The following is a 53,762-nucleotide window of genomic DNA, read 5'->3' as shown; positions in this document are numbered from 1 at the left end:
CGCGTTGACCGACGGGCAGGCCCGGGGCCGCCCCTACGCCGCACCCCGCGGAGCGGAGCTGCCGGCGGCGGTCGACGCCGCGGTGTCGCACACCGCGGGCTCCCTCCCGCGCACCATCGACGCCGCGCAGGCGGAGTACCTGGCCGCGACGGCACGGAGCATGCGCGAGGTCTTCCAGGCCGTGCAGGACGACAGGCCGGACGATGCCGCCGCCACCGTCAACCGCCTGCTGCGCGACAGCGGGGCCCGGCCGCGCCTGGACCGGACGGCGGGCGGCGGAGGCGGCGGGGGCGGCGCAGAGGCCCCGTGGCAGCTGCACTTCCACGGCGCCGACGATTCCTTCGCTGCGGGCCACAGCGCCGCCTGCGCCACCGGTCTGGCCCTGGCGGTGGCCGGCAGCCTGACGGGCCGGCTGGGCGTGTGCCGGGCCGACCGCTGCGACCGGGTGTACGTCGACACCTCCCGGAACGCCGCACGCCAGTTCTGCTCGACGGCCTGTCAGAACCGCACCAAGGCGGCGGCCTTCCGCGCCCGCAAGGAGGCGGAGGGCTGACCGGGCCGGGCGGTCAGGCGGGGGTGAGGACGTCCTCGTGGGCCCCGTCGAGGACGAAGCCGTTGTCGAAGCGGACCCGGACCGTCACCCGGCTCCCCTCGCGCTGGAACGCGGCCCACTCCGGCTCCAGGGCCGCGACCTCCTCCTCCAGCCGCTTCCTGCTCTCCGCGGGCATCGTGTGGCCGTAGTCGCCGAGCAGCGACTTCAGCCGCTCGTACTCCAGGACCGCAGGGGCGGGGGGTCGCCGCCCGTCCACCCGCTCGACCGTGCCTGCGGCGCCCTCGCCCAGGGAGAGGAAGCCGACGACGGCCCCGGTGGGCCGCGCGACCGCATCGGCCAGCGCGATGTCCGCGGCGAGCTTCACCCGCTGGCCTTCGCTCAGGGTCATCGGTCCTTCGTCCTCCACCTCGACGGGTGCCGCGGGGGCGGTCCGCGGCGGCACCATTATCCGCCGGGCACCGGCCGCTCGCGCCGCGGACCCGTCGGCGGCGGCCCCTTCCGTCAGGAGATCAGGGGGCCGGCCTCCGCCTCGGTCAGCCTCACCGTGCACAGGCCTCCGCGCTCGGTCTTCACCTCCGTCACCTTGAGCTGGGTGCCCGGCGCGAGGATGTACTCCTCCTCGCCGGTGAAGGCCGAGAAGCTCCGGATCCCCACCGCCCGGGAGGGCGTCACCTCGAAGAGCGTCCGCTTGCCCCGGCTCCCCAGGAAGGAACGGGCCACGCTCAGCTCGGAGGTGCACGAGGACACGCCCCACCAGGTCACCGTCCCGCCCACCGGGTACTGCGCCCGCAGGTCCAGCGACACGCCGCGCCACAGCGGCCGGGTGTGGGCGGGCAGCTCCGAGACCGCCGAGAACAGCAGCCGGAGGTAGGGGACGTAGGGCACCACCCTGGTCCGGTCCGGGGAGCGCAGGACGGCGTTGATCTCACGGTAGAAGGCGGACTCGCAGGTGTAGAGGTGGAGCGCGGCGATCGCGTCGGCCGACAGCCGGCCGGCGGCGGACGTCCCGTCGGCCCGGCGCTTGCCGAACTCGAAGGAGCGGTCGATGTGGCGGCCGAGGCCGGAGAGCACCTCGGCGACCGGTGCGAGCGCCTCCCGGAATCCCATCAGCGGGGTGTCGAACACGCCCGTGATCGCCGGCAGGACGAGGCCCTCGTCCTTGACGCTGGTGAGCCGCTCCAGGTACAGCTGGTGCAGTTCCATGGTCGAGGCGATGAACGCCCCCATACGGGCCGCTACATCGCCGTCCGCTCCGGCGCCGGACGCTCCCCCGCCACCCTGGTTCCAGCCCTTGCTCGGCAGCCAGTCGACCGGCTCGGCGCCCAGCGAGGCGAGGGCGTCGTTCACTGTGGCGAAGTGGTCGCCCTCGCAGAAGATGTCGCCCTGGGCGGCGGGGTTGGCGTGGTCGATGTGCCGTACCTCCACCTGCGGATACTTCTCCTGGAGGCGCAGGACGACCTTCTTCAGGCTGCGGGCGTGGGCGCCCCACCAGGCGAAGACGACGCTGCGGTCCTCCTCGTCGGCGTCCTGCTTCGCCTTGAGGATCTCCTCCACGATGCGCTCGGCGACGGGCCGCCAGAACGCGGTGTGCCGGTCCGCGCCCATCGCGCCGTCGGCGCTGGCCGTGAGGGCGGCGTTCAGCAGCAGCACGCCCTGGGTGAGCATCGCCTGGAACCACTCCGGCGGCTGGACCGTGTCCCGCTCCTTCAACAGGGCGCGGACGTCGGCGATCGGCGTCTTCTTGGCGATGCCGTACTTCCACATCGCGGCCGCCTTGATGAGGCAGCGGATGCTGACGACCCTGCCGAACTGGCTGTCCTTCCAGTCGTTGAAGGTGTTGTCGAACATCGCGATGCCGGTGGCGCTCTCCGGCCGCGGGTAGGGGTTCTGGCCGAAGACGACGACCTTCCACTTGTGCGGCGGATTCGGCTTGAGGGCCTGGAAGGTCAGCTCGCGGACGGGGACGACCTCCGGGCTGCGGCCCTGGCCGATGAACCGGGCGGCGTCCGGCTGTGCCTCGATGACGGGCTTCAGGAGCGGGAGCCAGGGCTCACCGCCGCCCTTGAAGAGTCCGGTGAGGCTCAGCGGGTCGTCGGGGGCGGACGGGGCGGGGGTGGCGGCGTTGCTCATGGGGGAAGGGCTCCCGGTCTGCGTGCTCGTGGGATGGAGGGGTCCGGCGGGGTGGGCGGCGTCAGCGGCGAAAGGAATGCCCTTTCGGTGGCGTGATCCGCACCCGCTGCGCGGCCGGCGCGTCCTCGATCCCGTCGAGCTGTGCGGTGATCGTGGCGCGCAGCTCGTCGTCGTCCTCGAACCAGTGGTCGTGGAAGAGCGTGTATCCGGTCCACATCAGGTTGGCGCAGACGCGGGCGGGGACCCTGCCGGTCTGCGCGCCCATGCCGACCAGCGCGACCGAGCGGATGCTGCCCGGCACCTGCCGGTTCTGCCGGTGGACGGCCTGGAAGGCGGCGGCGCACGCCAGGGCCACGTTCAGCGTGTGCTTCACGTCCTGCGAGGACTCCACCATGGTCGGCGTCGATATCAGGTACCTCGGGGCGGTCGCACCCGACGGGACGCAGACCGCGCTGCCCACCGGGAGGGCTCCGGCGAACCGGTCACGGATCGCGCGCTGCACGCGCAGCTGGATGCCGGCTCCGAGGTGCCGCTTGATCACGGCGTCGACGCCGCCGTCCATCCGGCCCCGGGAGTTGGTCGGGGTGACCCAGGCGTCGACATCCTCGTCGAGGATCGACCCCCTGCGGATCTCGATCCCGGGGGTGTCCGCGAACGCCACCCGCCAGGCCTGCACCACGCGCTCGTTGACGTCGGTCAGCACGACCCTGAGCACGGGCTGCACACGGTTCTCGGTCATCGTCCACTCCTGTCGGGAAACGGCCCTTCCAATACCCCCGACGCTAACGGCCGCCACTGACAACGCGGCTGCGGTGCGCGCCCGGTGACCTGCCGTCACGCGGGGCCCGCACGCTCCGGCGGCGGGAAGTCCGCGGTGGGTTCGCCCACCCGGGTGGCACCGCCCGGTCCCCGTGCCGCCGTCCTTCGCGGGCCGTACCCGGCCGGGGGATGATGCCTCGACGCGGGACACCCCGGCGGGGCCGCGGCGGCCGGGACGCCCACTCCCCGCGCCGGGACGCAGCCGGCGAGACGAGAGGAGTCCGCGATGCGGGAACAGGCTCGGGCACGGGAACCACGGACGGAGCTGGACGCGCGCTACAGCTCCCCCGGGGCCACGGCCACGCCGTGGGCGGAGGCCGCCGCCCGCCTCGAGGAATCCGAGATCTTCTGGCTGACGACGGTGCGCCCGGACGGACGGCCGCACGTCACGCCGCTGCTGGCCGTCTGGGCGGACGGGGCGCTGCACTTCGCCACCGGGCCGACCGAGCGCAAGGGCCTCAACCTCGCCGCCAACCCGCACGTCGTCCTCACCACCGGCACCAACGGCTACGGCGGGGGCCTCGACGTGGTCGTCGAGGGCGAGGCGGTCCGGGTCGCCGACGAGGAGCGGCTCGCGGGGCTGGCGGCGGCCTGGGAGGGGAAGTACGGCCCGGACTGGCGCTTCGGGGTGCGGGACGGCGCGTTCGACAGCACCTCGGCCGCCGCCGCTCCCCCGCCGACCGAGGAGGACGCGGGGGCGGGCCGTGCGCTGGTCTTCGAGGTCGCGCCCCGTACCGTGTTCGGATTCGGACGGGGCGCGGAATTCAGCCAGACCCGCTGGCGGTTCGGCGCGGACGGGCGGTGAGGCGTCCCGCCGGCGGCGGGGAGGCGGGCGGCGGCCGGGGCGTTCAGCTCCGCTGGAGGACCACCTCGGGGTCGGCGGCCGCCGGGCCGTCCAGCCGGGGTGCGGGCAGGCCCTTGAGGTGCCGGTCGAAGAAGTCCCCCGTGTAGGCGCGGGTGATCTGCTGCGAGCGGGTGCCCGACAGCGGGGTCTCGGGGTGGGGTGAGCCCGCTTGTTCGGAGAGGACGGGCCAGTCCGTGAATCCGGGGTGGCCCATGCCGGTGACGGTCAGCCAGCGCTTCCAGCCGTCCATCCGGGGCCAGGCGTCGGCCCAGCTGGTGTCCTCGAGGTCCGGCGGCAGGAGGGCGGGATCACCGCCGAGGAGCAGGAACGGGCGCTTGCCGAGGCCGGTTTCGGGCAGCGGGGCGAAGAAGGTGCCGTCCATGTTCACCCCGGCGGCCACACGGGGGTCGGCCGCCATGGCCGCGGCCGCGGAGGCGCCGCCGATGGAGTGGCCCGCCATGCCGATGTGCCGGGGGTCGATCAGCCGGGCGCGGCGCCAGGCGGGGTGGTCCCCCGTGAGCCGGTCCAACAGGAACGTCACGTCCCGGGCGCGGGCGTCGGACACCCGGCTCAGCGACCGGTCGGGGAACACCTGCTCGCAGGCGGAGCAGCCGAGCACCCGCCCGCCGGGGAAGGTGGTGCCGTCGGACTCGTAGGCGTGGTCCAGCGCGGCGACCACGTAGCCGCGCGAGGTCAGGTCCTCCGCGAGCACGGTGAGCGAGGAACGCGGCAGGCCGAATCCGGGCGAGAGGACGACGAGCGGGTAGCGGCCGTGTCCGGTGCGCGGCAGCGCGCCCTCGCGGGCGTGGGTGCGGACGGCGGCGACCTGTTCCGCGGTGGCGTGGCGGGCGAGCTCTCCGCGGTCGGTGAGCAGGGCGCGGGCTTCGGCGAGGGTCGTGTACTGCGCCGGGTCGCCGGTGCCGGCGACGGCCGGGTAGTAGAGGGACACCATGAGTTCGCGGTCGGCGGTCGGGACCCAGGGGTCCTTGCGGTTGCCGTCGACGAGGTGGAGCGTGTCGCGGCCGACGGCGAACGGGCCCGTGGGGCGGGGCAGTTCCAGCCGGGCGGCGGCGGGGGCGTCCGCCCGGCCGGCGGGGGGCGCGGCCACCGGGCCGGCGGCGGTCGCCGGGCCGCCGGCCAGCAGGATCCCCGCCGTCGCGGCCGCGGCGGCCATGCTGATGATCTTGTTCATATCGACACCCTAAGCATTGTTAGGCAAGCCTCACCTAACTAAATGCGAAATGGCTGGAAACCGGCCCCCGTCAAGACGGTTCCGGGGTGCAGCCGCATCCGAGGATTCCGGCCGGGGCGCGCCGTGCCGCGCGGGCCGGGTGCGGACGGGCCGTCACACTGGCGCGGTGAGGATCCCCATCATGACGGCCGGGTCGCGCGGGGACGTCGCACCGCTGCTCTTCCCTCCTCCCGTTACCGCGCCCGGCGGATCGCCCGCCGGCTGGCCGCGGAGGACGGGGTCGCCCGCGTCGCCGCGGCGCTCGAACCGCCGGCGGGCCGCTGACGCGGGCCCGCGTCAGCGGCACCGCTTACCGGTGGCAGGTGTCGGTTTCGGCCAATCCAGGAGGCAGCACCGGACAGAGCACGGGGGCCGCCGCATGGATCCCGCGGCGGCGGACCACCAGACGGGAGGACCGTCCGTCCGCCCCTTCCCGAACCGGCCCGGACCCAGGGAGAACCAGATGACCACGTCGACGAGGCTGCGACTCGCCATGACCCTGGTTGCCACCGCCGTGTTCTCGACGACCCCGTCCGCCGGCGCGGGCGCCGCCGCCGCGGCTCCGGAGCCCAGGGCGCCCCGGGAATTCGTCGCGCTGGACTCCGTCGACCCCACGATCATCCAGGAGATGCGCTACCGGTCGGCGCACAACTTCGTCGGCGACCGGATCGACGGCTACCGGCAGCCCGTCTGCATCCTGACGCGGCCGGCCGCGGAAGCCCTGCACCGGGCGCAGACGCGCCTGCTGCCCCAGGGCTACTCGCTGAAGGTGTACGACTGCTACCGGCCCCAGCGGGCCGTCGACCACTTCGTCCGGTGGGCCGAGGACCTGGCCGACGAACGGCGGAAGGCGGAGTTCTACCCGCGGGTCGACAAGGCGCGGCTGTTCGAGGACGGCTACATCGCCGGGAAGTCCGGGCACAGCCGCGGCAGCACCGTGGACCTGACGATCGTCCCGCTCCCGGCGCTCCCGGCGCCCCCGCCGGGACCGGGCCGGGAAACCGTTCCGTGCTACGCGCCGCAGGCGGAGCGGTACCCGGACAACTCCGCCGACATGGGCACGGGCTTCGACTGCTTCGACACGCTGTCCCACACCGACGACCCCCGGATCCAGGGGGAGCAGCGCGCGCACCGCCTGCTGCTGAAGGCGGCGCTGGCCGCGGAGGGGTTCGTCAACCTGCCCGAGGAGTGGTGGCACTTCACCCACAAGCCCGAGCTCTTCCCGGACACCTACTTCGACTTCCCCGTCTCGCGCCGCTCGGTCACCGGGCACCGGCCCTGACGGGGGCGGCGCATTCGCCGGGGACGCTCACTCCCCCACGGGCCCGGATCCGGCCGGGCCGAACCATCGGGTGAGCGTCGCGGTGAGACCGGCGCCCCCGGCCCAGCAGACGTATCCGTCCGGGCGGACGAGCACGGCCTCGGCGTCGATCGCGCCGGCTTCCGCCCGGGCCCGCACGCGGGTGATCCGGTCGTCCCAGGGGGCCGCGGCGTCGAGGGGGGCGCCCGTGAGGTCGAGCAGGACGCCGCGTCCGGTGCGGGTCAGCTCGCTGAACCGGACCCGCTCGCCGTCGACGTCGACGAGGTCGAGGTCGAGGTCGGGCATCCGCAGGCCCAGCAGCGGATGGGCGGCGGCGTCGGGGGAGGCGAGGCAGAGGTCGAGCCCGGCCATCACACCGGCCATGTACCGGTTGGCGTCGGGCAGGCGGAGCAGGTCGGTGAGCACGTCGCGCAGCTCGCCGATCCCGCCGTCGCGCTGCGGGCCCATGACGACCCCCTGCGCCCGGGTGAGGGCGAGCACCCGGGCGGCGACGGGGTGCCGCTCGCTCTGGTAGGTGTCCAGCAGCTCTTCACCGATCTCGCCGCGCAGCACGGCCGCGAGCTTCCAGCCGAGGTTGAAGGCGTCCTGGACGCCGAGGTTGAGCCCCTGGCCGCCGGCCGGGGAGTGGATGTGGGCGGAGTCGCCGGCGAAGAACACCCGGCCGTGGCGGTAGTGCTCCAGCTGCCTGCTGGCGTCGCTGAACCGGGAGGCGTACCGGATCTCGGCGACATCGAGCGCCCCGCCGTGCGTGGCGCGCAGCACCTCTCGGACCTCCTCGGGCGTCACCGGGGCGTCGCGCTCGGCCCGCATGGTCCGCGGGCCGCTGAAGATCAGTTTGTGGAGCCCGTCCGCCAGGGGCGTGATCATGGCGAAGTGACCCTCCGGCGAGGTGCGGATCCGCGAGCTGATGTGCCCGGCGGTGTCGCCGCCGACGTCACCGGTGAGCAGCAGGTCGGCGGTGCCCATGCGGACCGTGGCCGGCTCGCCGGGGAAGGCCGCCCCGACGATCTTGCGCACGCTGCTGTGGGCGCCGTCGCACGCGACGAGGTAGCGGGCCCGCAGCGCCCGTTCACCTCCGTCCGGCGTGGTGGCGGTGACGGTGACGCCGTCCGCGTCCTGCTGGAGGCCGGTCAGGAGGTGCTCCCTGAACACCCGGCCGCCGAGCTCGGTGAGCCTCTCCTCCAGCACGGCCTCCAGCTGGTCCTGCGGGAGCAGCACGGGGTGCGGATAGCGGGTGTCCCACGCCGCGTAGTCCAGCGGGACGGGCAGTCCCGCGAAGTGGCCGCCGACGAGCCGGTAGTCGATCGACCGCCCGAGGGTGTCGTCCAGCAGGCCGCGCAGCGCGAGCATCTCGGCGGTCCGGGGCTGGATGGCCCCGGCGCGGGACTGGAGGTTGCGGCCGGGCAGCCGGTCCAGCACGACGGCGGGTACGCCGGCGAGGGCGAGCTCGGTGGCGAGCGTGAGTCCGGCGCCGCCCGCCCCCACGACGATGACACCGGCGACCTGCGTGTTCATGGAACCTCCCGAGGAAGCTTTCTTCACTTGGTGGATAACTATACCAGGTGCAACTTTCGCCTTGGTGTCCCCTTGCTATCGTTGGCCCATGGTTGAGCAACTCGGACTGCGGGAACGCAAGAAGCAGCGCACCCGGCAGACGATCTTCGAGGCGGCGCTGAGGCTGTTCCTGAGCCGCGGGTTCGACGACGTGTCGATCGTGGAGATCGCGGAGGCGGCCGAGGTCTCCAAGCGCACCCTCTTCACGTACTTCCCCACCAAGGAGGACCTGGTCCTGCACCGGTTCGCCGACCACGAGGACGAATCCGCCCGCGTGGTGCGCTCCCGTCCGGCCGGCACCAGCCCCCTGGCGGCCCTGCACGCGCACGAGCTCGACGCCCTGGCCCGGCGGGACCCGGTCACCGGGCTCACCTCCGACCCCGACGCCGTGGCCTTCGCCCGGCTGCTCAGCACGACCGCCAGCCTCAGCGAGCGGCTGCTGCGGTACGCGGGGCGCGGCATCGCGGCCCTCGCCGGGGCGCTGGAGGAGGCGGGGGCCGACGAGCTCACCGCGCGGCTCGCGGCGGTGCAGATCGTCACGGTCCTGCGCGCGCTCGCCGACCGCAACAGCGAGCAGGTACAGGCGGGCCGTCCCGCCGACGAGGTGTACCCCGAGGCCGTCGCCGCCGCAGACCGGGCCTTCCGCCTCCTCGGCACGGGCCTGGCCGACGCCCTCCCCGGCTGAGCCGGGCCGCGCGCACCGGGCAGGCATGCGGCATCCGCCGGCGGGCAGGAGCACGGCATACCAGGAGGTACGCCATGACCACCGGCAACGAGCACACCGATCGCCCGACGTCGCCCGCGAGCCCGGACCGGTACGTGCTGCCCGTGAGCGGCGACATGGACCTCGACCACGTCGAACGGCTCACCGCCTCGCTCAGGGCCGGCCTCTCCGAGGCCCCCGAGGGCGCGGACATCGTCCTCGACCTGCGGAACTCGTCCTTCTGCGACTCCGCCGGCCTCAACGCGCTGCTGACGGCCCGTGAACAGGCCAGGGACCGGGGCCATCACCTCCGGCTCGCGGCACCCAGCCACCAGATGATCCGGATGCTGGAGATCACCGGAACGGCCGGCCTCTTCGCCCTCGACCCCGCCGTGGCGGCCTGACGCCGCCGGCACGGGCCGCCTCCGACGGCGGGACCGTCGGAGGAGGCCGCTACGCTGCGGGAAGCGCCGCGCACAGGGCGGAGTGCGGAAGTACGGCCGGGGGGACCCGGGGCGGGCGGACACGGAGGACGGACGAGCGGTGCTGGTGGGGATCGAGTGGCCCTTGGTCGTCCGACAGGCCGCGCCCGGCGATCTGCTGCGGCTGCGGCCCGACGCGGCGGCGCGGATCTGGGCGGACGGGGACGCCGCGCGCTTCGCGGCCGAGGTCGGGATCCCGCACGCCAACGGGCTGTTCCGCATCCTCGCGGAGCTCGCGGACCGCGATCCCTCGAGCCGGCGGACGGCCTTCACCGAGGACCTGGACCCCGGGCCCGTCGACACCCCGCACGGAAGGCTGCAACCGCTGGGCATGCTCTTCCAGGCGGTCGTCCTCGTGCACCTCGGCGACGGGACGATCTGGGTCGGCGACCCCGATTCCGAGACCGCGTACGAGCGGATCCACGGCGACGTCTCCTCCCTCGGCTACCTCGTCTACAAGTTCGAGGTGGAGCGGCCCGGGCCGGACGAGCGCCCGAACCCCCACGACTGGGCCGCCGTGGAGGAGATCGTCCGGGAGGGGATGGAGCGCTGGGACCCGCTGCCGTTCAGGAGCGCGTTCTGGACCTCGTTCCTGGACTCCTACCCGATGCTGTAGGGGGACGCGCACACGAGCGGGCCGCGCGGCAACGGCCGCGCGGCCCACTCGTCGGGAGCGCGGCGTCGCCCGCGCGGCCCGGCCGCTCAGGAGCGCGGCTTCACCAGCGCGACGGCCTCGATCTCCACCAGCTGGTCGGGGAACGCCAGGTCGCTGACACCGAGGATGGTGTCGGTCGTGCGGTGGTTGCCGACGTACTCCTTGTGCAGGCGCGCCGCCGTGTCGAAGTTCTTGCGCAGGTCCTTGGTGTAGATCTTCATGCTGACGATCTGGCTGCGCGGGATCCGGTAGTGCGCGAGCACCTTGTCCATGTTGGCGAACGACTGGCGCACCTGCTTCTCGAAGTCGCCGACGCCCACCAGGTTCCCGGCCTCGTCGTGCGACAGCTGACCCGAGATGTACACCGTGTCACCGGCTCGGATGGCCTGCGAGTACCCGTAGGAACCCTCCCACGGGACCCCGAAGCCGAAGTGGTCCCAGCCCCGGCGCGACTGGTCCTGTGCGCTGGCTCCCTGCGGTCCCACGACGGCGATCATCGCGGCCACGACCGCGGCCACCACAGCAGCGATACCGAACCTGCGCCCTGACTTGGTCATACCCTTAGTCCTTTCGTCCCCGGTGGAGCCTGGCGCGATGACAGTGGCAGGGCGCGAGCGAGAACTCCTCGAACGGGAATCGATCCCGCGTCGAACGGCGCGCCCCGTTCCGCACAGGGCGGGTCCGCGGGGACCGGAGGCACTACCGGCCGGGCCGCTCCAGGCCGGTCAGCAGGACGTCGAGGGCCAGGTCGGTCGCCTCCGCCAGCGGGGTGTCGTCGAGGAGCGAGCCCACGGCCAGGGTGGCCAGGCCGTGCACGGTCGAGAAGGCGACCTGGGCCAGCCGGGCCGGATCGCCGGCACGGACGACGCCTTCCGCCTGGGCCCGCGCGATCAGTTCGGCGGTGGTGTCCAGGCTCCGGTGCCCCAGCTCCCGGAGCTCCTCGCTGGAGCCGTCGGCGTGCTTGGCGCTGAACATCAGGTCCAGCAGGGGCGCGTGGGCGACGGCGAACTCCACGTACGCCCGCCCCAGGGCGGCCAGCCGCGTCGGCACCGGCCCGGGCGTGTCGGCGGCGGCCCGCAGGCGCTCGTTCAGCCGGTCGAAGCCGCTGACGGCGAGGGCGTCCAGCAGCGCCCGCCGGTCGCGGAAATGGCGGGACGGCGCGGCGTGGCTCACGCCGAGGTCGCGGGCCAGGGCGCGCAGCGACAGGCCGTCCGCACCCGACTCGGTGAGGACGGTCTCCGCGCGCTCCAGCAGAGCGGCCCTGAGATTGCCGTGGTGGTAGGGCCCCTCGGTCAAGGCGGGCTCCCCTCTTCCTGATGTTGTCATTGACTACAATGGTGGCGCCGCCTACATTCGAGACCGTTCAACACGTGGAAACGGAGCAGCCGACGATGCCTATGACATACCAGGGGACCGTGGCCCTGATCACCGGGGCGAGCGCGGGCCTCGGTGTCGAGTTCGCCCGCCAGTGGGCCGCGCGCGGAGCGGACCTCGTCCTCGTCGCCCGCCGCCTCGACCGGCTCGAAGGGATCGCCGCGGATCTGGAGCAGCGCTACGGGATCACGGCCCACGTGGTCGCCGCCGACCTCGCCCTGCCCGGTGCCGCGGCGGCGCTGCGCGCGGAGCTCGACGCCCGCGGGATCACGGTCCACACCCTCGTCAACAACGCCGGCTTCGGCAGCCACGGCCCGTTCGCCCGGCAGGACCCCGCGCAGATCAACGAGATGATCCAGCTGAACGTCGTGGCCGTCACCGAGCTCACCCGGGCCTTCCTGCCCGGCCTCGCGGCCGACGGGCGCGGCGCGCTGGTCACCGTCGCGAGCGCGGCGGCGTACCAGCCGACCCCCGCGATGGCGGTCTACGGCGCCACCAAGGCCTTCGTCCTCAGCTTCACCGAGGCCGTCGCCTACGAGACCCGCTCCTCGCCCCTGCGGGTGCTCGCCGTCTCGCCGGGTCCGGTCAGCACCGAGTTCTTCGACGTCGTGGGCAGCCGGGACGCGGCCGTCGGCCGGATGGCCACCCCCGAGCAGGTGGTGACCGCCGCGCGCCGCGCGCTGGAGCGCGGCACGACCCCGCCGAGCATCGTCGCCGGCCTGGCCAACCGGATCTCCGCGGCCGCCGCCGCCCTGACGCCGCGGCGCGTCACCCTGGCGGTGTCGGGGCGGATCCTGAAGGCCTGATCCCGCAGACCCGGCACGCGGAGGGCGGGCCCCCTCGACAGGGGACCCGCCTTCCGCACGGCCGGCCGGCGCCGGCCGCGGCGCGTCAGTGCGCGCTGATCTGCTGGAGTGCCGCGCCCTGGTAGCGGGCCCCGGCGTTCCAGAGGATGAAGGAGTTCATCCTGTTGGCCTCGGCGGCCTTGATCTGCGCGGCCACCTCGGCCGGCCCGTAGGTGCTGCCCATCGAGAAGTCCTGCAGCCACGGGACGATCTCGGTCTGCGTGCCCTTCGCCTGGCGGGCGAAGTCGGCGAGCGAACGCTGCACGATCGCGTACGGGGAGGTGTCGGGCTGGGCGACGCCGTACTCCCCCGGCGCCCAGTGGGACGGGTAGACCATCGGCGCGATGTAGTCGGTGACCTTGACCAGGGCGGCGATGTCCTGCGCGATCTCGGTGGGCCGGGTCGCCGCGATGCCGAACACCGAGACCCCGAGGTACTTGCCGTGCGGACGCAGCGCGGTCCGGGTGTCGGCGACGAACGAGGTGATGGACTGCTCGGGCGTGGCGGTGCCGATGCCCGGGAAGCGCATCTGCGACAGCGGGCCGTCCGGCCGGCGCACGTAGTCGTAGAGGATGTCGTCGAAGCCGAGCCGGGCCGCTTCGACGGCGAGGTCCTGGTTGTACCTGCGGACCACGGGGTCGGCGAAGTTGGTGAAGGACAGGGCGCCGTAGTGGCCGCCGTCGTAGGGCTGTCCGGACGGGGTCAGCACCAGCTGGTCCTGCTTGCCGTCCTTCCAGGAGGCCGCCGCGAGCTTGGGGTCGCGGAAGGCCACGATGCGGCCGATGACCTGGGCGCCGGCGGCGTGGATCTCGGCGATCGCCTTGCGGGCGTCGTAGTAGCCCTTGGCCGCGCCGATCCGGCGGGCCAGCGGCACCTGGGAGGCGTAGCCGACCTCGCCGTCCTCGTCCTTGACGTCCAGTTCGACCGCGTTCAGCTTGCCGCTGCGGACCAGGGCGAGGACGCCGCCGCGCAGCGTGTCGTCGCCCCAGCCGATGGCCGTGATGTGGGCGGCCCGGACCATGGGACGGCGGCCCCGGGCGGACACGTCCTTCGTGGTGGTGTTCCCCGCGCGGTCCACGGCCGTGACCGTGACGACGGGTGTGCCCTTCGCCACCGTGGCCTTGAAGGCGCCGGCCCGGTCGAGGGGGACCTTCTTCCCGTTGACGCTCACTTCGGCGTCGGTCGAGGCGGTGCCGGTGATGGTGACGGGGGCGGCCGCGTCCTTGATCTCGGGGGCGGCCACCTTCAGCTCGGGCGGCGTGGTGTCCACGCTGAAGCCCACGACCTCGCGCCGCGAGGTGAAGGGCAGGCTGCTGCCGCCGGCCACCACCAGGGTGTGGCGGCCCTCCTTGAGCTGCGGGAGGCCGAGCCTGAGGCGGGTGCCCTCGGCGGTGAGGGGGACCGCCGCGCCGTCCAGGGTGGCGTGCAGCTCCTTCCCGCCGCCGGGTACCCCCGCGGCGAGGTAGGCGCTCATCTGGGCGGCGGCGCGGCCGCCGAGGACGGCGCCGTCGCTCACGCCCTCGATGCCGGGACCGGGCGCCAGGAACGTCCAGGCGCCGACGCCCGCCCCGGCCAGCGCGAGCGCCCCGGCCGTCGCTATGAGGACGCCCCGGCGGGCCGGACGGCGGTGGCGGGAGGAGGGGCCGGAGTACGGTATGCGGGTGCGGGACATCGTGACGTCCTTCGGGCCGGGGGGTGCGGGCGGATGCTGTCTCCATTCATTGCCGCTGCGCGGTCCGGCCTCCGCACGGCGCCGACATTTCACGCGAACGGCCGCGAAGGCCCCCGGCGCGGCGGCTACGCCGTGCAGGGGACAGTGCGGTAGGCGGGCTCCCCTCGCCGGTAGGTATGGCGCGACACATCCGCCGTCGAGAGGCCTCCGATGCGCCACCCGCTCGTCCCCCTCGGCGCCCTGGCGGGCGCCGCCGCCCTGCTCGCCACCGGCTGTTCGCCGGGTACGCCGCCGACCGCCGGACAGCCCCGCGCCGCCTCGTCGCCGGCGGCGGCCCCCGTCGCCGTGAAGGGCCCGGCCGAGGTCGGTGCCAACGAACTCGGCCAGGTACCGGTGCTGATGTACCACCAGCTCACCGAGAAGCCGGCGAGCGTCTACGACCGCACCCCGGCCGACTTCCGGGCCGAGCTGGAGCGCCTCGCGCGGGAGGACTACGTGCCGGTGACCGCACGGGACTTCCAGACGGGCCGCATCGACATCCCGGCCGGCACGCACCCGGTGGTGCTCACGTTCGACGACTCGACCAACAGCCAGGTGCGGCTCGGCGCGGACGGCGCCCCGGCTGCGGACACCGCCGTCGCCATCCTGGCGGAGACGGCGAAGAAGCACCCGGCGTTCAAGCCGGTGGCGACCTTCTTCGTCAACGCGGACGCCTTCTCCGCCACCGGCTCCGCCAAAGCCCTGACCTGGCTGAAGGACCACGGGTACGAGGTCGCCAACCACACCGACCGCCACGAGAACCTGCGCTCCCTGGACCAGGCGGGGGCCGCGCGGGCGATCGCGGCCGGCCAGCGGGCGATCGAGAAGGCCGCGCCCGGGACCCGGGTCACCTCGCTCGCCCTGCCCTTCGGCGCCATGCCCGAGCCGGCCGGGGTCGCCGCGCGGGGGGCGGGCTACCGCTACGACGGGGTGTACCTCGTGGGCTCCAACCCGTCGGTCTCGCCGTTCGCGAAGTCCTTCGCCCCCGGTGCCATCCCCCGGATCCGCTCGGCGGGGCCGAAGGACGAGGACGCCGAGTTCGGCTCCTCGCGCTGGCTGGACAAGCTCGCCGCGGGAAAGAACCGGTACGTCTCGGACGGGGATCCCGCCACGGTCGCCTTCCCGCGCGCCGCGCAGGACGAGCTGTCGCCCGCCTTCGCGCAGCGGGCCCGGCCGTACTGAGCCGCGGCCGGGCGCCGGGTGACGGCCGCCGGGGGCCGAGTGCGGGGCGACGGGTCCGGGGTCAGCCGCGCACGTGCAGCCCGAATCCCGAGCGGCCGGCGGGCTCCAGACCCTCCTTCAGGTGCAGGGAGGGGATCTCGTAGTCGCCGGAGTTCTGCCGCCGGAACGCGATCGGCTCGGTCGACTCCAGGGTGAGCAGGCGCTCCTCCCAGGCCCTGGCGATGGCCGGGTAGTCCTCGTCGGTCACCCGGTCCGTGCCGTACAGCACGAACGGCGGCAGCACCTCGATGCCCGGGTAGTAGAGGATCCCGTGCTGGATGGGGAACAGCAGGTCGTCGATGGGGCCGTTGATGCCGCGGGCGCAGTAGTGCGACCGCGGGCCGCCGACGGTCACCGACAGCAGGGCCCTGCGGCCCGCGAGGGTGCCCTCGCCGAAGCGCTCGCCGTACTTCGTCCCGCTGTGCTCGCCGACCCCGTAGGCGAAGCGGTAGGTGAACACCCGGTCCACCCAGCCCTTGAGGATCGCGGGCATCGAGTACCACCACAGGGGGAACTGGAAGACGACCGTGTCGGCCCAGAGCAGTTTCTCCTGCTCGGCGAGGACGTCGGGGGTGAGCGCCCCGGCCTCGAAGGCCCGCCCCGAGTCGAGGGGCACCTTCAGCGGGCTGGAGGCGTGGGGGCCGTAGTCGGCGGCGTCCACGGCGGCCTTCCAGCCCATGGCGTACAGATCGCTCACCCGTACCTCGTGCCCCGCGTTCTCCAACGTGGACACCGCGAGGTCCTTCAGCGCGCTGTTGAGCGACTTCGGCTCCGGGTGGGCATGGACGATCAGCGTCTTCACGGGAACTCCTTCGGATCGGTTGCCTCCGATCCTGGGGGCCGCGGCGCCCGGCGTTCAGGGACGCCCCTTCCGTAGGACGGGACTTCCTGGTACTGGCAGGGCCACCCTCGTTCGCGGCGCGGCGGCCATACTGGGCGCATGGACGATCTCGCGGGCTTCCTGCGGACCCGGCGCGCCCGGGTCGACCCGGCGGCGGCCGGCATTCCCGCCGACAGCCGGCGCCGGGTCGAGGGGCTGCGCCGCGAGGAGGTCGCGCACCTGTCCGGGGTCAGCGTCGACTACTACGTGCGCCTGGAGCAGGGCCGTGCGACCCAGCCCTCCGAGCAGGTCCTCGACGCCCTGGCCCGCGTCCTCGTCCTCGACGAGACCGAGCGCGGGCACCTCCACCGGCTGGCCCGCCGGACCCGGCGCCGCCCGAGGACGCCGGGCGGCCGGGTCCGGCCGGAAGTGCTGCGCGTGCTCGACCTGGTGGCCGGCGCACCCGCGCTGGTCATGGACCACCGGCTGGACGTGCTCGCCGGGAACCGGCTCGCCGGGCTCCTGTTCGGCCGGCCGCTGCCGGGCCTGAACATCGCCCGGCACCTCTTCCTGGAGGAGGGCGAGCACGGTCTCTACGCCGAGTGGGAGACCTGCACCCTCGACGTGGTCGGCCACCTGCGCCTGGCCGCCGGCCGCTACCCCGAGGACCCCCGCCTGGCCTCGCTCGTCGGGGAGCTGGCGATGGGCAGCGAGCGCTTCCGCCGCCTCTGGGCCCGTGCGGACGTCCGCGCCCGCACGCACGGGCGCAAGGCGTACCGGCACCCGCTGGTCGGCCCGCTGGAGCTGCACCAGGAGAACTTCGCGCTGCCCGAGGCCCCGGGCATGGAGCTGCTGGTGCTGTCCGCCGCCCCCGGCAGCCCCGCCGAGGACGGGCTGCGCCTGCTCGCGGGCCTGGGCCCCGACGCGGACGCGGTCCCCCGCCGTGCGGAGGCCGGGAGCACGGACCCGGTCCGCCAGGCCGTGTCCTGGGGGTCGGGCCCGGCCTGATCCCCGGGACACGGCCCGGACCTGCCGGAGAGCGGCACCGGTCCGGCCGGCGTCCGACGGTGCCTCAGGATTCGCGCAGGCGGACGGCGAGGGCGGCGATGTCGTCGTCGAGGCTGCCCCTGCTGTGGCGCAGGAGGTCGCGGTGCAGGGCCGTGAGCAGGTCGCGGGGCGGTGTGGGGGGCTGCCGGCTCATCCAGGCCGTCAGCGGGAAGAACTCGCCGTCGCGGGCCCGCGTCTCGGCGATCCCGTCGGTGTAGAGGAGCAGCAGGTCGCCGGGGGCGAAGTCGAAGCCGTCGACGTAGTAGTGACCGCCGATCAGCTCGGCGAGGCTGAGCAGGGGCGAGGGGGTGGCGGACTCCAGGACGCGCAGTCCGTCGCGGTTCAGGAGCAGGGGCGGCGGGTGCCCGCAGTTGAGGATGTCGATCCGGCCTCCCCCGTGCGGGATCTGGGCGAGCAGGGCGGTGGCGAACCGCTCCATCGGCCCGTCGGGCGGAAAGGCGGCGTTGTAGCGGGTGCTGCTGGCGTCCAGCCTGCGGGCGACGTCGACCATGTCGGCCTCGTCGTAGGCCGCCTCCCGGAAGGCGTTCACGATCGCCGCGGCCGCCCCCACGGCCGGCAGGCCCTTGCCCCGCACGTCGCCGATGAGCAGCCGGACCCCGTACGGCGTGTCGACCACCTCGTAGAAGTCCCCGCCGATGCGGGCCTCCGCCGCGGCCGCGAGGTAGAGCGACTCGATCTCGACGTCGCCCAGGCGGCGCGGCAGGGGGCTCAGCACGACCTGCTGCGCCGCTTCGGCGACGAGCCGCACCTGGAAGAGGGTGCGTTCCCGCTGGAGCCGCAGATGGCTCCCGTAGGCGGCGGCCACGGTGACCGCGATGATCCCGGCGGCCGTCCACCACGTCCCCAGGTCGGGGAAGACGAGGCTGAGGCCGATCATCAGCAGGAGGCAGACCGTGCCGAGCAGGACGGTGGGCAGGACCGGCCACATGGCGGCGGCCAGGGCCGGCGCCGCGGGCAGCAGGCGGCTGAAGGCCATCTCCGGCGGAGTGGCGTAGGCCAGGCTGGCGATCACGACGGTCAGCACGACCGGCGACAGCCGCACGAGCCACCCCCGGCCGGGGCGCCGGTGCGGCCGCGGCCGTCCTGACTCGATCACACTTTTCAGGATATCCGCGCGACGTGGGCACAGCGCGCTCTGACGGACCCGTCCGGCTGCCCTCCCCCGGGGCCGGACGGGGCGCCGCGGGCCGCCCCGGGCGTCTCCCGGCGGTCTCCCCGTGGCCGCCGCGGCCCGCTCAGGGGCGGAAGCGCAGCGGGTGGTCCCCGGGCACCTCGACGACGGCGATCCGTACGCCGTCGGGGTCCGCGATCCACATCTCGATCAGCCCCCAGGGTTCCCGCAGCGGCGGCCGCAGCACCTCGGCGCCCCGCTCGCCGAGCTCCCGGTGCGCCGCCTCGACGTCCTCCACCTGGAGCCACAGCCGCAGCCCGGGCGCGGGTGGCGCGTCGGCGCGGCCCGACAGCTCCAGGAACCCGCCGCCGAGGAAGTAGACCGTGCCGCGCTCGGGGCCGGTGCCGAACTCCCGGTGGACGGCGAGGCCGAGGGTGCCTCCGTAGAAGGCGCGGGAGCGCTCGGGATCGGTGGGGCTCAGCAGGATCCTGCTGCCCAGTACGTGGACCATGCCCCCACTGTGCCGCTCCGGGCGCCCGGCCGTGGGCGCGAGCGCGCTTTCCGCCGGTACGCACCGCTCCGCGGGCCGGGGACGGGGCCCGCCTCCGGTCGCCGCGGACGCCTGTGAGAGGGTCGGGCCCGGTTCGGGCAGGGCGGGTGCGGGAGGCAACGTGGACACGGCAGTGGTGCTCGTGGCGGACGACGACGCCGCCATCCGGCGGTCGCTGGAGCGCGGGCTGCGGCTGAGCGGGTTCGCCGTCGTCCTGGCCGAGGACGGGCCGGCCGCCCTCGCGGCCGTGGACGCGCGGACCCCCGACGTGCTCGTCCTGGACGTGTCCATGCCGGGGCTGACCGGTACGGAGGTGTGCCGGACCCTGCGCGGACGCGGGGACGAGACCCCCGTCCTGATGCTGTCGGCCCTGGACGAGCTGGCCGACCGGGTCGCCGGGCTCCAGGCCGGCGCCGACGACTACCTCGTCAAGCCCTTCGCCCTGGAGGAGCTGGTGCTGCGCCTGCACGCCCTGCTGCGGCGCAGCCCGGCGCGCGGAGGGCGGGACGTGCTGCGCGCCGGGCCGCTGGAGATGGACCAGGCGACCCGCCAGGTGCGCCACGGCGGGGCCGAGGTCCACCTCACCCGGCGGGAGTTCGAGCTGCTGGCCGCCCTGGTGCGCAACGCGGGCATCGTCCTGACCCGCGACCAGCTGCTGGACCGGGTGTGGGGCTACGACTTCGAGGTGCGCACCGACGCGGTCGACACCTTCGTCAGCTACCTGCGCCGCAAGCTGGAGGAGGGCGGACGGCCCCGGCTGATCCACACGGTGCGCGGGGTCGGGTTCGTGCTGCGGGAGCCGGCCGGGGGGAGCGGGTCGTGAAGCTCGCCACCCGGATCGCGCTCTCGGTCACCGTGGTCATGCCGCTGCTGGTGCTGGCCGCGGGCCTGCTCGTGCTCGGGCTGGTCAGCCGCGACCTGCGCCAGCAGCAGGACGCGCGGCTGCACGACCGGGCCGAGGCCGTACTGCCCGACGCCCGGGCCCTGCTGGCCGCCGACCGCAACGGCCGGCCGAAGGCGGAGCAGAACCAGCACCGCAAGGTGCTCGGCGACGTCCTCGACGCGGGCATCCGGGTGCGCGGCGCGGACGGGACGACCGTCCTGGAGGGCGGTCCGCAGCCCGACGCGGCGGTGCGGCTGCCCGACCGGACCCCGGACGGCCCGCTCACGGTCCGCGCCAAGGGCCACGCCTGGCGGGTGCTGAGCGTGCCCGTGACCGGCACCGCGCCCGGGAACCTCTGGATCTTCACCCCGGCCTCGTCCACCGACCCGCAGGTCGCCGCCGTACGCCGGCGGGTGCTGCTCGTGGCCCTGCTGGCCGCCCCGGTGTCCGGGCTCCTGGCGTACGGGCTGGCCGGCCGGGCCACCGCCTCCGTACGCCGGCTGAGCGGGCGGGCCGCCGCGCTGGACCCGGCGGCCGGGGCCGCGGCCTTCGCCGGCCCGCCGGCGAACATCGCCGAGGTCGACGAACTGTCGGCCGCCATCGGGCAGCTCCTGACCCGCTACGACGAGCAGGCGGCGCGGACCGCGCAGGCGCTGGAGACCGCCCGGTCCTTCTCCTCCGCCGCCTCGCACGAGCTGCGCACCCCGCTGATGAGCATGCAGACGGACCTGGACGTGCTCGCCGCCCACCCCGACCTCTCCCCCGGCGAACGGGCCGAGGTGGTGCGCGACCTGCGCAGCGACCACGCCCGGCTGCTCGAACTGCTGGGGGCGCTGCGGATGCTCGCGCTCGGCGATCTGGTGGAGGTCTCCGCCTTCGCCCCGCTCGACCTGTGCGAGCTGGTGGACGCCGCCGCCGGGGAGGCGGCCCGGCGGCACGGCGGGCAGGGGCTGGAGCCGGACGTGGAGCTGCCGGCGGAGCTGCGGGTGTTCGGCTGGGACTCCGGCCTGAAGATCATGCTCGACAACCTGCTGCGCAACGCGGTGGTCCACGGCCACCGGCCCGGCTTGCCGCCCCGGGTCACCGTCCGGCTGCGCGCGGAGGGCGGCTGCGCGGTGCTGACGGTGGACGACGAGGGGCCCGGGGTGCCGCCCGCCGAGCGCGAGGCGGTCTTCCAGCGGTTCCACCACCGGCCCGGCAGCCCGGGCTCCGGCCTGGGGCTCACCCTGGTGGCCCAGCAGGCCGCGCTGCACCGCGGCACGGTCTCCCTGGGTGAGGTACCCGGCGGCGCCGGCGCGCGCTTCGAGGTGCGGCTCCCCCTGGCCGCGGACGACGAGCCGACGCTGCGGCTGCCCGCACGGCGCGACTGGATCTCCCGGGGCGACTGAGGGCGGACCGGGGTGCCGGGTGCCCGCCCGGCCGGTCCGGACGGGTGCCGGGCGGCCGGTCCGGAGGCGTGCGGTGCGGCCGGTCCGGAGGTCACAAGGAATCCACAAAAACGCTCCCTAGCGTCCTGTCCGGCCGGCGCGCCCACGCGCCGGTCCGTCGCACCGAAGGGGATTCCACCATGCTCGCGAACCGTAGGACCGCCGCCGCGCTCGGCGCCGTCGCCCTGGCCGGTGCGCTGCTGTCCGCCGGGCCCGCCCAGGCCGACAGCACCTCGCCGAGCCCCGCCGCATCCGCGAAGTCCGCGCCGAAGGGCGACGGCGCGAAGTCGATCTGCAAGCGCCTGCCGAAGACCGAGGCCCGGATCAACACCGCCCTCACCCGGCTGAACGGCGACGCCACCGTCGGGGGCTCGATCGCCCGCCTGGAGCAGCGCGTCACGGAGGCCAAGAACGCCGGTCACACCGAGGTCCAGACGTACCTCAACGACCGCCTGACGTTCCGCAAGGGCCTGGTGCCGACCCTGCAGAAGCGGCAGGCGGACCTGAAGGCCGTGTCCACCTGGTGCACCGCGCAGGGCTCCAAGTGAGGTCCGGCCGCGGCGCGGCCGCGCTCGCCGCACTCGCCGCCGGGGCCGTCCTGCTGCTGACCGGCTGCGGGGGCGGCGCGGCCGCCCACCCGAAGGCGGAGCAGTCGGCGGGCGCCGACGGCCAGGCCGCGGACATGCAGGCGAAGCTGGACGCCGCCGAGAGCGCGGCCTCGCAGGCGGAAGCGGACGCCTCGCAGAACAACTGACCCGCCCCCTGCCGCGACGGCCCGCCCGGAGACTCCCGGGCGGGCCGTCGGCGCTGACGGTCCCTGCCGCCCGGCCGCAGCCCCCGCGCCGGACCGGCGCGCGCCGTACGGCGGGCCCGCCGTCCCCCGAATGGGGTCCGGGGGGCCGTCCCGCGGAGCGCCTGCGCGCCGCGGCCGGTCCCGTCCCCTTGCATGGAGGGCCCGTCCCCCACCGGAACAGGCGGCTCCATGACCTCCGACCCGTCCGCCCGGCTCTCCCGCCGCAGCCTGGTCCTCGCCGCGCTGACGCTCGGGTCCGCCGGCCTCCTGCCCTCCGCCGCCGCCTCCGCGGCCGGCGCCGCCGCAGGGGGGTCCGGGCGTCGGGGCGGCGCTGCGGTGCCCCGGATCACCGACTGCGACGGCTGGGGTGCGCGCGAGGCGTCCGAGCCGGTCGTGGTCCTCGGCGATCGCCCCGAGCGGATCATCGTGCACCACACGGCCACGGCCAACGTGACCGACTACTCGCAGCAGCGGGCCCACGCGCTGGCCCGGGCGATCCAGACGTACCACATGGACATGCAGGGCTGGATCGACACCGGCCAGCACTTCACCGTCAGCCGGGGCGCCTTCCTCCTGGAGGGCCGCCACGACAGCCTGGCCTCGCTGGGCGCCGGGGACCGAATGGTGCGGGGCGCGCACTGCGTGGGGCAGAACAGCGTGGCCATCGGCATCGAGAACGAGGGCACCTACATGACGGAGGAGCCCCCCGCGGCGCAGTTCTCCGCCCTCGCCGAGCTGTGCGCCCACGTCTGCCGCCAGTACGGGGTGCCCGCCTCGGAGATCTACGGGCACCGGGACTTCAACAGCACCTCCTGCCCCGGCGACATGCTCTACGCGATGCTGCCGAAGCTGCGCCAGGACGTGGCCCGGCGGCTCGGCGGTGACCAGACCGCGTCGCTGCCGCGCCGGCCCCTGCGGCGGCCGCCGCACTGGGCCGCGGATCCGGCGGCCCTCGCGGAATACCTTCCCGCGGGTCTCCTCGACCCGCTACGGACCCGCTGAAGCCCCGGATGCGAGCCTCCCTCCAGGCCCTTTCCGGGGCCTGGAGTCGGCAACCTCTCCGTCGCGGTGACCGAGCCAATCCGGCCAGAAGTCTTCCGGAGCGATGCGACATGTGCAATTTTACATGTCACATGTCAACAGCCGTGTCCTGAACACGCGGCACCACGGCCCCGGAGGCCCCCACAGATGCATCCCTTCCGGATATCGAAGACCGGCGCGCGCCGGCTTCCCGCACTCGGCGCAGCCGTCTTCCTCGCGCTCGGCCTGTTCTCACCGCCGAGCCAGGCCGCCTCCGCCGGCGCCACGTCCCCGGCCGTCGCCCACGCGCGGGGCGGCGCGGCCCCGGCGCCGAGGTCCATCCCGGTGCCCAGGTCCCCCGACGCGATGAAGAACGGTTCGCGCCTGCGGATCTCCTCGCAGGACGGCACCGAGGAGTCCCGCCCGGCTCCCGCCCCCGCCGTCAAGCCGGCCCAGGCCGCGAAGGACGGCCGGCAGTCCTCGGCCACCGCCGCCGCCGACGACTGCTCCGACCTCTCCGGCGTCATCAACGCCACGGGCGGCGCGCTGGTGCAGAAGCTCACGGCCCTCCCCCGGATCACCTGCACCTACCCGCTGTTCGGCCTCACCGGCGAGGACGCCCGCAAGACCTTCCGCGAAGCCCAGATGGTGACCGTCGCCAACGCCCTGCGCGACGCCTCCGCCGGCTACGCGGGCGACAACAGGGCCGCCGTCGGACAGCTGGTGCTGTTCCTGCGCGCCGGCTACTACGTGCAGGACAACCACGCCGACGTCGTCGGCGACTACGGCACGGCGCTGGACGGCGCGGCGCTCGGCGCGCTGGACGCCTTCTTCGCCTCCCCGCACAGCAGGGACGTCACCGACGCCAACGGCGAGATCCTCAACGAGGTCGTCACGCTCATCGACAGCACGCACGCGGCCGGCCGCTACGCCGGAGTCGTCAAGTGGCTGCTCGGGAGCTACGACGGCACCTGGCCCGGCCAGATGGACCTCGCCATGCAGCACGTCGAGTGGGTCGTGGACAACGGCTTCAAGGCCAAGGACGACGGCCGCGGCTGGCGGGCCGCGCTCAAGGCCGACCCCTCCATCCTCGACACCTGGGCCGGCTTCATCACGCGCAACGGCGCCCAGCTCAACCGCCTGGACGTCGTCAGCAACGTCGGCCGGCACCTCGGCCACGCGCTCGACATACCCGAGCTCAAGGACCGGCTCCGGCCGCTGCTGAAGGACCTGATCAACCGCTACCCGAACGTCGGCCCCACGGCCCCGATCACCATGAACCTGGGCTGGTACACGCGCCAGTACGACCGCAACAACTGCGCGGCGTACGCCATCTGCGACCTGGGCGCACGGGTGCTCCCGTCGGTCCTGCCGATCCAGCACACCTGTACCCCCGGCCTGAAGATCCGCGCCCAGGACATGTCCCCCGACCAGCTGGCCGGCACGTGTACCAGCCTGGTCAACCAGGACGCCTACTTCCACCGGGTCATCGGCGACAAGGGCGCGATACCCGGCGACCTGAACACCGACCTCGAGGTCGTCGTCTTCGACGACTACACCCAGTACGCGCTGTACGCCTGGGCCGTCTACGACATCGACGTCGACAACGGCGGCATGTACGAGGAGGGCAACCCGGCCGCACCCGGCAACCAGGCCCGCTTCATCGCCCACGAGGCCAGCTGGCTGCGCCCGCAGTTCCAGATCTGGAACCTCAACCACGAGTACACCCACTACCTCGACGGCCGCTACGACATGGCGGGCGACTTCGACGCGAGCCTGACCACGCCGACCATCTGGTGGGTCGAGGGCATCGCCGAGAACATCTCCTACGGCTACCGGGGCGAGCGCAACGCCGACGCCATCGCCGCGGCCGGCAAGAACACCTACCGGCTCAGCGAGCTGTTCGACACCGTCTACAACCAGGACGCGGACCCCTCGGTCAACTCCGACCGGGTCTACCGCTGGGGCTTCCTCGCGGTCCGCTACATGCTCCAGGCGCACCGCTCCGACGTCGAGACCGTGCTCGGCAAGTACCGCGCCGGCGACTGGAACGGCGCCCGCGCCTTCCTGAAGCAGACCATCGGCACCGGCTACGACGCCGGCTTCGCCGCCTGGCTGACGACCACCTGCGCGACCGACGGCTGCGGCCCGCTGCCGGACGCCCCGTCCACCCCGCTCTGCACCCTCGCCGACCCCCGCCAGTTCGACGGCGACTGCCGCCGGGACGGCCTCGCGGCCTCCGCGGGCAACTACAGCTACCACTTCGTGTACCTGCCGGCCGGCGTCAAGCGGCTGACCATCACCAGCAGCGGCGGCACCGGCAACGCCGACCTGTACTACGGCGGCGGCAGCTGGGCCACCACCGGCAGCTACCGGGCGAAGTCCGCCAACGCCGGCAACGGCGAGAGCCTGACGGTCGACAACCCGCCCTCCGGCTGGGTCTACTTCAGCCTCGCCGCCGCGCAGGACTTCAGCGGGGTGAGCGTCTCCACGCACACCGAGTGACCCCGTGCCGGGGCCGGCCGGGAGCCTCCGCCGCGTGAAGGCGGGCCCGGCCCGCCGCGGCGTCCCGGCGGCGCCGGCCGGGAGGGCCCGCGCGCGGAACACCGCGCGCGGGCCCTCCCGGTTCTCCCGGTGCCGCCGGGCGGCGGGCCTGCTCAGCGGGGACGGGCGCGCTCGGGCGGCGGATCGTCGGCCGGGCACAGACCGAGTATGTCGAGCAGCGTCCTCAGGTCCTCGCTGTCGGCGGCCCGGGCGGCGACGGCCCGGCGGGCCGCGGCCCGGTCCGCGGTACCCGTGCGGGCGAGCAGGGACGGCTCCTCGCAGGCGAAGGGATCCTTCATCCCACCGATGCCACCAGCCCCCCGGCCGATCCGCAGCCGGGGCAGCTCCATCTGGCCCGCAGCACCACCCGTCGCCCCTCCCCGGCCGGCCCCCGGGGCGGCGGGCTCCTGGCTGCCGCCGCCCGGTCCGCCGCCCGGCGCCGGCGGGCGGCCCCTACGCGCGGGCCGGGTCGGGCTCGGGCTCGTTGAGCTCGGCGATCAGGGCGTTGCGGCCGACCAGCATCTCCGTGAGGATCCGGCGCGCGGCGCGCAGGAGTTCGGCGACGTCGCCGCCGGCGAGGGCGTAGGTGACGGTCGATCCCTCACGGGTGGAGACGACGATGCCCGAGCGGCGCAGGACGCCGAGCTGCTGCGAGAGGTTGGAGGCTTCCACGTCGATCTCGGCCAGCAGGTGCCGTACGGGCATCGGGCCGTCCTGGAGGAGCTCCAGCACCCGGATGCGGACCGGGTGGCCGAGCATCCGGAAGAACTCGGCCTTGGCCTGGTACAGCGGGACCTGCATGCGCACGACACTCCTGTTCTTCCTCGAACCGGCTCCGGCTCGAACCGGGACCACCACCTCACCCATCGTCGCGTCCTGCCGGCCCACGCGGAACCGATGTTGACCGGTTTCACATGTTCCGAGTTGAAGACTTCTTCAACTCATGGGCATGCGTGGGCCCGACGGACGCCGTGCTCAGACCTCCAGATCGGCTTCGATGCGGCTGAGCTGGTGGCGGGCCATCGCCAGGTTCGACTTGCCCCGGTCCAGGACCAGGTAGAGGAAGAGACCGCCGCCGGCGCGGCCGCGCCGGATCCGGATCAGGTGGTACTGGCCGCCGAGGGTGATCAGCAGGTCCTCGATCTCGTCCTGGATGCCGAGCATCTCCATCGTCCGCAGCTTGGCACGGATGACGTCGGTGTTGCCGGCGGCCGCCACCATCAGGTCCAGGTCCTTGCCGCCGCCGAGCGTGCCCAGGGCCATCCCGCTGGCGTAGTCCACCAGCGCCACTCCCAGGGCCCCCTCGATCGAGGTCATCGCTTCCTTCAGCGAGACTTCCACATTCGCCATGGCTGGTCCTCCATCGGTCTCATGTGCCGGGCACGGCACGGGTCTTGCGTTCTTCCGTACCGGGACGCTACCGATCGCGCCGCCGCGTACGGCGCGATCTCGGGAATTGGCGCGATCCCGCCCCTGTCACGCTGCGTAGCCGGCCGGCTCGCGCAGCCGCGCGGCCGCGGTGCGCCAGGCGTCGGTGACGGCGGCGTGCGCCTGGCGGGTGCGGGCGTCGGCGTCGCCGGTCAGTTCCAGCGGGCGTCCGACGTGGACGTGCAGCCGAGGGCGCCGCAGCGGGGCGGTGGCCAGGCCGGCCAGCTGTTTGACGGCGCTCCCGGAGGTGACCCGCCGCGCCCCGGCCTGGCCCACGGGGACGACGGGTGCGCCGGTGCGCGCGACGAGCCGGGCGAGCCCGCTGCGGAAGGCCAGGGGCGCGGCCTCGGCGGCGTCGCGGCGGGAGGGGATGCCGCCTTCGGCGTACAGGAGCACCGAGCGGCCCGCCGCCAGTGCCGACGCGGCGTGGTCGAGGGCCTCGGCGGCCCGCCGGTGCCCCCGGTGCACGGGGATGTGGCCCTCGCGGACGAGCAGGCGTCCGAGGACCGGGGTGCGCCACAGGCCGGCGGCCGCCATGACGACGGGTTCGACACCGCAGCGGCGCAGGGCTGCGAGGACCACGGCGGGATCGGCGAGGGAGGTGAGGTTGGCGACGATGACGCTGCCGGGCGGGACCCGGACGTCGGGCGCGGTGGTGACGCGGACCCGCCCCAGGACGGGGACCAGGAGGTGGGCGAGACGGCTGAGCATGGCGTTCTTCCCCGTTCGTGACGGCGGCTGCGGCGGCTCCCCCAGCCTCGCCGACGCCGTCCCCGGGCCGCCTGAGCCCTCGTACTCACACCCGCCGGGTCGCGCTACCCAGAGGTGCGCGCAGGTACCGGGCAGGTACCGGGCCCGTCCGCCCGTCCCGCGCGGTGCGGTGCGGGTCGCGGGACGGGCCGGGGCCGCGCTCGCCGACCGGGTCAGGAGACGCGCTTGAGGGTCCAGGCGTTGTTGTTGAAGCCGGAGTTCGGGAAGGAGACGCAGGAGCTCGAGTAGTACGAGCTGGTCTGGACCCAGCCCGCGGGGTAGTAGGCGGACCCGCAGGCCTGGACGACGGTGCCTATGGGCAGGCCGGTGAGCTGCTTGATCTGCTTGATGTTCGGGGCGAAGTTCTGGCCGCCACAGGTGTTGCTGTAGCCCCAGCTGACGTCGACGTAGCCCGCCGGGGTGGCGGTGCTCGCACAGGTGGTGGTCACGTCGCCGGGGGCCGCCTGGGCGGGAGCGGCGGTGAGGGCGAACATCGCGGCGGCACCGGCGACGGCCATGGCGGTGGTGCGCAAACGGGTCATGAGGGGCTCCTTGGCGGCGAAATGGGCCAACGGGAAAGGGCAGCACATTCCTACGGCCTCTGCGCGCACCGTGACAGCCGGTTTCCGGCCTCAAAGATCACGCCAGTCCGCCGGAACCGTCGGCTCAGGCCGTCTCCCCGCCTGCGTCCTGGAGGCCCCGGGCCCTTCTGGCGACGACCGCGGCCGCCCCGGCGGCACTCGCGGTGAACGCCAGCAGGAGCATCCACCGCTGGTCGAAGGCGTGGCCGGTGGCGTGGTCCAGGGAGTAGCGGCCCGCGCCCGCGAGTCCGATGGCGGCCGCCGTGAAGCCGAGGAACGCGGGGTACTCGAATCCGCCCTCCTGGGCGAAGAACCCGGCCGGGGCGTGGACGGACACCGCGCCGGCCATGGCACCCGCCGCCGCGGCGCCGGCCGCCGGGGTGGCCAGGCCCAGGACCAGCAGGGCCCCGCCGCCCGTCTCACCGAGGCCGGCGGCCAGGGCGCTGCGCCGGCCCGGGGTGAACCCCATGTGCTCCATCGCGGCCGCCGTCCTGTCCAGGCCACCGCCGCCGAACCAGCCGAACAGCTTCTGCGTGCCGTGGGCCATGAGCACGGCCCCGGTTCCGGCGCGGAGGGCCAGCAGCGCGAGGTCGCGTCGGTTGATGCAGGTCATCGAGTCTCCCGGGGACGAGGGGGCGGGTACCGGGAACATCCGTATCCCGTCCGGGCGGCGGCGCCCCGCGCCCCGGCGTACGTCCGCCGAATGGGCGAGCCCCCGGTGGCGCAACGGCCGCTGCGGCCGACTCTTCGTGATCATGTAACCGATTGGTGACAGCGTTGTACTGGAACGACGACGCCGCGCGCCCTTCGGCGCCCAACTCCCGCACAGTGGTGGGGTAAGCGCCGAGGAACCGAAACGGATTCGGCCTCGACCACAGACCACCAAGGGGCTCGTCCATGTCGTCCGGCAACCACCGCAAGGCCTTCCTCGTCTCCGCCGCCCTCCTCGGCGGCGCCGTGCTGTTGACGGGGTGCCAGGACTCCGATGCTGCGGCCACGGACACCGGCGCCGCGCCGGCCGCCTCCGCCGCCGCTCCGTCCGGAAAGGCCGGCGCCCCGTCCGGCGCGCCCGCGTCCGGCGCCAAGCAGGGCGGCAAGGGGAGCACGGACGGCTCCGGCGCCGACACCGGCAACGGGGTGCGCAAGCCGGTCGGGCAGACCTGCGGCGCCAACGACATCGCCTGGAGCGCGAAGTCCGAGAGCCAGGCCGGCGGATACGTCCTGATCACCGCGAAGGCGAAGCCCGGGATCACCTGCTACCTGCCCGCCGCGCTGCCGACCGTGGCGTTCGGCTCCGACGGCACCCAGGCCGGTCCCGCCGAGCACACCGCGGCCCAGCAGATCCAGCTGAGCGGGAGCACCGCCGCCTACGCCGGGGTGAACCCGAAGACCACCAAGACGAACGGCGGCAAGGAGCTGGAGAGCATCATCGTCGCCGTCGGCAACAGCGACCCCGACCCGGTCTCGCTGCCGGTCGGCACCATCACGGTCGACCACCCGGTCGTCACCAACTGGCACACGTCCCCGAAGGACGCCGTGCCCGTCAAGTGACCCGCCCCGCTCAGATCCGGTCGCGGGTCTCGTCGACCACCGGGAGGGCGGCCGTGCGGCGGCGGCGCAGGACGCTGCTGTAGACGGCCAGGCCCAGGAGCCCCGCGGCCATCATGATCAGGCCCGCCACGTCGAGGTTGACGCCGTCCATCTTCCAGTCGCTCGCGAAGGTGAGGATCGCCCCCACCACGATCAGGGCGATGCAACCGCCTATGCCTGCCATGAATGCCGCCTCCTCGTCGGTGGACCGTGCTCCGTGACGGCGCGGTTACCCGGGCTTCCGGGGGCGAAACGGCCGACCGGTACGGCCGCCCGGTGCATGGCGGGCGGCGCAGCGGGCAGGGGCTTCCGCGACACCTTCACGGGAGGACGCCTTCACGGGAGCGCGGATCATGGCAGCACCGTCCGTCGGCGGGTCCGGGACGCACGCGGCGGTGGCCGCGGCCGCCCGCTGCGGGCTGGCCACGCGCGGGGTGCTGTACGTGCTGGTGGGCGTGCTGGCCCTGCGGATCGCGTTCGGGCGCGGCGGCAAGGCGGCCGACCGCACGGGGGCGCTGGCCGAGATCGCCGGCCACCCGTTCGGCCGGGTGCTCGTGTGGGCCGTCGGGGCGGGCCTGGTGGCGATGGCGGCGTGGCGGCTCTCGGAGGCCGTCTACGGGGCAGCCGGGCCCGAGGGGCGCGAGCCGGCCCGGCGCGCGGTGTCCGCCGCGCGTGCCGGCTTCTACGGGGTGGCGGCCTTCTCCGCGCTGTCCTTCGCCGCGGGCCGGGGCGCCGGGCGCTCCGGCGACGAACGGTCTCGGGACGTGACGGCCGCTGCGCTGGCCGTCCCGGCCGGCCAGTGGCTCGTGGCGTCGGCGGGCCTCGCCGTCGCCGTCGGCGGGGTGGTCATCGCCGTGAACGCGGCCCGGTTCGCCTTCCGCGAGGAGATGGACACCGGGGGCCTTCCCCGGCCGGCCCGCCGGGGCGTGGACGTGCTGGGCGTGGTGGGCGGCGTCGCGCGCGGCGCCGTGTTCACGGCGGCGGGCGCGTGGCTCGTCCACGCCGCCGTCTCCTACGACCCGCGGAAGGCCAAGGGCGTCGACGACACCCTCCGCTCGTTCGCGCAGACCCCCGCGGGCCCGTGGCTGCTGGTCGCCGTCGCGACGGGGCTGCTGCTGTTCGGGGCGTTCTCCTGGGCCGTGGCCGTCTGGCGCCGCGTGTAGGAAACGGCGTCCCCCTTTTCCCGGAGAACGGTAAGCGGAATGCCTCCCGGGCCGCGCCGGACGGGAATGTGCCCGTGAGCCGGCTTGGAAAATCGGACCGTCGTACACGGCGTCGCCATGCGTGTTCTCGTGGCTCTGGGGCCTCCGGTGCGCGACCATTACGGACGCCGAGACGGCTCGAACCGAGACAGGAAGAAGGACGGACGTGTCCGGTAGCGAAAGCGAGAACCCGGTAATCCCCTCCCCGGCCCCCGCAGCGGCTCCTCCCAGGACGAACCGGGACTGGTGGCCGAATCAGCTGGACCTTCAGGTTCTCCACCAGAATTCGCCCCTGGCCGATCCGATGGGCGAGGACTTCGACTACGCGCGGGAGTTCGCCACCCTCGACGTCGACGCGCTGAAGCGGGACGTGTTCGAGGTGATGACCACGTCACAGGAGTGGTGGCCCGCCGACTACGGCCACTACGGGCCGCTGTTCATCCGCATGAGCTGGCACGCCGCGGGCACCTACCGGATCGCCGACGGGCGCGGTGGCGGCGGCGCGGGCACGCAGCGGTTCGCCCCTCTGAACAGCTGGCCGGACAACGCGAGCCTCGACAAGGCGCGGCGGATCCTGTGGCCGGTCAAGCAGAAGTACGGCCGGAAGATCTCCTGGGCGGACCTGCTCGTCTTCGCCGGTAACTGCGCGCTGGAATCCATGGGGTTCAAGACGTTCGGATTCGGATTCGGACGGGAGGACGTCTGGGAGCCCGGGGAGATCTTCTGGGGACCGGAGGACACCTGGCTGGGAGACGAGCGCTATCGCGGCGACCGGGAACTCACCGGTCCTTTCGGCGCCGTCCAGATGGGCCTGATCTACGTCAATCCGGAAGGCCCCAACGGAAATCCGGACCCCGTGGCCGCCGCCCGGGACATCCGCGAGACGTTCGGGCGCATGGCGATGGACGACGTGGAGACGGCCGCGCTGATCATCGGCGGTCACACGTTCGGCAAGTGCCACGGCGCCGTCGACTCCGAGTACATCGGCCCGGAGCCGGAGGCCGCGCCCCTGGAACAGCAGGGCCTCGGCTGGCGGAACGCGTACGACACCGGCAGCGGTGCGCACACCGTCACCAGCGGGCTCGAGGGCGCGTGGACCACCGAGCCGACGAAGTGGGACAACGGCTACCTGGACAACCTGTTCCGCTACGAGTGGGAGCTGACGACGAGCCCGGCCGGCGCGCAGCAGTGGACGCCGAAGGACCCCTCCGCCCAGGGCACCGTGCCCGACGCCCACGATCCGTCGAAGCGCCACGCACCCATGATGCTGACGACCGACCTCGCGCTGAGGCTGGATCCGGTGTACGAGCCGATCGCGCGCCGCTTCCGGGACAACCCCGGTGAGCTGGCCGACGCCTTCGCCAGGGCCTGGTACAAGCTCCTGCACCGCGACATGGGCCCCGTCACCCGCTATCTCGGCCCGTGGGTCCCCGAGCCCCAGCTGTGGCAGGACCCGGTCCCCGCGGTCGACCACGCCCTGGTGACGGAGAAGGACGTGGCCGCGCTCAAGAGCACGATCCTCGCCTCGGGCCTGTCCGTCCCCCAGCTGGTCGCCACCGCGTGGGCGGCGGCGGCGAGCTTCCGCGGCACCGACAAGCGCGGCGGGGCCAACGGCGCCCGGATCCGGCTCGCGCCGCAGCGGGGCTGGGAGGTGAACGACACCCCGGAACTGTCCGAGGTGCTGGAGACCCTGGAGCGGGTCCGGCAGGAGTTCGACGCCTCGCGGTCCGACGGGACGAGGGTCTCGCTCGCCGACCTGATCGTCCTGGGCGGGTGCGCGGCCGTCGAACGGGCCGCGGCGGACGCCGGCCACGAGGTGACCGTCCCGTTCGCCCCCGGGCGCACGGACGCCTCGCAGGAGCAGACCGACGCGGAGTCGTTCGCGGTGCTGGAACCGAGCGCGGACGGCTTCCGCAACTACCTCAGGGGAGGCGAGAAGCCGTCGGCGGAGACCCTGCTCCTGGACCGGGCCAGTCTGCTGACGCTGACGGCGCCGGAGATGACGGTCCTCCTCGGCGGCATGCGCGCCCTGGACGCCAACTTCGGGCGGTCCCGGCACGGCGTGCTGACCGACCGTCCGGGGACGCTGACCCCCGACTTCTTCGTGAACCTGCTCGACATGGGGACGGAGTGGAAGGCGTCCGCCGCGGTCGAGGGCGAGTTCGAGGGCCGGGACCGGGCCACGGGCCAGGTCAAGTGGACGGCCACCGCCGTCGACCTGGTGTTCGGCTCCCACTCCCAGCTGCGGGCGCTGTCGGAGGTCTACGCCTGCGAGGACGCGCGCGGGAAGTTCGTGCGGGACTTCGTGGCCGCGTGGGACAAGGTCATGAACCTCGACCGGTTCGACCTCCGCTGAGCCGTCCGCAGCCCGCCCGGCGGCCTCAGGGCCGCCGGGCCCGCTCCCAGTCCTGGGCGAGGAGCCCGAGCAGCACCTCGTCCAGGACCTCGCCCAGCACCCAGGCCGAGGAGCGGAGCACGCCCTCGCGGACGAAGCCGTTGCGCTCGGCGGAGCGCAGCATCGCGGCGTTGTCCGCCAGCGTCTCGATCTGGAGCCGCCGCAGGCCGCGGACCACGAAGCCGTAGTGGCACAGCACGGCGACCACGTCGGTGCCGTAGCCCTTGCCGCGGTATCCGGGGCGCAGCCCCAGTCCGATGTGCGCGACCCGGTTGTGGGTGTCGATGCCCCAGAGGGTCGCGGTGCCGACCAGCGTGCCGCCGTCCAGCTCCACCACGGAGAACGGGACGCTCCGCTGCTCCTTGTCGTCCACGGCGAGCCGCGGGTCCTGCGTCCCGGGTCCGACCGGCCGCCACGGTCCGGACTCGGCCCGCGAGGAGTAGACCACGTCGTCGTAGAGCTCGGTCCGCAGGACCGGTACGTCGTCCTCGTGCCGGGCCCTGAGCCCGATGGTGCGCCCTCTCAGCATGCCGCCCTTCCTATCCGGCCGGGGTCGCCGGCGGCAACGGGATATCCGGCTGCCGCGCCGGCCGGGGCGGCGGTACGAGGCCGCGGAGGAAGGTGCGGACGGCCGCGGCGAACCCCTCGGGGTCGGTCTCGTGGACGGTGTGGCCGGCGGGGAGCTCGACGAGCCGTGTGCCCGGGCGCCGGTCCGCCATGGCCCGGGCGTGCTCGGCCCGCAGGACGCTGCTGCGGCTGCCGCGGACCAGCAGGGCCGGGCAGCGGCTGCCGAGCCAGGCCAGCCAGTGGCTGCCGTTCAGTTCGCGCTGGGACGCCGCCATGGCGTCGGGGCGGAAGGCGAGGCCCCATCCGTCCCCGTACTCGCGGACCGCGTCCGCCAGGTGGGCGGCCGACGCCCCGAGGGCCTCCAGCAGGGCGGACCGCGTGGGGGCGCGGTGGGGCCACGCGAGGCAGAACGAGAGGTCCCCGTCCACGTCCGCGCCGATGTCCTCGATGACCATGGCGCGGATCAGCCGGGGGTGGCGGAAGGCGAGCTGGTAGGCGTTGACGCCGCCCATGGAGTGGCCGAGGACGACCACCGGGCCGAGGCCCAGGTGGCGCAGTACGGCCGCCGCGTCCTCGACGTAGCCGTTGCGGGAGAAGTCCGACGGCTGGTCGGAGTACCCGTGGCCGCGCTGGTCGAGGGCCACGACCCGCCAGTCCGGCGCCAGCCGGCGGGCCAGCCGCGCGAACGTCCGGGCCTCGCCGAAATGCCCGTGCAGGGCGAAGAGGACCGGGCCGGGGCCGCCGAAGTCCAGGTAGGAGAGGCACCGCCCCGAAATCGACACGGAGGCGCGGACGGGCTCACGCGGGATGGTTGCCGGCACGCAGGCAATCCTGCCATGGGCATGCCCGAGTCGGGGCGGGTCCCGGGCCACTTGACCGCGGATCTGATTAGGCGCCATATTATTGCCGTGAACCAGAACCCCGCGATCGGACCGGTCGCACCCACGCTCGATCAGGCGCGCCGTCAGGTCGCCCGCTACGGCCTCGCGGCCGATCCGCAGGCGGTGCTCGTCGCGGTACGGCTGATGGCGGCCGGCGCCCGGATCGGGCAGGCGGGCGAGGTGCACTTCGGCCGGTTCGGCCTCTCCACGGGCCGCTACCGGCTGCTGGCCGATCTGGAGGACCACGGCGGCGAGAAGTCGCCCTCCCAACTCGCCGCGAGCCTCGGGGTCTCCCGCGCCACCGTGACGGGGCTGGTCGACGGCCTGGAGCGGGAGGGACTGGTGGCCCGGCGGCCGTCCACCGAGGACGGGCGCGGCAACGTGGTGATCCTCACCGCCCGCGGCGCCGACAAGCTGCGCGACCTGGCGCCCGAGCACTTCCGCCGGATGGAGGCGCTCGTCGGGGGCCTCACGCCCGACGAGCGCGCCACCTTCCTGGACCTGCTGGCGCGGGTGGTCGCGGGCATCGACGCACTGACCGAGGCCTGACCAGGAGCCGACCGGCCCCGCTCGACGGGCCGCCCCTGCGGCGGCCCTGCTTTTCGACGTAATAGTTAGCTACCTAATCACCTATGCCGGGCTGAGGAAGCCGGCCGAGAGGACGATCCATGACGAAAAGGAAGCCCCCCGGCGCTCCCCCGCCCTTCCCCGCCCTGTGGCGCGAGGTACTGGCCGCCTACGCGATGCCCGCCGTGACGGCCGGCGCCGGCGGCGCCGTCACCGGCCAACCGGCTCTGACGGCGGCGGCGTTCACCACCATCGGCGGCACCTCCGCCCTGGTGGCCGCCGCCCTCGGCGCCGGGCTGCGGCGCGCACCCCTGCGCACCCGGCCCGCCCGCACCCCGCGCGCCCTCGTCGCCGCCTTCGCCGGCCTGGCCGGCGCGGCGCTCGGGCTGGCCGCCGGCCTCGCCGCGGCCCACTGGCTGCCACAGGTCCCGGGCCTCGCCGACAGCCCCTGGCCACCCCGGCTGCCGGTCGACCTGCCGGTCTCCGCGGCCATCGCGGCCACCCTCACCACCTGGCGCCTGCGCGGCGGCCGCCCGGCCGGCACACGGGCACCCCTGATCGACCCCACCCCCCAGACCGAAGGACGGACGTCATGATCGTCGTCATGGGCGCCGGCGGCGCCACCGGCGGTGCGACCCTGCGCAGCCTCGCCGCCCTCGGCGCGCCCACCCGCGCCCTCACCCGCGACCCGGCCCGCCTGGCCTCCGTGCTCGACGGGCCCACGCGCGCCCGTACCGTGGTCACGGCGGCCGACGCCGCCGATCCGGAGTCCCTGCGGGCGGCCTTCCACGGCGCGGAACGGCTCCTCCTGACCATGGCGAACGGCCCCCACCAGGTCCGGTACGAGCTCAACGCGGTCGAGGCGGCGGTCGCCTGCGGCGTGCAGCACATCGTCAAGGTCTCCGCGCCCGCCGCCGAACCGGACTCCCCCGTCGCCGTCTCCCGCGGCCACCACCTCGTCGAGGAGCGGCTGCGGACGTGCGGGGTCACCACGAGCGTCCTGCGGCCGTACGCCTTCATGCAGAAGCTGCTGCTCCTGGCACCCGGCATCGCCGCCGCCGGCGTGGTGCACGGGGCGACGGGCCGGGCGCGGTGCAACTACGTGGACGTCCGCGACATCGGCGACGCCGCGGCCGAGCTCCTCACCCGCCCGGCCCCGACGGGCGGCACGTACCCGCTCACGGGCGGGCGGGCCTACAGTCACCCGGAGCTCACCGCGCTGCTGGGCGGAATGCTCGGCCGACCGGTCCGCTACGTCGACCTCGCCCCGGCCGAGCTCCACGCCCATCTGGCCGGCCGGGGCGGGATGCCGGACTGGCTGGCCACCCACGTGGTGGAGATCCAGCAGCTCGCGGTGGCCCGGGAGGAGAAGCCGGACGACACCTTCCGCCGGCTCACCGGGCGCACCCCGCGCACCCTGGAGTCCTTCCTGACCGAGAACCTCCACCGGTTCCGCTGAGCGCGCCGGGCGGCGGCTCCCGCGGACCACCGGGGGATGTTGACCTTCAGGTGGGTCGAAGGCCAAGGATGGACGGGTGCCGAATTCCGAACTGATGCCCATCGGGGCCTTCGCCCGCCGCTGCGGCCTGACCCCCAGCGCCCTGCGCTTCTACGCGGACTCCGGGCTGCTCCCCCCTGCCGAGGTCGACCCGCTGACGGGCTACCGGTCCTACGACGCCGGCCAGGTCGCGCGGGCCACCGCGCTGCGGCGCCTCCGCGAGATCGCCATGCCCCTGCCCGCCGTCGAGGCGGTCCTCGCCGCCGGGCCCGGGGAGGCCTCCCGGCTGCTCGACGCGCACGTGGCGAAGGTCGTCGGGGAGGCGGCGGCGGCCGTACGGAAGGCCGCCGTCGTCCAGGCCTCGCTCGGGGGCGCGCCCGGCGTGCCGATCGCGGCGCTGAAGGGGCCCGTACTGGCCGACGCGGTCGAGCAGGTCCTGAGCGCGTCGGCCGGCGACCCGGGGATGCCCGTGCTCGCCGGGCTGCGCATCGAGGCGGACGGGGAGGCGGTCTCCCTCACCGCGACCGACCGGTACCGGCTCTCCACCCGCACCCTGGTCCCGGCCGGGACACCGGGGCGGCCGTGGGCCGGCACGGTCGACGGCGGCGACCTGCGGGCGGCGGTGCCCGCGATCCGCCGCAGCCCGCTGGTGCGGCTGGAGGCGGCGGCGCACGGGATCCGGATCCGGGCGGCGGGGCGGGAGGACCGGTACTGCCGGCTGCTGGCCGGGAAGTTCCCCGACCACCGGGCGGCGCTCGCCTCGCTGGGCGAGGTCACCGGCCGCGCGACGGTCTCGAAGGAGCCGCTGCTGCGCGCCCTGGAGGAACTGCCCGGCGACCGCGTCGCCCTGCACATCGCCGACCGCACGGTGGACGTCCGCCCGGCGGACGGCGGCCACCCCGGCACTCCCCTCCCGGCCACCACGACGGGCGGGGCCCTGCGGATCCGGTTCGAGCTGACCACGCTCCATCCGGCCGTGGGCGGCGCGATCGGCCCCGACGTGATGTTCGACCTGAGGGGACACGACGGGCCGGTCACGATCCGCTCCGCCGACCGCGGCGACCTCACCACCCTCGCCATGCCCGTCCCCGCGTCCTGACGCCCCGACGCCCCGACGCCCCGACGCCCCGCCGGGCCCGCTGCCCGGCGGGGTTCAGGCGGGGAGGGTGAGGAGCAGCTCGTCGATCTCCTCGCCGCGTGCGTTCGCGAAGCCCCGCTCGGTGCGGGACACCGCGAACCCGCATGCGTGCAGGACCCGGAGGGAGCCGCCGTTGTCGGCGGCCGCGCGGGCGTGGAGCGGGCGGTCCGGTACGGCGGCGAGCAGGGCGCGCAGGGCGGCGGTCGCCGCTCCGCGGCCCCAGTACGCGCGGCCGATCCAGAACGTGACCTCGCGCTCCCCGGGCGGGCCGAAGACCCCGACGTGGCCGACGACCTCCCCGCTCCCGCCGACGACGGTGCGGGCGACGACCTCCGGATCGCGGCGGATCCGCGCCCAGTGGGCGTCGAACCGGGCCCGGTCCGCCGGGTCCTGGGCGGTGAACGCCGCCATGCGGACCGCCTCGGGTTCGTTCGTCTGCGCGTAGAAGACCGCCAGGTCTCCGTCCTGCACGGTGCGGAGCGTGACGTCCATCCAGACCTCCGTTGTGGATCGGGAGAGGGGTGACCGCGCCCCGAGGGGCCGGTCGTCAGGCGGCCGGCGGCCGCGGGGCCCGGACCTCGACCAGCCGGGCCACCGCGTCCACCACCGCCGCGCGGTGGGCACCGCGGTGCGCCTCGGCCACGCCGCCCGCCTCGCCGCCCGCCGTGGTGTACCAGGCCTGGGCCAGGCCGAGGACCAGGGTGAGCAGGTCGGCCGGGGCGTGCGCAGGGTCGACGTGGCCGCCCTGCTGGGCGGCGGCCAGCGAGGCGGTCTTGCGCGCGTACGCCTGCGCCTCCAGGGCGGTGGCCTCCGGGCGCTCCAGCCGCTTCCACATCAGCAGCCGCATGAGCCGCGGGTCGGCCGTCAGGTGGTCGAAGATGGCGCCGGCGTAGCGGGGCAGGTCCTCGGCGTCGAACGGGACGGATTCCGCGCCCTGTTCGACGGCCTGGTGGATCACCTGGTCGAACAGCTGCTCCTTGTTGCCGTAGTAGACGTAGATCATCCGCTTGTTCGCCCCGGCCGTGTCGGCGATGCGGTCGACCCGGGCGCCGGCGATACCGTACGCGGCGAACTCGTCGAAGGCCGCCGCGAGGATACGGGCCTTCGTTGCGCTGGAATCACGTGCCATGACCCCCAGGCTAGCAAGTAACTATCTGGTTATTGACATGTAGACGGAGGCTCGTGCACTGTGTAGGTAACCAGTTAGTTATCTCTCTTCCCCCCAGGAGAACACCATGGAACTGCACGCACTCGGCTCCCAGGGCCTCCACGTCGGCGCCGAAGGCCTCGGCTGCATGGGCATGAGCGCCTTCTACGGCGCCACCGACGAGGCCGAATCCCTGGCCACCATCGACCGCGCCCTGGAACTGGGCGTCACCCTGCTCGACACCGCCGAGGGCTACGGCCCCTTCCTCAACGAGCGGCTCGTCGGCAAGGCCGTCGCCGGCCGCCGCGACCGGGTGGTCATCGCCACCAAGACCGGTATCGAGATCGACGACGACGGCGTCGTCCACGGCCACAACGGCCGCCGCGAGTACATCCACCGCGCCGCCGAACGCTCGCTGCGCCACCTGGGCACCGACCACATCGACCTGTACTACCTGCACCGCGTCGACCCGGACGTCCCGGTCGAGGAGAGCATCGGCGCCATGGCGGAGCTGGTCACCGCGGGCAAGGTCCGCTACCTCGGCATCAGCGAGGCCGCCGCGGCCACCATCCGCCGGGCGCACGCCGTCCACCCCCTGACGGCCGTGCAGACCGAGTACTCCCTCTTCGAGCGGGGCCTGGAGGACAACGGGGTGCGGGCCGCCCTCGACGAACTCGGCATCGGCCTCGTCGCCTACTCCCCGCTGGGGCGCGGCTTCCTGTCCGGCGCCATCACCAGCCCCGACGACTTCGCCGAGGACGACTTCCGCCGCACCGACCCCCGCTTCCAGGGGGAGAACTTCTCCCGCAACCTCGCCGTCGTCGACGCCGTCCGGCGCCTGGCGCAGGCCAAGTCGGTCACCCCCTCCCAGCTGGCCCTCGCCTGGGTGCTGCGCCGGGGCGCGGTGCCGATCCCGGGCACGAAGCGGCGCACCTACCTGGAGGAGAACGTCGCCGCCACCGGTGTCACGATCACCGACGAGGACATCGCCGCGATCGAGGCGGTGGCCCCGCGCGGCGTCGCCTCCGGCGACCGCTACGCCCCGGAGTACATGCACAACCTGAACGGCTGACGGACCCCGGCCGCACCGCCGGCCCGGCCGGCTCGTGGCGGGCCGGGCGGCGGGACGGCCCGCACCGGTGCGGGCCGTCCCGCGGGCCGCGCTGTCAGCGGCGGGTGGCAGCATGGCGCCATGACGCGCGATGATCTCGACACCCTGTTCTCCTCCCCCGCCGACCTGCTCGCCGCCGGTCCGGTGGCCCTCGCCGGCCTGCCCGCCACGGGGGGCGGAGCGGGCCGCGAGGCCTACGCCCAGGCCGTCGCGATCCTCGACGGGGCCGAGGTGCCGCGGCCGGAGTTCGCCTCCTGGCTGCACTTCGGCGCGAAGGTGCTGGGCCACGACGCCTACGCCGACCGGGTCGCGGCGGCCGAGCCCGGCATGCCGTGGCGGACGGTGTGGGCCTGGTGGCGGCCGGTCGGCGCCTACCGGGCCCGGCCTAACCTGAGCGGGGACGGCGGCGTCGAGGTCCACGAGGCCCCGGACGGCCGCCTCCTGCTGAGGCTGCGGTCCCACACGAGCGAGGAGCTCTGGCTCGATCCGGCCACCGGGGCGCGGGTACCGGCCCCCGCCGACGGCGAGTTCGCCGAGCGGCCGTACGACGCCCCCGCCGAGGGGCCCGTCCTCTTCGACCCCGAGGACGGGGACCACGGCCTCCACCAGCCCGACGCCTGGGAGGAGCCCGCACCGCTGCCGGGCGGCCGCGTCATGTTCTCCGATCCGCGCGGCGTCGTCGTCCTGGAGCACAACGCCGGTGCGGCCGACGGGCGCGAGGAGCACGAGGCGCTCTCCTGGGGCGAGGAGCGTCCGTGGTTCGCCGGACCGTCGCCCGCCGAGGCGCCCCTGGACGCCGCCCGCCTGGAGGAGTCCTTCGACGCGGAGGGGACGGTGGTGCTGGCCCGGGAGCAGCTGCCCGCCGCGCTGACGCACGCGCCGACGCGGGAGCTGGCCGTGACGGCGGGGCTGCCGACGTGGTTCGCCGCCGGCGTCGCCACGTTCACCCTGGCGTGGGCCGACGGGAAGGCGTACGGGCTGGAGCCCGAGGCGAACGGCCTGCTGCACCTGGGCACCTTCGACCTGAGGTACGCCGACGCCGGCAAGGTGTTCGTCCACCCCGCCACGGGCGCGGTGTCGATGGTCCGCAACGACGGCGAACCGTTCGCCCTCGCCCGGGACACCGAGACGTTCGTGCGGCTGCTGGAGGCGGTGTACCGGTTCAAGGGCGCGTGCTGGGACCCGTACCCGGGCGAGACCGGCCACCGGGACTTCCTCCGCGAGGTCGCCGCCCTCGAACCGCTCGCGGTGGACGAGGAGTCCCCGGCGGCGGACGTGTGGGGCCACCTGTTCGCGGCCATCACCGAACTCAGCCCCTGGGGCTTCTGACCGCCGGCGGCCCGGCACCCGGCCCCGGGCCCGCCGGGCGCACCGGCGGGCCCGGGGGCCCGGGCGGGGTCAGTGCGCGAGGGCGTAGGCGGCGCGGTCGCTCGCGTAGGGGGCGAAGCCCGCGTTGTCCTTGCAGCCGAGCTGCTCCCAGGTCTTGTCGTTGGTGACCGGGTCCGTGCCCGTCAGGCGGTACTTGCACGCGCCCTTGATGAAGTTGCCCTGGACCCCGCCCGGGAAGTCGATCTCCTTGTTCCACAGGTACGGGGACTGGTAGTCGTTCACGCGGGCCGTCGCGTTGACGTCGATGCCGCCGGGCGCGTAGATCTCGTACACCCACCCGGTCTTCTCGGCGCCGTACGTCGCGAACCGCTTGGCCACCGACTGGTCGCAGCTGGTGCTGAGGTGCGCGCTGAGCTGGCCGCCGCCCTTGACGATGTACTCCGCCAGGGGGATGAGCTGGTCGCCGCGCGGGGTGAAGCCGGTCCGGAAGATCTCCTCGACGTTCTCCCTGGTGTCGCCGCGCCACAGGGTGTTGACGTCGTTGCGCCACTGCCAGCGCTCGCTCGACGCGGTGGACGCGACCGTGGGGGCGATCCGCGGGTTCGTGGTGGTGCGCCACCAGTCCCAGGCCCGGTACTCGACGACCGGCCCGCAGGGCGCGGTGGAGTCGTCGGCCGCCGCCGGGACCGCCGCGGCGGCGTTCGGCGTCAGGGCGGCGGAGAGGACGAAAGTGGCGGCGAGCACCCGCAGCGCGGCGTTCAGCATGGTGTGACGACCCATCGGTGGAGGCATCGGGGTGGAGGACACCCCGTTTATAGGGGGGCCGTCCGGCGCCGGGGCCGCGGTGCGGCCCAAGGGCCACCCGTGCGGGGGGATCAGTCGTACCGGGGAAAGGATTCAGCGGGCGCGGGCCGCGCCGCGCTCCCCGGGGGTGGGCCGCTTCCCGTGCGCGGACCGGTCCCCTCGGGTCGGCCCTCTGGCGCACCGGCGGCCGGTTCGGGCACCATCGCGGTGATCGACCCGCACGGACACGGCCCCCCTCTCACGCCCACCCGGCAGGAGGCTTCCGCACGTGAAGACCCGATCCGTCCTCACCGCCCTCTTCCTCGTCCTCGGCGCGCTGTTCGCCCCGGGGTTCGGAGCGCTGACCGGCACGACCCCGGCCCAAGCGGCGACCAAGATCACCCATGCGACGGCGACCTCGATGTTCCGCCAGGCGGGGATCACGTGGTCCTCCTCCGGCAACTGCTCGGACCGCAACAACGCGACCTGTACCTCCTTCGAGCAGCTCAACCTGGCCACGGCCCAGGGCGCACAGACGCTGAAGGCCGCCACGGGCTGTGCGCTGAACATCACCGGCGGCACCGAGACCGGCCACGCGAGCGGAACGTACTCGCATTGGAACGGCTACAAGCTCGACTACGCGAAGGCCACGTGCCTCACCAACTACGTCAAGAACACGTTCGCCTACATCGGTGTACGCGGCGACGGCGCCCCCATGTGGCAGTCCGGATCGGGCAACGTCTACGCCGACGAGGGCAACCACTGGGACGTCCTCTACTACAACTGCGGCGGCTGCTGACCCGTCGTCACCCGCCGCGCCCCCGGCCCGGCGCGGACCTCCCCGCGACCCCGTCGCGGGGAGGCCTCACGCACCCTCCAGCCAATCGGTGTACCAGGCGCGGAACCCCGGGCTCGCCGGGACGAAGCCGCCCCAGTCCGGATCGATCCGCCAGACCTCGCCGGCGTACGGGCCGTTCAGGACCAGCCGGACGAACATGCCGCAGCCCTCTTCGGCCAGCACGAGCGTGCCCGGGGTGAGCGCGTCGGGGCGTCCCGCGAGCCGGCCGGGCAGGGGTGCGGTGAGCGGGAACGGGGCGGAGAGCCGGCCCGGCAGCCGGTCCTGCGCCCACTCGTCGTCCACGGCCCACCCGTCGTCGGCCTCCGGCCGGGGGTCGGCCAGCGGCATCAGCCCGTGGGCGGGCCCCGCCGGGCCGTCGCCCACCTCCGCGACGAAGGACCGGTACTCCGCCGGCAGTCCGATGCCGTGGGACTCCTCGAACGCCCGGATCCGCGTCTCCGGCAGCCGCGGCGCCAGCGCGTACCGGTGCGTCGGCGCGCCGGAGCGCTCCCGCTCGGGGTCCCCGGCGGCCAACTCCCGGATGCGTGTGCGGACCGCGTCCGCGTCCCAGTTCCCCATGCGGCGACCGTAACAACGCCGTGCGCGGCGCCGGCCGCCGGGCCCGGGCGGCCGGCGGACCGGCTTGACCTTGACACGGTGGCAAGGTCTTCACTCTCCGCCGAGGAGGTGGTCCCGATGATCACGCGGAACGGGGAAGAGGCCCTGGAGCGGGCCCTGGAGGGGCTGGGGCACGACAGTGCGCAGGTACGGCTGAGGGCGGCCCTGGAGGTGGGGTCGGCGGCGGACCCCCGGTCGGTCGGCGCGCTGGTCGAACGGTGCGCGGTCGAGCCGGAGTTCTTCGTGCGCGACATGCTGACCTGGGCGCTGACCCGCCATCCGTGCGCGGTGACGGTGCCCCGGCTGGTGGACGTGCTGGGCTCGGAGTGCGCCCAGGCGCGCAGCCAGGCCCTGCACACGCTGTCCAAGATCGGGGACCGGGGGGCGTGGCCGGCGATCGGCCGGGGGCTGCTGACCGACCCCGACGACGCGGTGGCGCGCAGCGCCTGGCGGGCGGCGGTCGTCCTGGTGCCCGGGGGCGCGGAGCGGCTGGAGCTGGCCGCCGTGCTGGCGACGCAGCTCGGGCGCGGCGGGCGGGAGACGCGGCTGAGCCTCAGCCGGGCGTTCGTCGCGCTGGGCGAGGAGGTGCTGCCGGTGCTGCGCGCCGCGGGGGCGGGACCGGCCGACGGGGTGCGCGAGCACGCGCTCGCGACGGAACGGCTCGTGCTCGACCCGGACGCCGGGTTCGGGTTCGCCGTGGAGGAGGCGAAGCGGATCATGGTCGGAGGGTAGGCGGGTCGGACGGAGGGAGTGGACGGGCGGTGTTGATCGGTGAGGTGGCGCGGCGGTCGGGGGTCAGCGCCCGGATGCTCCGGCACTACGAGTCGCTCGGCCTGCTGCGGCCGACCGGCCGTACGGGGGCGGGCTACCGGGAGTACGGGGACGAGGACGTCCGGCGGATCTTCCACATCGAGAGCCTGCGGTCGCTGGGGCTCGGGCTGCGCGACGTCGCCCGGGCTCTGGACGATCCCGGCTTCACCCCGTCCGGGCTCCTCGACGACCTGGTGCGGCAGGTGCGGGAGCGCATCGCCGCCGAGACCCGGCTCCTCACCCGGCTGGAGCGGATCGGTGCCGCGGAGCCCGCCGGGTGGGAGGAGGTGCTGCGGGTCGTCGCCCTGTTGCAGGCGCTGAGGTCGCCGAGCGCCGGGGAGCGCCAGCAGGCGGCCCTGTCGGCGGCCGAGGGCGGTACGGCGCCGGTGGAGGCGCTGGTCGAGGCCGCGTTGGGCGAGACGGATCCGAACGTCGCCGGCGCCCTGCGCTGGGCGCTGGCCCGGGCCGGTGGGCAGGGGGTCGGCCTCCTCGCGGAGGGGCTGCGGGCGCCGGGGGCCGAGGTGAGGAGACGCGCCGCGCGGGCCCTCGCGGAGATCCCGCTGCCCGGGGCGACCGCGCTGCTGGAGGAGGCGCTGGCGGACCGCGACGCCGTCGTCCGCAGGTGCGCGGCCCTCGCGCTGGGGGCGCGGGGGGTGGCGGCGGCGGTCCCGGAGCTCACCGGCATGGTCGTCGACGGGGCGAACGACGTCGACGCGGCCGACGCGCTGGGCGCGCTGGCCGCCGATCCCGCGCTGGCGGACCGCATCGCCACCGGGCTCCGCGAGCGCCTGGGCCACGGCGCGGTCGGCGCGTCCGCCCGGCTGCGGCTGGTCCAGGCGCTCGCGGACGTCCCCGGAGGCACGGCGTCCCGTGCCCTGGCGGATCTGACGCGCGACGGGGACCGGGTCGTCGCCCGCACGGCGGCCTACCTGCTGGAGCGGCGCGGCGCGCCCTGACCGCTCCGCGGCGGGCGCCCGCCGCGGGTCAGCGGGGCGCGGAGGCCGGTGCTCCCAGTGCGCCGATGAGGTCGCGGTAGGCCGCGAAGGCCGCCTTCGGGGTGTAGTCGTCGCGCAGCAGGCCGAAGTGGGGGAAGAGGCCCTCGGCGCCGCTGTCGGCGTCGCGCAGGGCGAAGAGCGAGTAGCCGTCGATGTTCAGCTCGGCGGCGAGGGAGGCCGTGGTCCGGATGACCGTGTCCAGGACCGCCGCCTGCCGCCGCTCGTCGCGTCCGGGGCCGGTGGGCCAGCCGTTCTCGCAGATGCGGATCGGGACGGTGGCGGGGATGCCGGCCTCCGGCAGGCTGGTGCTCCGGTACGAGGTGAGGACCGCGGTGACCGCGTCCGCCAGCCGGCCGGCGGCGACGGGCCGGAACACGTCCGGGAAGAAGTCGAGTCCGACGTAGTCCAGGCTCTGCCGGAAGCGCGGGCCGCCCAGGGCGCCCAGGTCGGACCAGAAGGTGTCGGCGGGGTCGAAGGACGGCACGGCGTTGAACCCGACGGCCACGCGGCGGCCGAGGGAGCGGGCCTCCTCCTTCGCGGCGACCACACCCCGGACCAGTGCCTCCAGGACGTTGGGGACGCTGCCGTCGACGGGCGGGAGGTCGAGGTTGGGCTCCTCGCATATCTGGACGGACGCGAGGCCGGGGCCGCCGCCGCGGACGGCCTCGCGGACGAACTCCGGCCATCCGTCCAGCACGCCGGACGGCTCACGGAACTGGAGCACGAGGTCGAGGGTGCGGCCGCGCCGGAGGTAGGCGTGCGGATCGGCGGGCGTGGGTCCGTACGGCGTCACGGTGGCGGCGAACGAGCGGTAGGCGCGCACGGACAGCGTGGCCGCGTCTCCCTGGAGCTCGTCGAGGGCCTCGTTGATGCGGTCCGGTGCGTCCGGGGAGACGGGGTGGACGATCCCCCGCTCGTCCCCCAGGAGACCGCCGGGGTAGATGCCGAAGGTCATGGCCATGTTGCGCCCCCAAAAATCTTGGTGTCACTCCAAATTTGTGGTGACACTATCATGTGGGGCGTGGGCCTGAGAGAGATCAAGAAGCAGCAGACGCGGACGGCGATCGCGGACGCGGCGCTGCCGCTGTTCCTGGAGCACGGATTCGACCGGGTGACGGTCGCCGAGGTGGCACGGCGGGCGGGGGTGTCCACGAACACCGTGTTCAACTACTTCCCGGCCAAGGAGGACCTGTTCTTCGACCGCCAGGCCGAGGCCGTGGAGCACCTGGCCGCCCTGGTGCGCGACCGGGCACCGGACGCCTGCCCGGTCGCCGCCGTCCGCGAGGACCTGCTGTCCGCCCTGGGGCGCGACGATCCGATGCTCGGCCTCCGGCCCGGAGCGCCCGCGTTCTGGCAGGTGGTCCTGGACAGCCCGGCCCTGCTCGCCCGCGAACGCGAGATCGGCGAACGCGCCGAGGCGGCCCTGGCGGCCGCCCTCGCCGAACGTCCGCCGCACGACCCGCGGGCGCCCGGCCGCACCGGCCCCCCGCCGCCCGCGTACCTGGCCGGCGCCCTCGCCGGAACGCACCGCGCCGCGCTCCGCGAGCTCCGGCGGCGCATCATGTCCGGCGAACCGCCCGCGAACGCCCGGGACGCCGTCGCCCCGGCCGTCGCCCAGGCGTTCGACCTGCTCTGCTCCGGGCTGCACGGGGACCCCGGGCCGGTGGCGGGGGAACCCGCGTAGCCGGGCCGGCGGGCAGGGCAGGCCCGGCGGCCCGCGACACGCCCGACAGGAGGGCCCCGGTGTCCGCCGCCCGGCTGCGGGCGGGCGCGCAGCGGACCGGCCGCGGCCGCCCGGCCGTCAGACAGGCGGCACCGGCGGTCCCGCACCGGGCCGCACGGTCCAGGAGGACCGCGCCCGCACGCTCCGCGAGGACCGCTGAGCCCGTGCGGTCGAGGGGGCCTAGTGGCGCGGCGCGGCCCCCGCGGCGGTCTCCGGGCCGGCGGAGCGGAGCACCGCCGGCCTGGGGGTCGCGTTCTGGATCCACGGCTCGTCCCAGACGAAGCTCGTGCCGTTGACGTCGCCGTGCGTCTGCCAGACCTGCCCCGACGCCGTCACCACCTTGACCCATGCGTCGCCGCCCTGGGAACCGATGGAGACGCCGCAAACGCCCGCCGGGTAGTTCGGGTTCACCGGGTCCGTCGACGTCGCGACGGTGTTGGTGAGGTCCTGCCAGACGATGGTCCCCCCGTTCGCCGGAGCCCGGCCCGCGTAGGTCCGGCCGCCGGTGAGGACGGCCTGGAAGTCCTCGGCGGCACGGCTCTCGAAGGCGATGCCGGAACACGGCCCCGTGGTACCGGTGGCACCAGTCGCACCAGTCGCACCAGTCGCACCCGTGGCGCCTGTGGCGCCTGTGGCGCCGACCGGGCCGGTCGGACCCTGCGGACCGGTCGCGCCGGTCGCACCCGTCGCGCCTTGTGGTCCGGTGGTGCCCGTAGCACCCGTAGCACCCGTGGCGCCTTGGGGACCAGTCGCACCCGCAGCACCTGCGGCACCGGCAGCCCCCGGGGAACCGGTCGCGCCGGTGGCACCGGTGGCCCCTTGAGCACCGGTCGCACCCGTGGCACCCGCCGGACCAGTGGCACCTGTGGCTCCCGTCGCGCCCGCCGGACCGGTCGCGCCCTGAGGCCCCGTGGCACCCGCCGCACCCGTCATACCGCTCGGCCCGGTCGCACCAGTTGCACCCTGAGGGCCGGCCGCACCCGTCGCCCCAGTCGGGCCCGTAGCGCCATCTGGACCCGTCGCACCCTGAGGACCAATGGCCCCCGTGGCCCCGGTCGCACCCGTCGGGCCTGTGGCACCATCAGCACCCGTCGGACCTGTGGCACCGGCCGCACCTGTGGCACCTGTGGCACCGACCGCACCTGTCGCACCCTGAGGACCGACGGCACCCGTCGCACCGGTCGGACCTGTCGGACCTGTCGGACCTGTGGCACCATCCGCGCCGGTCGCACCCGCCGCCCCGTCAGGGCCCGTTGCACCGGTCGGCCCCGTCGGCCCCGTGGCACCATCCGCACCCACCGAACCTGTGGCACCAGTGGGACCTGTGGCACCGTCCGGGCCGGTCGCGCCCCTCGCTCCGTCCGCACCCGTCGCACCTGTGGCACCGTCCGCGCCGGTGGCGCCCGTCGGGCCCGTGGCGCCGGTCGCACCCGTGGCGCCCGGCGGGCCGTCCGGACCCTGGGGGCCGGTGGCGCCCGCCATGCCCGCCGGACCGGCCGGGCCCATCGCGCCCGTCGCGCCTGGGGTGCCGTTGTCGCCGCGGCCGGACGGGCCCGGGGGGCCCGTCGGGCCCGTGTCGCCCTTGGGGCCGGCCGGACCCGTGTCGCCCTTGGGGCCGGCCGGGCCCTGCGGGCCCATCGGGCCCGTGGCTCCCTTGCCTCCGCGGCACTTGTCGCGGTCCGGCGGCAGCGCGTCGAGCGGGCGGCCGTCGAAGTGGTGGGGCCTGCCGTGGCAGTCGTCGGCCGGGCGGCCGGCGGCGGTCGCCCCCGGACCGGCGTGCCCGTCCGCCACCGCGACGGGGCCGACGACACCGACCAGCACGAGTGAGAGCGAGGCCAAAGCGCCTCCCGCCGTCCAGGTCCTGCTCCGTGGAAGCGGGCCGAGCGGGGGCTTGGCTCGGTACTCACGGCTCATCAAGCGCTCCTTCGGGAAAGGTGTGACGGCTCGAGCTTCCCCCGGTGGTCGCGACGGCCCGGGCAACCTCCCTGCCGCCGAGTCGTGTTATCAGCACATCGGCCTATCGGCCCCGCGCATCCGGGCACCCCCTACCGCCGGGCCGCGCGGCGCAGGGCGCGCTGGAGGGGGGTGCCGCCCTCGTAGCGCAGCCGGGAGTGGCGGTCCAGTTCCTCCATGAGGCGCTGGGAACGCTTGTCCACGTCGAGTTCGTCCAGTACCCGGTCGACGTCGGCGAGCAGGGCGCCGTGCAGCTGCCACTGCGCCGGCGCGGTGTGCAGCTGTTCGAGGAGCAGCCGCGCCAGGAGGTCGCGGGCCTCCCGCGCCATGCCCAGCTCCCGTGCGAGCCGTTCCTCCTGCTCCTCGGCGTTGGTGGTGACCTGGGCGGTGATCAGCCGGGAGAAGCTGTGGACGGCGAGGGCCATGTGGCCGAACAGGTCCTGGAGGGCCCGGGTCACGGGCGCGGAGAACAGCGGCTCGTCGGTGCGGGCCTTCGCCAGGTCGGTGAGCGCCCGGGCCGAGACGCGCAGCACGACCGCGCAGATCTCGAGGGTGTCGAGGCCCGTGCGCAGGACCAGCCGGAACATCAGCCCCTCCCGGACGCGCGGGTTCATCCGGAGGCTGTCCTCCGCCTGGCGCAGCGCGGCGTCGACCTCGGCGATGTCGTTGTCGAGCCGGCGGGCCTCGTGCAGCCGGGTCGCGGCCTCGGCGACGGTGGTGCGCCCGGTGAGTTCGTCGGCCATGCCGGTCATCAGGGCGGCCATGCGGGCGGCGAGGTCGTCGATCGCCCGGCGGGCGGGCTCCACCCAGACGGGCGGGGCGAACAGGAGGTTGAAGGCGAGTCCGACCACCGCTCCGATCAGCGTCTCCAGCACCCGGTCCCAGGCCGTGTCGGCCACCCGGGTGACGCCGAGGACCAGCATCGCGCTGATCGCCACCTCGGGGATGAACTCGTCCACCCTGACCAGGTGTCCGACCACCAGCGAGGCCAGGATGACGAGCCCGAGGCTCCACCAGGTCAGGCCCACGAGCGCGCTGAAGCCGATCGCGACCAGCACCCCGGCCACGACGGAGTTCACGCGGCGGATGCCGGTGGTGAGCGTGGAGTAGAGGGTGACCTGGACGACGAGCAGGGCCGTGAGCGGTGCCGTCAGCGGCGCGGGCTCGCTGCTGAGGTGGAGCGCGACCACGTACGAGATCACCGCGGCCCCGGTGGACCGTACGCTCTGCACCACCACGGGGTCCCGCCGCCCGGCCGCCAGGCGGCGCGCGGTGTGGCGGAGGGGAAGGAAGGGACGTGCGAGACGGGGCATACCTTCGCCTCTTCCCCGTCGGCCCCTGTGATCACGCCACGGGCCGGTTCGGATCGCGCCGCCCGGAGGCACTCCGGGCCGGACCGGGCCCTCGCACAGGCCGGCGCCGCCCTGGGCCGGACCGGGGCCCTCACGCCGCCGGGCCTACCCGGAGGATGCGGCTCCGGCGTACAGGGGACGGCGCTCCTCCTCGGTCAGGCCGCCCCACACCCCGTAGGGCTCCTGCACGCGCAGGGCGTGGCGCAGGCACTCCAGCTGCACCGGGCACGGCGCGCATATCTCCCTGGCCGCCTCGTCGCGTTCGGCGCGGTCCTCGCCGCGCTCGCCGGCCGGGTGGAAGAACCGGTCCGGGCCGAGGTCGCGGCAGGCGGCTCGCTCCTGCCACGTCCAGTGGTGTTCCGCTCGGCCCGGCAGCCGTGACACGTTCGACATGGGTCGACTCCCTTTCCTCGTGATCGGGTGGATCAGGGGTGGATCGGACGGGTCGCTCGGATCGGGTGGGCTCGGACGGGCCGGGTCGCCGCGTGCGCCCGTGCCGCGTCTGGCCCCGTCACCCGTCGTGAAACCTGCGTGTGCGTCCGGGCTCCGGGACCTCGCGGGGTGCGGGGACGGCCGGGGAGGTGGAGACGCGCGGGAGGGCGTAGGGGTGCTTCTCGGCGATCCAGGCGACGAGTTGCTCGCGCACCGTGCAGCGGGCGGTCCACAGGTCGTCGGGGTCCTTGGCGGTGACGATGGCCCGCAGGACGACGGTGGTGGGGGTGGTGTCGGTGACCGCGAGGTCCCAGCCGCGGCCGTCCCACGCCGCGCAGCCGTCGAGGATCTCCCTGAGCCGTTCGCGGATCAGCGGCACGGGGGCGCTGTGGTCGCAGTGCAGGAAGACGGTTCCGGTCATCTGGATCCCGCCGCGGGACCAGTTCTCGAAGGGTTTGCCGGTGAAGTAGGAGACGGGCATGGTGATGCGGCGCTCGTCCCAGGTGCGCACGGCGAGGAAGGTGAGCGTGACCTCCTCGACGACGCCCCACTCGCCGTCGACGACGACGGTGTCGCCGATGCGCACCAGGTCGCCGAAGGCGATCTGGAACCCGGCGAAGAGGTTGCCGAGGGTGGACTGGGCGGCCACGCCGGCGACGATGCCGATGAGGCCCGCGGAGGCCAGTACCGAGGTGCCGACGGTGCGGAAGTCGGGGAAGGTGAGCAGCATCGCGGCCGCCGCGACCAGTGCGACGACGGCCGTGACGATCCTCATGATGAGGGTGACCTGCGTGCGGACGCGGCGCAGCCTGGACGGGTCGCGGGTGCCGGCGGCGTAGCGGGCGTAGGAGGACTCGACCACCGCCGAGGTGATGTGGACGACGCACCAGGCGCTCGCTCCGATGGTCACCAGCGAGAGGGTCCTGCCCGCGGCCGCCTCGTGCGCCTGGAGGGGCTGCCACGCGATCTGCCGGTACGACCCGCGCAGCAGGGCGGCCAGCAGGAGGACGCGCAGCGGCAGTGCGCAGCGGCGCAGCAGGCTCCACAGGGGGGTCTCGGGGTGGCGGGCGTCCGCGCGCCTCAGCAGCAGGTCGGCGAGCCAGCCGGCCGCGAGGGTGAGCAGGACGGAACCGCCCAGGACGATCAGCAGTCTCAGAACGCCGTTCATGGCTCCTCGGTGGTGTCGGGGTCGGGGAGGGTGCGCGTCGGGTCCGCGCGTGCCCTGCCGTTCCCCCGGCAAACCGACGGCCGCCCCGGCCGGGGCCGGGGCGGTGCGTTCGGGCGGTGCGTTCGGGCGGTGGCGGGCTCAGCCCGTGGTGACGACGAGCTTCCCGCGGACGTGGCCGGTGGTGGAGGCGGTGTAGGCCTCGTCCATGGCCGTCAGGGGGAAGGTCGTCGTCTGCGCGACGTGCAGGGCCCCGGACGTGACGAGTCCGGCGAGTTCGGCCATGTCCCGGTCCGTGGCGCGGTAGCCGAAGTTGACCGCGCGCACGCCGCGGGCCCCGAGGGCGTCGGTGTCGGCGGCGAAGACGGTGGTGGCCAGGCGGCCGCCGTCCCGGACCAGGGGGGCGATCCCGGTCATGAGCGTCTCGCGGTCGTCGACGAGGTCGAGGACCGCGTCGACTCCCCCGGGCCGGGCGGCCCGTACGGCTCCGGCGACGTCGGTGGTGCGGTGGTCGATCGCCTCCCGGGCGCCGAGGGAGCGGACGTAGGCGTGGTCGTCGCCGGCGGCGACCGCGATCACGTGGGCGCCGCGCGCGGCGGCCAGTTGGAGCACGTATGAGCCCACTCCCCCGGCCGCCCCGACCACGAGCAGGGTCTCGCCCTCGGCCGGGTCGACCCAGCGGGTCAGCGCCAGTGCGGTGCCGCCGGTCATCGGGAGGGCGGCCGCGGACACCGCGTCCAGCCCTTCCGGCCGGGCGGCCATCGCCGCCGTCTCGGCGGAGGCGGTCATGTACTCGGCGTAGGAGCCGTGGGGGCTCCGCTCCGGTGCCGAGGGCAGGCGCATCCCGAAGACCTCCTGCCCCACCTCCCAGGCCGCGCCGTCACCGGCGGCGGTGACCCGGCCGGCGAAGTCGAAGCCGAGGGTGAGGGGGAAGGGGAACTCGGCGCCGGGGGCGGCCAGCGCGCCGGCGGCCACCTTCCAGTCGATCGGGTTCACCGAGGCCGCGCGGACCTGGAGCTGCACCTCGCCGGGCCCGGGTTCGGGCCGGGGCAGGTCCTGGAGCTGCGGGGTCCGCCCGAAGGCGTCGATCGCGAAGGCGCGCACGGCACTGCACCTCTCTGCCGTCGGCGGACGGCCGGGAGCGGATCACGGTCGGCCGCCGCGGCCGCGGTGGTGCGCACCGCGGGTGCCGGGCGGCTGAGGCGATCATCACGCGGGCCCGGCGGGCCGGGTCCGCGGCGCGCGCGCCC

The 53,762-nt window shown here is 74.6% G+C and carries 58 protein-coding genes (1 of these 58 running past the window's edge); 28 read left to right on the top strand and 30 right to left on the bottom strand.

Annotated elements, in window-relative coordinates; genetic code table 11:
- Window positions 1-553: the 3' portion of a CGNR zinc finger domain-containing protein gene (locus ACIRBY_RS03005; protein ID WP_403895286.1), read on the top strand. It extends 53 nt beyond the left edge of the window; only the last 553 of its 606 coding nucleotides appear in the window; the start codon falls outside the window, past its left edge; it ends in the stop codon at window positions 551-553.
- Window positions 554-566: 13 nt separating this feature from the next.
- Here ACIRBY_RS03005 and ACIRBY_RS03000 read toward each other — a convergent pair whose 3' ends face one another.
- From ACIRBY_RS03000 to ACIRBY_RS02990, 3 genes are all read right to left on the bottom strand, one after another.
- Entirely contained in the window at window positions 567-941 is a 375-nt protein-coding gene (locus ACIRBY_RS03000) for a hypothetical protein (protein ID WP_403895137.1), read from the bottom strand.
- Window positions 942-1,054: 113 nt separating this feature from the next.
- Window positions 1,055-2,683 (bottom strand): ADP-ribosyltransferase domain-containing protein, encoded by a 1,629-nt coding sequence (locus tag ACIRBY_RS02995; protein WP_403895134.1) that lies wholly within the window; start codon window positions 2,681-2,683, stop codon window positions 1,055-1,057.
- A 61-nt stretch (window positions 2,684-2,744) separates the two neighbouring features.
- A complete protein-coding gene (locus ACIRBY_RS02990) occupies window positions 2,745-3,422 on the bottom strand; it encodes a macro domain-containing protein (protein WP_403895132.1) in 678 nt (225 codons plus the stop codon).
- 306 nt (window positions 3,423-3,728) lie between these two features.
- Between ACIRBY_RS02990 and ACIRBY_RS02985 the strand changes: the two genes are divergently transcribed.
- Window positions 3,729-4,307: a pyridoxamine 5'-phosphate oxidase family protein gene (locus tag ACIRBY_RS02985; protein ID WP_403895129.1), complete on the top strand. Its 579-nt coding sequence runs from the start codon at window positions 3,729-3,731 to the stop codon at window positions 4,305-4,307.
- Window positions 4,308-4,350: 43 nt separating this feature from the next.
- On the opposite strand, the gene ACIRBY_RS02980 is transcribed toward ACIRBY_RS02985, so the two are convergent.
- Entirely contained in the window at window positions 4,351-5,538 is a 1,188-nt protein-coding gene (locus ACIRBY_RS02980) for an alpha/beta hydrolase family protein (protein WP_403895127.1), read from the bottom strand.
- 532 nt (window positions 5,539-6,070) lie between these two features.
- On the opposite strand from ACIRBY_RS02980, the gene ACIRBY_RS02975 reads away from it, so the two are divergent.
- Window positions 6,071-6,859, top strand: a complete 789-nt coding sequence (locus tag ACIRBY_RS02975) for a M15 family metallopeptidase (protein ID WP_403895283.1) — start codon at window positions 6,071-6,073, stop codon at window positions 6,857-6,859.
- Window positions 6,860-6,886: 27 nt separating this feature from the next.
- On the opposite strand, the gene ACIRBY_RS02970 is transcribed toward ACIRBY_RS02975, so the two are convergent.
- Complete coding sequence (locus tag ACIRBY_RS02970; RefSeq protein ID WP_403895124.1) at window positions 6,887-8,413, bottom strand: FAD-dependent monooxygenase; 1,527 nt, start codon at window positions 8,411-8,413, stop codon at window positions 6,887-6,889.
- Window positions 8,414-8,501: 88 nt separating this feature from the next.
- Between ACIRBY_RS02970 and ACIRBY_RS02965 the strand changes: the two genes are divergently transcribed.
- From ACIRBY_RS02965 to ACIRBY_RS02955, 3 genes are all read left to right on the top strand, one after another.
- Window positions 8,502-9,137, top strand: a complete 636-nt coding sequence (locus ACIRBY_RS02965) for a TetR/AcrR family transcriptional regulator (RefSeq protein WP_403895121.1) — start codon at window positions 8,502-8,504, stop codon at window positions 9,135-9,137.
- A 74-nt stretch (window positions 9,138-9,211) separates the two neighbouring features.
- Window positions 9,212-9,559 (top strand): STAS domain-containing protein, encoded by a 348-nt coding sequence (locus ACIRBY_RS02960; RefSeq protein ID WP_403895118.1) that lies wholly within the window; start codon window positions 9,212-9,214, stop codon window positions 9,557-9,559.
- A gap of 163 nt (window positions 9,560-9,722) precedes the next feature.
- Window positions 9,723-10,253: an SUKH-4 family immunity protein gene (locus ACIRBY_RS02955; protein WP_403895115.1), complete on the top strand. Its 531-nt coding sequence runs from the start codon at window positions 9,723-9,725 to the stop codon at window positions 10,251-10,253.
- Window positions 10,254-10,339: 86 nt separating this feature from the next.
- On the opposite strand, the gene ACIRBY_RS02950 is transcribed toward ACIRBY_RS02955, so the two are convergent.
- Together ACIRBY_RS02950 and ACIRBY_RS02945 are read right to left on the bottom strand one after the other, a co-directional pair.
- Complete coding sequence (locus ACIRBY_RS02950; protein WP_403895112.1) at window positions 10,340-10,849, bottom strand: RidA family protein; 510 nt, start codon at window positions 10,847-10,849, stop codon at window positions 10,340-10,342.
- Window positions 10,850-10,991: 142 nt separating this feature from the next.
- Window positions 10,992-11,588: a TetR/AcrR family transcriptional regulator gene (locus tag ACIRBY_RS02945; protein WP_403895109.1), complete on the bottom strand. Its 597-nt coding sequence runs from the start codon at window positions 11,586-11,588 to the stop codon at window positions 10,992-10,994.
- Window positions 11,589-11,683: 95 nt separating this feature from the next.
- Here ACIRBY_RS02945 and ACIRBY_RS02940 point away from each other — a divergent pair, with 95 nt between their 5' ends.
- Window positions 11,684-12,472 carry an SDR family NAD(P)-dependent oxidoreductase gene (locus ACIRBY_RS02940; protein ID WP_403895107.1) on the top strand — a complete coding sequence of 263 codons (789 nt, stop codon included), beginning with the start codon at window positions 11,684-11,686 and terminating at the stop codon, window positions 12,470-12,472.
- Between the two features lie 85 nt (window positions 12,473-12,557).
- On the opposite strand, the gene ACIRBY_RS02935 is transcribed toward ACIRBY_RS02940, so the two are convergent.
- Window positions 12,558-14,183, bottom strand: coding sequence for a putative glycoside hydrolase (locus tag ACIRBY_RS02935; RefSeq protein ID WP_403895105.1), 1,626 nt, complete (start codon window positions 14,181-14,183; stop codon window positions 12,558-12,560).
- Window positions 14,184-14,393: 210 nt separating this feature from the next.
- Here ACIRBY_RS02935 and ACIRBY_RS02930 point away from each other — a divergent pair, with 210 nt between their 5' ends.
- Window positions 14,394-15,404 carry a polysaccharide deacetylase family protein gene (locus ACIRBY_RS02930; protein WP_403895102.1) on the top strand — a complete coding sequence of 337 codons (1,011 nt, stop codon included), beginning with the start codon at window positions 14,394-14,396 and terminating at the stop codon, window positions 15,402-15,404.
- Between the two features lie 61 nt (window positions 15,405-15,465).
- On the opposite strand, the gene ACIRBY_RS02925 is transcribed toward ACIRBY_RS02930, so the two are convergent.
- Window positions 15,466-16,245, bottom strand: a complete 780-nt coding sequence (locus ACIRBY_RS02925; RefSeq protein WP_403895100.1) for an NAD(P)H-dependent oxidoreductase — start codon at window positions 16,243-16,245, stop codon at window positions 15,466-15,468.
- A gap of 138 nt (window positions 16,246-16,383) precedes the next feature.
- On the opposite strand from ACIRBY_RS02925, the gene ACIRBY_RS02920 reads away from it, so the two are divergent.
- Window positions 16,384-17,271, top strand: a complete 888-nt coding sequence (locus ACIRBY_RS02920; protein WP_403895097.1) for a helix-turn-helix transcriptional regulator — start codon at window positions 16,384-16,386, stop codon at window positions 17,269-17,271.
- A gap of 64 nt (window positions 17,272-17,335) precedes the next feature.
- On the opposite strand, the gene ACIRBY_RS02915 is transcribed toward ACIRBY_RS02920, so the two are convergent.
- Window positions 17,336-18,427 carry a PP2C family protein-serine/threonine phosphatase gene (locus ACIRBY_RS02915; RefSeq protein ID WP_403895094.1) on the bottom strand — a complete coding sequence of 364 codons (1,092 nt, stop codon included), beginning with the start codon at window positions 18,425-18,427 and terminating at the stop codon, window positions 17,336-17,338.
- 139 nt (window positions 18,428-18,566) lie between these two features.
- A complete protein-coding gene (locus tag ACIRBY_RS02910; protein WP_366456199.1) occupies window positions 18,567-18,953 on the bottom strand; it encodes a VOC family protein in 387 nt (128 codons plus the stop codon).
- A 160-nt stretch (window positions 18,954-19,113) separates the two neighbouring features.
- Here ACIRBY_RS02910 and ACIRBY_RS02905 point away from each other — a divergent pair, with 160 nt between their 5' ends.
- The 6 genes from ACIRBY_RS02905 to ACIRBY_RS02880 all read left to right on the top strand — a co-directional run bounded on the left by ACIRBY_RS02905 (window position 19,114) and on the right by ACIRBY_RS02880 (window position 25,620).
- Window positions 19,114-19,815 carry a response regulator transcription factor gene (locus ACIRBY_RS02905; protein WP_403895091.1) on the top strand — a complete coding sequence of 234 codons (702 nt, stop codon included), beginning with the start codon at window positions 19,114-19,116 and terminating at the stop codon, window positions 19,813-19,815.
- Complete coding sequence (locus ACIRBY_RS02900) at window positions 19,812-21,263, top strand: sensor histidine kinase (RefSeq protein WP_403895088.1); 1,452 nt, start codon at window positions 19,812-19,814, stop codon at window positions 21,261-21,263. The genes ACIRBY_RS02905 and ACIRBY_RS02900 overlap by 4 nt, the downstream gene beginning before the upstream one ends.
- Before the next feature lie 179 nt (window positions 21,264-21,442).
- The gene (locus tag ACIRBY_RS02895; RefSeq protein WP_403895085.1) at window positions 21,443-21,850 is read left to right on the top strand and encodes a hypothetical protein; all 408 of its coding nucleotides are present in this window, start codon (window positions 21,443-21,445) and stop codon (window positions 21,848-21,850) included.
- Window positions 21,847-22,056, top strand: coding sequence for a hypothetical protein (locus ACIRBY_RS02890; RefSeq protein WP_403895082.1), 210 nt, complete (start codon window positions 21,847-21,849; stop codon window positions 22,054-22,056). Before ACIRBY_RS02895 ends, ACIRBY_RS02890 begins: the two co-directional genes overlap by 4 nt.
- Window positions 22,057-22,284: 228 nt before the next feature.
- Complete coding sequence (locus tag ACIRBY_RS02885; protein WP_403895080.1) at window positions 22,285-23,097, top strand: peptidoglycan recognition family protein; 813 nt, start codon at window positions 22,285-22,287, stop codon at window positions 23,095-23,097.
- A 186-nt stretch (window positions 23,098-23,283) separates the two neighbouring features.
- Window positions 23,284-25,620 carry a collagenase gene (locus tag ACIRBY_RS02880; protein ID WP_403895077.1) on the top strand — a complete coding sequence of 779 codons (2,337 nt, stop codon included), beginning with the start codon at window positions 23,284-23,286 and terminating at the stop codon, window positions 25,618-25,620.
- Between the two features lie 152 nt (window positions 25,621-25,772).
- On the opposite strand, the gene ACIRBY_RS02875 is transcribed toward ACIRBY_RS02880, so the two are convergent.
- From ACIRBY_RS02875 to ACIRBY_RS02850, 6 genes are all read right to left on the bottom strand, one after another.
- Window positions 25,773-25,958: a hypothetical protein gene (locus tag ACIRBY_RS02875; protein ID WP_403895074.1), complete on the bottom strand. Its 186-nt coding sequence runs from the start codon at window positions 25,956-25,958 to the stop codon at window positions 25,773-25,775.
- Between the two features lie 154 nt (window positions 25,959-26,112).
- Complete coding sequence (locus ACIRBY_RS02870) at window positions 26,113-26,460, bottom strand: ArsR/SmtB family transcription factor (RefSeq protein WP_403895071.1); 348 nt, start codon at window positions 26,458-26,460, stop codon at window positions 26,113-26,115.
- Between the two features lie 174 nt (window positions 26,461-26,634).
- Entirely contained in the window at window positions 26,635-27,009 is a 375-nt protein-coding gene (locus tag ACIRBY_RS02865; protein ID WP_403895069.1) for a hypothetical protein, read from the bottom strand.
- Between the two features lie 126 nt (window positions 27,010-27,135).
- Window positions 27,136-27,798: a lysophospholipid acyltransferase family protein gene (locus tag ACIRBY_RS02860; protein WP_403895066.1), complete on the bottom strand. Its 663-nt coding sequence runs from the start codon at window positions 27,796-27,798 to the stop codon at window positions 27,136-27,138.
- Window positions 27,799-28,010: 212 nt separating this feature from the next.
- Entirely contained in the window at window positions 28,011-28,379 is a 369-nt protein-coding gene (locus ACIRBY_RS02855) for a hypothetical protein (RefSeq protein WP_403895063.1), read from the bottom strand.
- Between the two features lie 124 nt (window positions 28,380-28,503).
- Window positions 28,504-29,031 (bottom strand): DoxX family protein, encoded by a 528-nt coding sequence (locus ACIRBY_RS02850; RefSeq protein WP_403895060.1) that lies wholly within the window; start codon window positions 29,029-29,031, stop codon window positions 28,504-28,506.
- 284 nt (window positions 29,032-29,315) lie between these two features.
- Here ACIRBY_RS02850 and ACIRBY_RS02845 point away from each other — a divergent pair, with 284 nt between their 5' ends.
- Window positions 29,316-29,969, top strand: a complete 654-nt coding sequence (locus ACIRBY_RS02845; protein ID WP_403895058.1) for a DUF4232 domain-containing protein — start codon at window positions 29,316-29,318, stop codon at window positions 29,967-29,969.
- A 10-nt stretch (window positions 29,970-29,979) separates the two neighbouring features.
- On the opposite strand, the gene ACIRBY_RS02840 is transcribed toward ACIRBY_RS02845, so the two are convergent.
- A complete protein-coding gene (locus ACIRBY_RS02840) occupies window positions 29,980-30,192 on the bottom strand; it encodes a hypothetical protein (RefSeq protein WP_403895055.1) in 213 nt (70 codons plus the stop codon).
- A gap of 169 nt (window positions 30,193-30,361) precedes the next feature.
- Here ACIRBY_RS02840 and ACIRBY_RS02835 point away from each other — a divergent pair, with 169 nt between their 5' ends.
- Both ACIRBY_RS02835 and katG read left to right on the top strand, forming a co-directional pair.
- On the top strand, window positions 30,362-31,171 hold the full coding sequence (locus tag ACIRBY_RS02835; protein WP_403895052.1) for a DUF1206 domain-containing protein: 810 nt from the start codon (window positions 30,362-30,364) through the stop codon (window positions 31,169-31,171).
- A 205-nt stretch (window positions 31,172-31,376) separates the two neighbouring features.
- Window positions 31,377-33,566, top strand: a complete 2,190-nt coding sequence (katG, locus tag ACIRBY_RS02830; protein ID WP_403895049.1) for a catalase/peroxidase HPI — start codon at window positions 31,377-31,379, stop codon at window positions 33,564-33,566.
- A gap of 25 nt (window positions 33,567-33,591) precedes the next feature.
- Here the strand turns inward: katG and ACIRBY_RS02825 are convergent, their stop codons facing one another.
- Window positions 33,592-34,134, bottom strand: coding sequence for a GNAT family N-acetyltransferase (locus ACIRBY_RS02825; RefSeq protein ID WP_403895047.1), 543 nt, complete (start codon window positions 34,132-34,134; stop codon window positions 33,592-33,594).
- 10 nt (window positions 34,135-34,144) lie between these two features.
- Window positions 34,145-34,993 (bottom strand): alpha/beta fold hydrolase, encoded by an 849-nt coding sequence (locus ACIRBY_RS02820; protein ID WP_403895044.1) that lies wholly within the window; start codon window positions 34,991-34,993, stop codon window positions 34,145-34,147.
- A gap of 63 nt (window positions 34,994-35,056) precedes the next feature.
- On the opposite strand from ACIRBY_RS02820, the gene ACIRBY_RS02815 reads away from it, so the two are divergent.
- From ACIRBY_RS02815 to ACIRBY_RS02800, 4 genes are all read left to right on the top strand, one after another.
- Window positions 35,057-35,602: a MarR family winged helix-turn-helix transcriptional regulator gene (locus tag ACIRBY_RS02815; protein ID WP_403895280.1), complete on the top strand. Its 546-nt coding sequence runs from the start codon at window positions 35,057-35,059 to the stop codon at window positions 35,600-35,602.
- A gap of 119 nt (window positions 35,603-35,721) precedes the next feature.
- A complete protein-coding gene (locus ACIRBY_RS02810; RefSeq protein WP_403895042.1) occupies window positions 35,722-36,216 on the top strand; it encodes a hypothetical protein in 495 nt (164 codons plus the stop codon).
- A complete protein-coding gene (locus ACIRBY_RS02805) occupies window positions 36,213-37,079 on the top strand; it encodes an NmrA family NAD(P)-binding protein (protein WP_403895040.1) in 867 nt (288 codons plus the stop codon). The genes ACIRBY_RS02810 and ACIRBY_RS02805 overlap by 4 nt, the downstream gene beginning before the upstream one ends.
- A 94-nt stretch (window positions 37,080-37,173) precedes the next feature.
- The gene (locus ACIRBY_RS02800) at window positions 37,174-38,217 is read left to right on the top strand and encodes a MerR family transcriptional regulator (RefSeq protein WP_403895277.1); all 1,044 of its coding nucleotides are present in this window, start codon (window positions 37,174-37,176) and stop codon (window positions 38,215-38,217) included.
- Between the two features lie 54 nt (window positions 38,218-38,271).
- Here ACIRBY_RS02800 and ACIRBY_RS02795 read toward each other — a convergent pair whose 3' ends face one another.
- Window positions 38,272-38,748 (bottom strand): GNAT family N-acetyltransferase, encoded by a 477-nt coding sequence (locus ACIRBY_RS02795; RefSeq protein ID WP_403895037.1) that lies wholly within the window; start codon window positions 38,746-38,748, stop codon window positions 38,272-38,274.
- Window positions 38,749-38,803: 55 nt separating this feature from the next.
- Entirely contained in the window at window positions 38,804-39,385 is a 582-nt protein-coding gene (locus tag ACIRBY_RS02790) for a TetR family transcriptional regulator (protein WP_403895035.1), read from the bottom strand.
- 106 nt (window positions 39,386-39,491) lie between these two features.
- On the opposite strand from ACIRBY_RS02790, the gene ACIRBY_RS02785 reads away from it, so the two are divergent.
- Window positions 39,492-40,475 carry an aldo/keto reductase gene (locus ACIRBY_RS02785; RefSeq protein WP_403895032.1) on the top strand — a complete coding sequence of 328 codons (984 nt, stop codon included), beginning with the start codon at window positions 39,492-39,494 and terminating at the stop codon, window positions 40,473-40,475.
- Between the two features lie 120 nt (window positions 40,476-40,595).
- The gene (locus ACIRBY_RS02780; protein ID WP_403895029.1) at window positions 40,596-41,843 is read left to right on the top strand and encodes an SUKH-4 family immunity protein; all 1,248 of its coding nucleotides are present in this window, start codon (window positions 40,596-40,598) and stop codon (window positions 41,841-41,843) included.
- A gap of 69 nt (window positions 41,844-41,912) precedes the next feature.
- On the opposite strand, the gene ACIRBY_RS02775 is transcribed toward ACIRBY_RS02780, so the two are convergent.
- Window positions 41,913-42,623 (bottom strand): hypothetical protein, encoded by a 711-nt coding sequence (locus ACIRBY_RS02775; protein WP_403895027.1) that lies wholly within the window; start codon window positions 42,621-42,623, stop codon window positions 41,913-41,915.
- Window positions 42,624-42,915: 292 nt separating this feature from the next.
- Between ACIRBY_RS02775 and ACIRBY_RS02770 the strand changes: the two genes are divergently transcribed.
- Window positions 42,916-43,425 carry a hypothetical protein gene (locus ACIRBY_RS02770; protein WP_403895024.1) on the top strand — a complete coding sequence of 170 codons (510 nt, stop codon included), beginning with the start codon at window positions 42,916-42,918 and terminating at the stop codon, window positions 43,423-43,425.
- 66 nt (window positions 43,426-43,491) lie between these two features.
- On the opposite strand, the gene ACIRBY_RS02765 is transcribed toward ACIRBY_RS02770, so the two are convergent.
- Window positions 43,492-44,043 (bottom strand): SMI1/KNR4 family protein, encoded by a 552-nt coding sequence (locus ACIRBY_RS02765; protein ID WP_403895021.1) that lies wholly within the window; start codon window positions 44,041-44,043, stop codon window positions 43,492-43,494.
- A 117-nt stretch (window positions 44,044-44,160) separates the two neighbouring features.
- Here ACIRBY_RS02765 and ACIRBY_RS02760 point away from each other — a divergent pair, with 117 nt between their 5' ends.
- Together ACIRBY_RS02760 and ACIRBY_RS02755 are read left to right on the top strand one after the other, a co-directional pair.
- Entirely contained in the window at window positions 44,161-44,814 is a 654-nt protein-coding gene (locus ACIRBY_RS02760; RefSeq protein ID WP_403895019.1) for a HEAT repeat domain-containing protein, read from the top strand.
- A 29-nt stretch (window positions 44,815-44,843) separates the two neighbouring features.
- Window positions 44,844-45,848, top strand: a complete 1,005-nt coding sequence (locus tag ACIRBY_RS02755) for a HEAT repeat domain-containing protein (RefSeq protein WP_403895016.1) — start codon at window positions 44,844-44,846, stop codon at window positions 45,846-45,848.
- A 28-nt stretch (window positions 45,849-45,876) separates the two neighbouring features.
- Here ACIRBY_RS02755 and ACIRBY_RS02750 read toward each other — a convergent pair whose 3' ends face one another.
- Window positions 45,877-46,848 (bottom strand): hypothetical protein, encoded by a 972-nt coding sequence (locus ACIRBY_RS02750; protein WP_403895013.1) that lies wholly within the window; start codon window positions 46,846-46,848, stop codon window positions 45,877-45,879.
- A gap of 60 nt (window positions 46,849-46,908) precedes the next feature.
- Between ACIRBY_RS02750 and ACIRBY_RS02745 the strand changes: the two genes are divergently transcribed.
- Window positions 46,909-47,571, top strand: coding sequence for a TetR/AcrR family transcriptional regulator (locus ACIRBY_RS02745; protein ID WP_403895011.1), 663 nt, complete (start codon window positions 46,909-46,911; stop codon window positions 47,569-47,571).
- A 219-nt stretch (window positions 47,572-47,790) separates the two neighbouring features.
- Here the strand turns inward: ACIRBY_RS02745 and ACIRBY_RS02740 are convergent, their stop codons facing one another.
- From ACIRBY_RS02740 to ACIRBY_RS02720, 5 genes are all read right to left on the bottom strand, one after another.
- Window positions 47,791-48,021 carry a hypothetical protein gene (locus tag ACIRBY_RS02740; protein WP_403895008.1) on the bottom strand — a complete coding sequence of 77 codons (231 nt, stop codon included), beginning with the start codon at window positions 48,019-48,021 and terminating at the stop codon, window positions 47,791-47,793.
- A gap of 1,634 nt (window positions 48,022-49,655) precedes the next feature.
- Complete coding sequence (locus ACIRBY_RS02735; RefSeq protein WP_403895005.1) at window positions 49,656-50,876, bottom strand: aromatic acid exporter family protein; 1,221 nt, start codon at window positions 50,874-50,876, stop codon at window positions 49,656-49,658.
- Window positions 50,877-51,020: 144 nt separating this feature from the next.
- On the bottom strand, window positions 51,021-51,308 hold the full coding sequence (locus tag ACIRBY_RS02730; protein ID WP_403895002.1) for a WhiB family transcriptional regulator: 288 nt from the start codon (window positions 51,306-51,308) through the stop codon (window positions 51,021-51,023).
- A gap of 118 nt (window positions 51,309-51,426) precedes the next feature.
- A complete protein-coding gene (locus ACIRBY_RS02725; RefSeq protein ID WP_403894999.1) occupies window positions 51,427-52,515 on the bottom strand; it encodes a mechanosensitive ion channel family protein in 1,089 nt (362 codons plus the stop codon).
- A gap of 138 nt (window positions 52,516-52,653) precedes the next feature.
- Window positions 52,654-53,616 carry an NADP-dependent oxidoreductase gene (locus ACIRBY_RS02720; RefSeq protein WP_403894997.1) on the bottom strand — a complete coding sequence of 321 codons (963 nt, stop codon included), beginning with the start codon at window positions 53,614-53,616 and terminating at the stop codon, window positions 52,654-52,656.
- Window positions 53,617-53,762 lie beyond the last annotated feature (146 nt).

It is taken from the genome of Streptomyces sp. NPDC096136, assembly GCF_044763325.1.
Classification (GTDB): Bacteria; Actinomycetota; Actinomycetes; order Streptomycetales; family Streptomycetaceae; genus Streptomyces.
The sequence above is the reverse complement of the archived record's forward strand: the minus strand, read 5'-3'. Positions and strand labels throughout refer to the sequence as shown.

Bases quoted from the DNA above. Each gene is read 5' to 3' on its own strand.
- ACIRBY_RS03000 (WP_403895137.1), bottom strand. From the start codon at position 941: ATGACCCTGAGCGAAGGCCAGCGGGTGAAGCTCGCCGCGGACATCGCG.
- ACIRBY_RS02995 (WP_403895134.1), bottom strand. From the start codon at position 2,683: ATGAGCAACGCCGCCACCCCCGCCCCGTCCGCCCCCGACGACCCGCTG.
- ACIRBY_RS02990 (WP_403895132.1), bottom strand. From the start codon at position 3,422: ATGACCGAGAACCGTGTGCAGCCCGTGCTCAGGGTCGTGCTGACCGAC.
- ACIRBY_RS02985 (WP_403895129.1), top strand. From the start codon at position 3,729: ATGCGGGAACAGGCTCGGGCACGGGAACCACGGACGGAGCTGGACGCG.
- ACIRBY_RS02980 (WP_403895127.1), bottom strand. From the start codon at position 5,538: ATGAACAAGATCATCAGCATGGCCGCCGCGGCCGCGACGGCGGGGATC.
- ACIRBY_RS02975 (WP_403895283.1), top strand. From the start codon at position 6,071: ATGACCCTGGTTGCCACCGCCGTGTTCTCGACGACCCCGTCCGCCGGC.
- ACIRBY_RS02970 (WP_403895124.1), bottom strand. From the start codon at position 8,413: ATGAACACGCAGGTCGCCGGTGTCATCGTCGTGGGGGCGGGCGGCGCC.
- ACIRBY_RS02965 (WP_403895121.1), top strand. From the start codon at position 8,502: ATGGTTGAGCAACTCGGACTGCGGGAACGCAAGAAGCAGCGCACCCGG.
- ACIRBY_RS02960 (WP_403895118.1), top strand. From the start codon at position 9,212: ATGACCACCGGCAACGAGCACACCGATCGCCCGACGTCGCCCGCGAGC.
- ACIRBY_RS02950 (WP_403895112.1), bottom strand. From the start codon at position 10,849: ATGACCAAGTCAGGGCGCAGGTTCGGTATCGCTGCTGTGGTGGCCGCG.
- ACIRBY_RS02940 (WP_403895107.1), top strand. From the start codon at position 11,684: ATGCCTATGACATACCAGGGGACCGTGGCCCTGATCACCGGGGCGAGC.
- ACIRBY_RS02935 (WP_403895105.1), bottom strand. From the start codon at position 14,183: ATGTCCCGCACCCGCATACCGTACTCCGGCCCCTCCTCCCGCCACCGC.
- ACIRBY_RS02930 (WP_403895102.1), top strand. From the start codon at position 14,394: ATGCGCCACCCGCTCGTCCCCCTCGGCGCCCTGGCGGGCGCCGCCGCC.
- ACIRBY_RS02920 (WP_403895097.1), top strand. From the start codon at position 16,384: ATGGACGATCTCGCGGGCTTCCTGCGGACCCGGCGCGCCCGGGTCGAC.
- ACIRBY_RS02910 (WP_366456199.1), bottom strand. From the start codon at position 18,953: ATGGTCCACGTACTGGGCAGCAGGATCCTGCTGAGCCCCACCGATCCC.
- ACIRBY_RS02895 (WP_403895085.1), top strand. From the start codon at position 21,443: ATGCTCGCGAACCGTAGGACCGCCGCCGCGCTCGGCGCCGTCGCCCTG.
- ACIRBY_RS02885 (WP_403895080.1), top strand. From the start codon at position 22,285: ATGACCTCCGACCCGTCCGCCCGGCTCTCCCGCCGCAGCCTGGTCCTC.
- ACIRBY_RS02880 (WP_403895077.1), top strand. From the start codon at position 23,284: ATGCATCCCTTCCGGATATCGAAGACCGGCGCGCGCCGGCTTCCCGCA.
- ACIRBY_RS02875 (WP_403895074.1), bottom strand. From the start codon at position 25,958: ATGAAGGATCCCTTCGCCTGCGAGGAGCCGTCCCTGCTCGCCCGCACG.
- ACIRBY_RS02870 (WP_403895071.1), bottom strand. From the start codon at position 26,460: ATGCAGGTCCCGCTGTACCAGGCCAAGGCCGAGTTCTTCCGGATGCTC.
- ACIRBY_RS02865 (WP_403895069.1), bottom strand. From the start codon at position 27,009: ATGGCGAATGTGGAAGTCTCGCTGAAGGAAGCGATGACCTCGATCGAG.
- ACIRBY_RS02860 (WP_403895066.1), bottom strand. From the start codon at position 27,798: ATGCTCAGCCGTCTCGCCCACCTCCTGGTCCCCGTCCTGGGGCGGGTC.
- ACIRBY_RS02855 (WP_403895063.1), bottom strand. From the start codon at position 28,379: ATGACCCGTTTGCGCACCACCGCCATGGCCGTCGCCGGTGCCGCCGCG.
- ACIRBY_RS02850 (WP_403895060.1), bottom strand. From the start codon at position 29,031: ATGACCTGCATCAACCGACGCGACCTCGCGCTGCTGGCCCTCCGCGCC.
- ACIRBY_RS02845 (WP_403895058.1), top strand. From the start codon at position 29,316: ATGTCGTCCGGCAACCACCGCAAGGCCTTCCTCGTCTCCGCCGCCCTC.
- ACIRBY_RS02840 (WP_403895055.1), bottom strand. From the start codon at position 30,192: ATGGCAGGCATAGGCGGTTGCATCGCCCTGATCGTGGTGGGGGCGATC.
- ACIRBY_RS02835 (WP_403895052.1), top strand. From the start codon at position 30,362: ATGGCAGCACCGTCCGTCGGCGGGTCCGGGACGCACGCGGCGGTGGCC.
- ACIRBY_RS02825 (WP_403895047.1), bottom strand. From the start codon at position 34,134: ATGCTGAGAGGGCGCACCATCGGGCTCAGGGCCCGGCACGAGGACGAC.
- ACIRBY_RS02810 (WP_403895042.1), top strand. From the start codon at position 35,722: ATGACGAAAAGGAAGCCCCCCGGCGCTCCCCCGCCCTTCCCCGCCCTG.
- ACIRBY_RS02805 (WP_403895040.1), top strand. From the start codon at position 36,213: ATGATCGTCGTCATGGGCGCCGGCGGCGCCACCGGCGGTGCGACCCTG.
- ACIRBY_RS02800 (WP_403895277.1), top strand. From the start codon at position 37,174: ATGCCCATCGGGGCCTTCGCCCGCCGCTGCGGCCTGACCCCCAGCGCC.
- ACIRBY_RS02795 (WP_403895037.1), bottom strand. From the start codon at position 38,748: ATGGACGTCACGCTCCGCACCGTGCAGGACGGAGACCTGGCGGTCTTC.
- ACIRBY_RS02790 (WP_403895035.1), bottom strand. From the start codon at position 39,385: ATGGCACGTGATTCCAGCGCAACGAAGGCCCGTATCCTCGCGGCGGCC.
- ACIRBY_RS02785 (WP_403895032.1), top strand. From the start codon at position 39,492: ATGGAACTGCACGCACTCGGCTCCCAGGGCCTCCACGTCGGCGCCGAA.
- ACIRBY_RS02780 (WP_403895029.1), top strand. From the start codon at position 40,596: ATGACGCGCGATGATCTCGACACCCTGTTCTCCTCCCCCGCCGACCTG.
- ACIRBY_RS02775 (WP_403895027.1), bottom strand. From the start codon at position 42,623: ATGGGTCGTCACACCATGCTGAACGCCGCGCTGCGGGTGCTCGCCGCC.
- ACIRBY_RS02765 (WP_403895021.1), bottom strand. From the start codon at position 44,043: ATGGGGAACTGGGACGCGGACGCGGTCCGCACACGCATCCGGGAGTTG.
- ACIRBY_RS02760 (WP_403895019.1), top strand. From the start codon at position 44,161: ATGATCACGCGGAACGGGGAAGAGGCCCTGGAGCGGGCCCTGGAGGGG.
- ACIRBY_RS02750 (WP_403895013.1), bottom strand. From the start codon at position 46,848: ATGGCCATGACCTTCGGCATCTACCCCGGCGGTCTCCTGGGGGACGAG.
- ACIRBY_RS02735 (WP_403895005.1), bottom strand. From the start codon at position 50,876: ATGCCCCGTCTCGCACGTCCCTTCCTTCCCCTCCGCCACACCGCGCGC.
- ACIRBY_RS02730 (WP_403895002.1), bottom strand. From the start codon at position 51,308: ATGTCGAACGTGTCACGGCTGCCGGGCCGAGCGGAACACCACTGGACG.
- ACIRBY_RS02725 (WP_403894999.1), bottom strand. From the start codon at position 52,515: ATGAACGGCGTTCTGAGACTGCTGATCGTCCTGGGCGGTTCCGTCCTG.